Genomic DNA, 57,671 nt, shown 5'->3' on the forward strand with positions numbered 1-57,671 from the left:
GCATCATTTTCCAGTTTATCGTCTTTGTTAATATCAAAAATTGAATCAACAGCAGGGTCGTTTGAATTCCTCAATATCGTGTTTGGACTTTTTACATTTCTAGAGTCGTCCTCGATTATGACACCAAGATATGTTTTAAAATAATTGAATTTACGCAGTTTCTTTATTTGAGAAAATCCTTTTTTTCGAGTTGTGACAAGTTTATTAGTTTTTACTGAATTGTCTTGAAGTGTGCTAACTTTAATTCTTTTAAACTCTATTATAACAGTTTGCTCAATATTGTTTTTTGGAATTAAAACAGCATCTATATCTCCAATTATTTTTTGTTCTTGTTTGTTTAATAGAGGTTCTTTAACCTCTAATTTATAATCAATATCTTGAAAATTTAAATCACAGATTTGTTCCGTTATAACATATCGGAGTTCATTTTGGGCAAAAATCCATTTGACTATTTCTTGCTCTGTTAAGTCGGTTACACTTGATTCATTCTTATTAGACTCATTAAAAAGTTTTACTTCATTTCCAGTAATTGGAACGGTATGTGAAACAACAGTTCTAAAAACTCTTAAATCTTCGTTCATTGTCTTCTTATTAAATTACAGGCAAAGTATTATATACAACCAAATATAACCCTTCCCACTAATAAACCCTAAAAACCAAATAACATATCAATAATAGTTATCTCTCCAAAAAATAATCCTACTTCTTTTCTTTCTCCATCACGCTTAAGGCTAACCTAATTTTAAAATAGGGGAGTTGTTCTTGAAAATGTTCAAAATAAGGTTTTAAGCCTTCGGGGTGTTGCAGTTCTTGTTGGGCTTGTTGTACTTGTTCAATTTCTTGTTGACTTACAAAATCGTGGATGTTGATGTCCTTTCCATCCATATACAGCTTAGCGATATGCGAATAAATCGTGGTGACGGCCAATTCCCGTTTTTTCGAAATTTCTTCTACGCTTAAGCCTTGTTGGTATAATTCATAGGTCGTTAAATGCGTATTCGCTTTTTTGCGTTTCTTTTTATGGAACTTTCTAATTTCGTTCATAAACACATCGCCATAGACTTCCAGTTTACGTTCACCCACCCCGCTAATCCTTTTAAATTCTTCATCGGTTTGGGGGCGTTCGCGTTCAATTTCTTTTAGCGTAGCATCGTTAAACACCAAATAAGCGGGGATATCTTCTTCTTGGGCAATTTCGTACCGTAGCTTTCGTAAACGTTCAAATAGACTGTTGCCGGAAGCTTTTTTGGGAGTAGTTTTTCGGGCGGTTTCTTTTTTCTCCTGTACACTTTGGGGTCGGGTAAGCCAGACTTGTTGCTTTTCAAACAACACCTTCTTGGCCAATTGGGTTAAGTGTAGCGCATTTTGTTGATGAAAAGCAATTTCACAATAGCCTTGATTAATCAGTTGGGTTAAGTAATGCTGCCAGTCGCGCCAAGCAATGTCACTGCCTATGCCGTAGGTTTTTAATTGCTGCAGGTTTTTCCCCAGGATGTTCTGGTTTTGCGCGCCCCGTAAGACATCGATTACCACCCCGGAAGGCTCGGTTCCTTTTAAACGGGCAATACAGGAAAGTAGTTTTTGGGCGATGACGGTTCCGTCAAAAAACTTAGGCGGATTTTCACAGACATCGCAATTTCCGCAGTTTTCTTCTAAGTATTCCCCAAAATAACTGAGTAAAATTTTTCTTCGGCAATCGGTGGCTTCGGCAAATTCTTTCATGCGTTCCAACTTCGCATTTTGCAAGTCTTCATTACTCGCTCCTTCGGTAAATCGACGTAGTTGGATCACATCAGCATAGGTATGAAACAAAAGCGCGAAGGAGGGAAGTCCGTCCCTTCCCGCACGGCCAATTTCCTGATAGTAGCCTTCAATGTTTTTGGGCATGTTGTAATGAATCACAAAACGTACATTCGATTTATCGATGCCCATCCCAAAGGCTACCGTTGCGCAGACAATTTTCTTTTTATCAAAAATAAAATCTTCTTGTACTTGGCTTCGGTCTTCGTGGCTTAATCCCGCATGATAGGCGGAAGCTTCAATTCCTTTCTGTTGAAGTTTTTCGGCTAGATTTTCGGTTCCTTTTCGGCTTAAACAATAAATAATTCCGGACTCATCGGGTCTTTTTTCAATAAACCGAATGATTTGTGCCACCCGATTTTCAGCCGGACGAACTTCTAATTTAATGTTTGCCCGATCAAAGGAACTAATAAATTGTTGCGCATGGGGAATGTTTAATTGCTCGACAATGTCTTGTCGGGTCGCTTTATCTGCCGTGGCGGTTAACGCAATAATCGGCGTGTTGGGGAGCGAACGTTTTAAAAAACCCAATTGCTGGTAACTGGGCCTAAAATCGTGTCCCCAAGAAGAAATACAATGCGCTTCATCGATGGCAATACAGCTAATGTAGGTTTCTTTTAAAATATCGTTGAGTGCCGATAGGCTTTCCGGAGCTACGTATAAAAGTTTTAAGGTACCTTGTGCGACCTTTTCAAAAATTTCCTGTTGCTCTTCCGGCTCTTGACTGCTATTAAAAAAATCGGCTTCCACGCCATTGGCTTTTAATCCGTCCACTTGGTCTTTCATTAAGGCGATTAACGGCGAAATCACCAAGGTAACTCCCTCCAGTAGTAAAGCCGGTAATTGGTAACAAATCGATTTTCCGCCACCCGTAGGCATAATCACCAAGGTATCTTTTTTTGCTAACACATTCGAAATAATGGCTTCTTGTTTCGGCCGGAATTCATCGTAACCAAAGTATTTTTTAAGCGTAGGATAGAGGTGTTCTTTTAAAATTGCTTCAGCCATAGTCAAGAAAATTACGAATTACAAAAGTAGATAAAACCAAAGGAGCACGAAAACTTAATCGTAATTTAGGTAATATTTTAAACCGAGCTGAAAACTGTTTGAATAAAAATTTTCAAGGGTAAAAAATTCTGCATTAGCATTCACAAATAGGGAATCAAAAACAGGCATGCTCAACGTAGCTCGATATCGTTGAAAACTACCTGAAAACGTATCTAAAAACATCGCTGCGCCAATACCAACATCAATTTGTTGAGCATCGTTTTTAATATTATAAGAAACCCCTAAACCGCCATATAATCGCTCTTTTGCTGACCAATACGGGTAACCTTGCTCTAAATTTGTATTCCCCAATAATCCTGAACCTTCTAGGTAAGGGTTAAAACTACTCGTTTTTGTAAGTGTAAGGTTATAGGAAAGCTTAGTTAAAATCATCGCATCGATTACATTTTTATCGTCATAATGATTGGCTTCGAGACTACCAATAGCATTCCAATTAGAATTAATTTTCCATTCTTCATACACGTTAACTTGCGTTTGGTAGATACCTAAACTATATGCCGGCCCGGTAATCGCAGGACGATAAAATAGCTGTAAAGAACTAAAAAAACTGTCTTTAGAGATAGAAGCTCCTACTCTTAAATGATAAAATACACGTTGATCTCGATCAAATTCGACCCTAGCCTTAGCGACGTAATTAATTTTCTCTTGTCGTTCTTTAGTTTTAAAACCATAGCGAATTCCGTACAGATAATGATTTCTGTTGACGGAAGAAGTATCGATATTTAGTGCATAAGCATTGTATTTCGTAAGACCAAACGTATGTGTATGAAGTTTTTTGTCTCGAACACCATAAGCTAATATATTGGTAAAAGAAGTAGGCTTAAGCAAATCACTAATTAATTCTGAGTTGGTTTCTATAAAATCGTTTTGCTGAATTCGTCTTTTCTTTTCAATCTTTTTTCGAACTTCCGGTAAAAAGAAATCAGGTTCAACTTCGAGTAATGCAAACTGGTTTTTTTCAGGAATAGTAAGCACTTCTTTATTTAACTCAACTTGTAATTGTGTTTTTTCAGGTGAATCTTTTAAGATGGAAGCTAACTTCCAAGATTTATCAAATTGGTTGGCATACAAGTATAATTGTGCCATCGTTGCTTTTACTTCGCTATCTTCCGGATTTTTTTCGATATAACTAAGATATTCGGAGGCTAACTTTTCTAGATCTCCCAATTCATAAAGCCACTGTAAGCGATCTTTTTCAGGGAAATTTTGTACACATTCAGACCATTGTAAGGCTTTTCTAAAACTACCTTGATCAGCAAAAGCATAAGCTAAATCTGTGGCTTGGCTTTGTAATTTTTTATTTTCGCAAGGGGTTAAATTAATGACTTCTTTTAAAGCATAGGGCGCATTTTTTTGCAATAAATACGCAATATAACGCGGGAAGTTTTGCTGTTTTAAAAACATAAACTCTCCATTTTCTAAACGCCACTCAGTTACTTCTTCTTGATTAATAGTTGGTGTACAATGGCTCCAAGCAATCGCTTTTTCTAAATCGTTCTTTTCTTTGTAAAACCAAGCTATCGACTCACTTAAACGATTATTTAAGTTCCCACAAGCTTCTATATTATTGAAAACTTTTAATGCCAATGCAGGATGCTTATCTATTAAACCGTATAGGTATTCTTCCTGAGTTTGTTCGTCGGTAGTAGCTTCAATAATATCGACAATTTCTTCTGCGCTAATTGTGATTTCGTCAAGATTTGTTTCTTCGTTAAACTCAATTAAATACTTCAGCTTTAATTCGACTTGCTCATCAATAAATTCAGCTTGTCGCAACATCCAACGTTGACGAGTGTCTGCATCGGAATAATCACTGTTTTTAGTAAACAGAAGTGATAAATTCACCAAATTTCGAGAAGGATTCTCCTGAAATGAATGCTCTAGTAATGGCCAAATTTCAAATTCTCGATTTTCCCAACCTAAATATTGATAAAGAGCTAACCAATCTTTTTGACTTAAGCCTGATTTTTTTTGCTGAAGAAGTAATGTTTCAATTCTTGCCTCTACCGGAAGATCTGGGGACTCATCAATAAACTCTTCGTGATTATCGAGGTAATTTTCGTAAGAGGCTAAGATTTGTTGAAAATCTATTGGCGTTGATTTTTTTTGATAATTTGGTAATGTTAATTGATCTGATTTTGTTTTAATATTGAATAAACTCCCTAGTAAAAAATCTCTTTTAGAATAGGGAATATTTTTATGGGTTAGATAGGCTTCAATTTTAGTAGTTTCTGCCTCCGGGAAATAAATAAACCAATAATTTTCAGTTAGCTGAAGGCTCGTTTTTAATTGAATACTGTCTGGTGTAAAGTTATAACTCACCTTGCTTTTTCTCCAGTTCTCGGTATGTTTAGCGGCATCGACTACTTTTTGATAACGAATAAAAGGATAGATTTTTCTAGTTTTTTCAAGGTAATTTTTAAACAACGGAAGAAAGCCTAATTCTCCATTTTTAGAAGTTCGCCAACCTAGACGTTTAGTGTTTCGATAGGCATAACTTCCGTGGCTGGTATTTTTATCGCTTGGTACTTGATATACATCGTCGGGATGAATAAAATGAGACCAAATACCGGTGTATAAGTAAAGAGAATGTTGATTAAATTCTTCTTCAGCATTTATATCATAACCAGAACTTATTCGGGGGAAATTAAAGAAATGATGGTTATAAGGTTCCGGGTCAAACTCTCGACCACCACCATCTTCAAATTCACCAATATATAAGCTACAATTATAACGAATACTGGGGATGGCTTTCTCTAAAGCAGAAAAACCAATACTATCAATGTCATTTGAAGGGGGGACATAAGTTCTTGGTAATTTTCCGTAGTTGGAATAGATCCATTTTTTTTCTACAGATTCTAGGGAAAGAATCATAAAATCTTCGTTAGGCCAATCGCTTGCTATCAAAGAAACATGGTTGTAACCGTGCAAACCAATTTCTTGATGTTCTTTTAAAGCCAAGCTCATTAAATAAGCGGGCACATCATTGGTATGTTCTTTTAAGGTAGAAGAATGATGATCCCATTCTTTAAACAAAAATGGTGGCTGGGTAATATTTCTATAATCAAAACAAGGATAGGTAGAGTAGACAATATTTTCATCCCGCGCAAGCTTAATCATATCTGGCCACCATACATTGGTATAGAATTGCGCTTGCGATAAATTCATTTCTGTTTGTATGGTTTCGGCATAAACATCGTAAAGTGGCGCAGGAAAATCGTCTAAAAAAATACTAGAAACATTAGCAATAGAATAAGGAATATGAGGTAAACCTTGTAAGATCGAAGCAAAAAATAAACCGCGATCTTGCTTTTCTGCATATTGTGAAGAATTGAAAGCTATTATTTGGCCCTTTCCTAATTGATTGCGGATAATCGTAGGATATTCTGGATTATTATAAGCACTTGCCCAAATCTCAATTTCATCTTTAAAATTTTCTTGCTTGAGTCCAAAATGCCGAATTTTATTCTGAAACCTAGTATTTTTTAATCCTGGCAACATATTAAGATGAAAACGATAACCAGTGGCAGTTTGATTAATACTGTAGTTAGCATCTGATTTTACCCCAGCAAGAAAACCAAATTTTTCATCGCTAGAAAAACTGGGAAGAAAAAGCGTACCGCCTTGTGCGATAAACTTTAAAACTTGTTGATAAGATTGGTTGGTAAGTAAGCCAACGTCATAAATCGCTAGTACTTTAGTGGTAGAATCGATTTTAAAGTTTTGGTTAAATTTTTTTAGTGGTATTACCGAAAACGGAATTTTAGCATAATCTAAAGCTTTACGAATATGTAGGTTACAGTTTTTACTTTCTTCATTATCCGCATTTAAAATATATTGAACTAGGGGTTCTTGACTTTGTTCATCGAAACGCACACGTTGGGTGTTTTTTTGAAAACTACTTATATTTTCGGACTCGTCTTCACGACACGAGAACACGATCATCATGCAGAGCATAAAACTTACATATACGAATATTTTGCAGTAGGCTTGCTTCATCTAAAATAAAAGTTCGTTTATTTTGCTGGCATGAGGTTCATTTTCAATCTCATAAACTTTTACAAATTCACCATCAAAAAAGAGCGAAATTTTTCTTCCCCGTTGTTGTAGAAGTTCAATAGTTTTTAAAGTTTTATCTTTTGTTTGAGTATCATTAAAATATTTTGCATTCAAGTTATCTTCATACATAAAAACAAAGGTGCTTTTGGGTAATATAAGCTCTGGATGAGCTTGTAAATAATGCGTTTTAGAACGATGAGAATGGTATAAAGAATCTTGTACTAAATAATCGTTATTAAAATAGCTGTAATCTATAAAATAATGACTTTTTCTACTAAGGGCTACATTTTGATAAGTATTGGTCACCGCATAAGAAAAGGGGAGAAGGTTTTTATCTAATTTATCGTAGGCCTGTATAATTTGCTCTTTAATTTTATCTTGATGAAAAGGAACTTTTGAGAGCGGGTTTTGACTTAAAAATAAAATAATGACTCCAAGGGTACTTACCGTAATCACAATTCTGTAGGGTAATCCAATTTTAAATTTTGGAGCCAAAAAAGCAATAAACCTTAATAAAACAAAAAAACTTATTCCCAATAGAATAGGAATAAAGACGCTATACAATTGATTTAATAAATCGACATCTATAAACGAATCTCCAAAACTATTTAGCACCAAGAGGACATTGATGTAAATAAGAAAAACCATAATCTGTAACCATTTTTTTCGATCTTTGATAAATAAGATCAAGGCAAAAAGCAAAGTAACTCCCCCTAAGATTTGATAATAGAATATTAATTGATTAATTGAAGTGATCAATTGCGGTGTATACGAATATATATTGAGCGAAAATAAATTAGAGGTATAAAAATCAAATAAACTTACATCTTTCACCACACTTGCTAGGTAATGGGTGATGAAAATAAAGAGCAAAGAGAGGTCGAAGGCAGCAAAGGATCTTAACAAATAAGGCTTATTATATTTAAAGGAAAATAATAACGACAGAAAGAGTAAGGGGAATAAAACAATGAAGGTCACAAATAAGTCCATAAAAAAGCAAGCCGTAAAAATAATCGTGATCCAAATAAAATAGCTGCTTTTTTTCTTTCGTAAATACGTAGGGTTTAAAATAAAAATTACCGTAGGTAATGCTATAGTTAAGGCTAAAAAGCTAGGTTTATGTTGTACTAATAAATTTAAATTAATGGGTAAAAAAGCATATAAAAATAAAAATGATAAGGCTGCAATTAAGCCCGGTATAAACTTGGTATGCGTAATTTTATAAATAACCCAAAATATAATTACCGTTAAAAGAGAACTTTCTAACAAGCCAAAGGATTCGATGATAATAAGATCACTAATATCGGTTAAAGCACCATAAAAGTTCATAATAGCATAATCGCCCATCATCGTCCCTTGATGAAAAAACCAATTTTGACTGCTTATATCTTTAATATTCTCTAAGCTATTGTACCAAGGTTCAGAAAGTGAAAAAGTATCGTATTCAAAAAAGAAATAACGAGATGAAAAAGCGACAATTGCCAAACCACAACCAATACCAATTTGCCAAAGCCGTTGTTTTTCCGAGATAAATTCTTGATCGGTCTTTTTGCGATCTTCAATTTTTTTGAAATTTTCTTCACTGATGATCTTCTTGCGGTTCTCAAAACTTCTAATCGTATAAATAATAAGTCGACTTCTAATTTTTTTAAACTGAAATTGAAACGATTTACCTCGCTTTAAGTTGATAAACGAGAGTACGATAAAAAATACTAATAAGACCAAAATGGTCATTAAATCGTAAGCATTGATTTGCGTAAGAAAAAAGCTGACAATTACCAATACGCTGATAAGTATTACATACCTGGGAATAAAATAATCTAAACCAACTTGATTGGAAAGCTTTAAAGTAACCAATCTATTTAATAGGTAAACAAACCCCAAAAAGACGACAAAACGTAAAGGTCCTAAAAATAGATCTAGATTTACAAACATCAATGGGGGGATAAGTTCTAATTAAATACCGGAATTTTTTGTAGTTTTATTTGTCCTATAAAATAAGACCAACCACTTGGTTTTATACGATCTAAAACTTTATCTCGAAGACGATGTGTATCTGCATATTCGATTAAAATAATAGGTACATCATATTCTTCTTCAATAGCTTTTAAATGCTGTACTTGCTCTTCAAATTCTTTTTTATTTCGAAGTCTGTAGTTATGGGTGGTAAAGTTATAATTAGTGGCTACAGATTCTATGGCAATCCCATCAATATAACGATGAGTGTCTTCAATAATAAACACTCCGGCGTTCTGTAATAAGTACATTTCGGGATAGCGTTCTTTCACTTTTGATAAGAAATTAACGAGTGCCGGTTTTTTTTCTGGAGTGGGACCATAAGGTCCGTAATTATCTACGTTATCTAAAAATAAACCATCTAAACCTTTGGTGATCATGGCTTCTTCAAATAAATCAAGAAGTTTATTAAAGGTTTGTTTATTTTCTAAATCGAGAATATAACTATCCCAGATTTCATTTTTGCCCAACGTAAATTCTTTTAAGCTATCGTAATAGGCGGCATCTTTATTTACTTCACCTAAACTAATGTAACCTAAAACAGTTTCATTATTTTCTTTTAAAATTTGAATATCCTTCTTGGAGAAATGGAGGCCTTCTAAAACAACAACAGAGTAGTTTTTAATTTGTTCAGGATAAAAATCTCCATAGCAAAAAAGCACATCATTTTTTTGATCCTGAGCTTTAATCCCTGAACCCAACAGAAAACTAAACACCATCATCATAAGGTTAATACGCTGCATAAAAATAATAATCTAAGTTTTTAAAAAAATTCAAAGTGGCTACCGTAGTATACCCCATAAAAAATATAGAACCAATTAGCATACCAATTACGCTATCTTCATAAGCTACTATTCTGCTTAAACTAATACCAAATACTAAATTTAATAAGAAGGCTATAAAAATACCTTTTAATGGTTTTTGATGTTGATTTAAGGTATATAAATAAAGTACGTTTAACATTCCTAAGGTAAAAAATAAATATCCAAAACTACCTATTAAACAAACTTTAATACTTAAGGCAGATAAACTCTCATCAAAACCTGCTTCGTACCCCCAAGGTTTAGTGATCACTCCATACAGAAAAATAGCTATAATCCCGGCGCTGATGGCAAATATACGTAAGTGCTTAAAATATAGTTTTTTCATATTAGCATTGAAAACTTCAATTTTATTATACTTTAATTTTCGCTGCCAATAATCCATTTTTCTACTAAAGGAAGTAATACTATATTCTAAGATGCCGGCAAGTAAGAAAAATACCAAAATGGCCAAATCCATCCCAATTTCATAGTCTTTTTCATAATATATGATATACGGAAGATCCCGATTTAGGGTAGAAGACCAAGCCAGAATTCTATCGGTAAAAATAAAGGTGTAAATTAAAATTCCGTAGAAAAAGTAATTAAAATTTCGATACACAGAAAGCATCATCTTTGGTGTGGCGTGGTAAAGTCCTTTTTTATCTTTTACGGTTCTTTTAAAAAAATAATCCAAATAAAATATAGCGATTCCAATGGCAACCAAAATCCCAATCCAATGCACAAAATAGATAAAAATACTACTCCAAAAATATAAAGCTAAGGTGGTACTTGTTCCGGCTGCAATTGCAACCGAAATTACCCAACGTTGTTTTACCGTATAAAGCGGAGATAATACTAATAACAAAACCCCAATAAGAAACGAATAAATAAAAACAATGAGCACAAATTCAAAGGGATAAAGGTGTATAAAAAGGTTGAGCCCCGAAATGATAATAAAAGTGATAATTAAACTTTTAATGCCCGTCCACAGTATTTTTTGGGTGGTTCTTCTCGTCATTAAATAATCTTCGTTGTACCAATAAAAAGAAACCTGTTTCCCAATAACTTGAACAAAGCCACCGGTGGTCACTAACCCAATAATGACCCCTAAAACCACTGCGGTAGACTGCAAGTTGTTAAAACCAACATACGTCCAAAGCGAGATCCCAAAAATGATGATCGAAATTATTTGTAAAAAAACCGGAAATAAATGAAAAATACCGGTACTATACTCCTTAATCATCATTTTACGACGAACCGAAGTATAAGCATTCAGTGATATCTCTTTTAAATTTTTAGCTTCAGCAGCCTTTTGAAATTTATTTTTAAGTTCCGATTCTTGGGTAAGTTGTTTAAAAATGTACACCGCTAAATGCGGGATCGATTCAAAACCGTAATCTTCTACCACATCAATATCTCGAATCCCTAAAGATTCTATGGTCGCAAAAACCACCCGCGGATTCACCGGTTTACCGTTTCGTTCTTTAATCGATGTTATTAATTGCTGTAGTAAATCTTCTTTAGAGTTCATCGATTACCTATCGCTAGTGTTGGTTTGGTTAACTTGATGGTATACTTCCTCGTATTGTTCTATAAAATTTTTAAGGGTAAAATTTTCAACTACTCGTTTTCTTGCATGTGCTCCCATTTTAAAGCGTAATTCTTCATTTTGTAAAAGTTCTATCACACGTTTGCCAATTTCTTCATAGTCTTTAGGTTTACATACAAAACCAGAGTTTTCATCTAAAGCTTCGTTAACGCCACCCACATCGGTAGCGACTACAGGAACCCCACAACTCATCGATTCTATAACCGTATACGGAAAACCTTCAGATATGGATGTTAAAATAGAAAGATCTCCTTCTGGAAAAATAAGATGAGAATCACTTCTTGTTCCCATTAATTTGAAATTTTCCTTTAATTTTAATTCTTCAATTAAATCTAAGCATTCTTTCGTATACTCGGGAACTGCTTGATCATCACCATAAATAAGAAACTTTACCTCTGGTATTTTTTTAACGGTTACGGCACAAGCTTTAATCATCGTTAAAATATCTTTTAACTCAAATATTCTGGCTGCTGCTACGACGGTAGGCACGTGATTTAAAGCTGAAGGTTTTTCTCTTGGTATAAATAACGTATGGTCAATTCCGTTATAAATTACTTTAATCTTATTGGGATTGGCACCATATAAAACTTCCCATTTTTTATTAAAAATGTTTACAGAGATAATCGCTTCAGATTTATAATAAACCAAGCTTGCGATAGTTTCTGAAAACTTGATGAGCATATTCTTTAAAAAGAAAGGGTATTCAGAATTATTAATAGCCAATAAACGCTCCCTAATAAAGACCCCATGTTCAGTAAGCATAATGGGCGTACCGTACTTATAATTTGCGATGAGCGCCGGAATTAATGGAAAACCACTTAGGGTTAAATGAGAGATATCGACTTTTGGCAAATCAACAATCGCTAGCGGAATTAAAAACCTATAAATCCAACGCATACCTACCGTTATATCCATCAAGGCTGCAGAAGGATTGTTCTTTTTTACTATATGGCTAGAAACAATTTTTACATACGCATTCCAAACGTGAGCGCTACGCATGGTTTCTTTATAATCATAATCTTCAAAGTAGAGCCAAAGCTCTCGAAAGAGAAGATCTAACAATCTCATGTCTTGATCTTCATTGTATACGAAAGTGAGTAATCGCTCAAAGAGGGGCAAAAACTTTTCTTCCACACATTGATCGGTAGTCCATTCTTTTTTACCAACAGTCTTGTAGTATTCTTCTCCATAACTTACGTAATCGTAAGGTTCATCGGGCGTCCAAAGTGGTACTTGTATAACCTTTTCTACATTATTGCTAAGTTCATACTTAGGTTTTTCTTCAAAAAAAGCATTGATCGCATAAAGTGTAAAATCGACATTGTTTACACGATTGCATAAAGTATGTGCCCATGTTGAAACCCCACCGCCATTAAACGGATAAGTACCTTCAGTAATGAGCATCACTTTAATTTTAGACATAGTGGCAAACTAAAAAAAATTCCGAAAATACAAAATAGAATATAATTTTTTAGGAGCTAATTTTATTTAAATAAAAAGTGCAGCCGGAGCAACACTTTTTAAATATACACAATTCAAAAAATCTTATTTTTCACTATGATCTTCTTCTAGATGATTATTATTTCCTCCTTGACTGTACAGGTGATTTTCCTCATCTGGTATTTTTTTGTTCTGTCGGTGAGGTACGTCGGTCGGTTCAGGAATGTCTAAATCATTTCCACTAAAATCAGGTTTTCTTTCCCGATTAATTAAGTTTTGGTCATCATCGCCATCCTTATGAATATTTTCCTGATTCAACATCTCTTTTTCTTGATCAGAGATTTCAGAATTATACTTTTCTTCTTTATTGCTTTCTTTTTTCATAGCGTTTTTATTTTCAAGTTAAGGAAATAAGAGTTCAGCCACAGAGGATTTAACGGCGTTTAACATCATTTTTTCAGGATTTTAATAAAAGGGAGGTTACTGAGAAGTTGAAGTCGAAGTTGAAGCCGAAATTGAAGTTGAAGTTGAAGTTGAAATTGAAATCGAAATTGAAGGCTGAGTTCTAGCATCTAATTTCCTGCTTCCCCACCTACTTTTTGATACAGTTTTATCTTTTTTATCGCTCTACCAAAATGAATTGAAGTGATAGATAAAATTAAATCAAATTTTTCCTGTTTCATATCATGTAAAAAACCGGTAAGTTTGTAGAACAACTATCGCTTATTATGAAAAATGTACTCTTTTTATTCCTTGTTATTTTTTCTTCCATATGCTATGCTCAGCAGCAAACCATTGAAATTTGGAACGGAAATGCGCCGGGAGCTATAGCAACGGAAGGCTATGCGGAACAACCCAAGTTGAAAAATGGAAGGTTAAACAGTACAAGTAAGGTGACTCATCCCACTTTAGAAGTTTTTTTAGCAAAAGAAAATCCCACACAAACTGGAGTGATCATTTTACCGGGAGGTGGCTATACGCATTTAGCGATGGAAAAAGAAGGTTATCAAATAGCGGAATGGTTCAATCAACAGGGAATTCATGCTTTTGTTTTAAAATACAGAATGCCTTCCGATAAAAGTATGACGAATAAGACGGTTGGTCCGTTACAAGATGCCCAACGAGCTATGCGCTTGGTAAGAAGAAATACTGAAAAATATAACCTGAATCCAGAAAAAATAGGCGTGATCGGTTTTTCTGCCGGCGGACATTTAGCTTCGACTTTATCTACGCATGATGCCCAAAGAACTTATCCCGTAGCTGATGATACTTCGGCTAGGCCCAATTTTTCTATCTTAATTTATCCGGTGATTTCTATGGAAGACGGGATAACGCATCAAGGTTCTAAAATTAGTTTATTGGGCGAAAATGCTGCTGCAGAATTGGTAGAAAATTATTCTAATGAAACCCAAGTCACGGAAGAAACCCCGATTACATTTTTGGTACATGCGACCAATGATACGGCGGTGCCGGTAGAAAATAGTATAAACTATTACTTAGCATTAAAAGACCACGGTGTAAGTACTGAAATGCATGTGTACCAAGACGGCGGACACGGTTTTGGATTGGGTAGGGAAGGAACGCACACGCAATGGCCCGAAGCTTTAAAAAACTGGTTAATGGTTCACCAATACCTTCAGCTTAATTAATTCCCTTGGCAAAAAAAGATCCTTACGCAGCGCTTCGCTATCGGGAATTCAATATATTCCTTTTGCTTCGTTTTGCCATGGTATTTGCTTGGTCCATGCAATTTGTGGTCATCGAGTGGGAGGTGTACAGTTTGACTAAAGATCCGCTATCCTTAGGATTAATTGGCTTAATGGAAGTAATTCCTGCGGTTTCCCTAGCCTTATTTGCCGGGCACGTGGTAGATCAAAAAGAAAAACGTAACTTATTGTTTCAATGCCTTTTTGGGTTTTCAGTAATTAGTATTGGCTTATTTTTATTGACTTGGCCTGTTTTTACTGATAGTCTCGCTACGCATACCATTTTATATAGTATTTATTTTTTCGTTTTCTTGGGAGGGATTGTCAGGGCTTTTATGGGACCTACCATTTTTTCACTCTTTGCCCTAATTGTTCCTAAAAAAGTGTATCCCAATGCGGCGACGTGGAGCAGTTCGGTATGGCAAATGGGGGCGGTATTGGGACCGGCATTAGCAGGATTTTCGATTAAATGGATAGGAGTTCATTGGTCGATGTGTTTAATTTTTGGCTTTTCGCTCGTGGCGCTCATCAGTTTATCCCAAATTGCCACCAAACCTATTTTAAATCCTAAATTAGGTGAAAATGTATTTAAAAGTTTACGGGAAGGGGTAAAGTTTGTTTTTCAAACCAAAGTCATTTTAGGGGCGCTTACCTTAGATATGATTGCCGTACTTTTTGGAGGTGCCGTAGCGCTTTTACCGGTTTTTGCGCAAGATATTTTAAACGTAGGGGCAGAAGGTTTTGGCATTTTAAGAGCTGCTCCGGCCGTGGGCGCATTATTGATGATGTTTACTTCAGCCTATTTTCCGCTGCATAAAAAAGCAGGACTAAAATTGTTGGCTGCCGTATTTGGTTTTGGGGTTTGTATGATAGTGTTTGGACTTTCCACTATCTTTTGGTTATCGGTATTGGCCTTGTTTGCTAGTGGGATAACCGATGGGATTTCCATGATTATTAGGCAAACCATTTTACAGCTAAAAACGCCGGACCATATGCGGGGTAGGGTAGCTTCGGTAAATTCGATGTTTGTAGGTTCTTCTAATGAGCTGGGCGCTTTTGAAAGCGGAATTACCGCCAAATTAATGGGAACCGCCGCGGCTGTCGTTTTTGGTGGCAGTATGACCTTAATTACCGTGCTTACCACCGGTGCTTTGTTGCCGAAATTAAGAAAACTGAATATAGAAGAAGATTTAGAGGAAAACACTTAACAGAAAAAACTTTGTGATGTCTATTGAAATTATTCAACATATACGTAAGGTTATTGATTTATCTGACCAAGAAGCAGAAGAATTTAAGAGCATACTTTCAGAAAAAAAGCTGAAAGCAAAATCCTATTTAATTGAACCCGGTGATCAAGTCACGGAAGAATTTTATGTAGTGAAAGGATGCTTAATCGCTTATTTTTTGGATGATGATGGAAATAAACACACCTTACAGTTTGCCGTTGAAGATTGGTGGATCAGTGATTTTGAAGCTTTTTTTAATGCTGTTCCCGCTAAACTTTATATTGAAGCTGTAGAAGATTGTGAGCTGTTAGGGATCAATAAAAATTTATTAAATACGTTGTACGAACGCATTCCTAAATTTGAACGCTTTTTTAGGATCAAAACTACCAATGCTTTTGTATCGTTAAGGACACGTATTCTTTCTTCCCTTCAAAAAAATGCTAAAGAGCGTTATTTAGAGTTTTGTGAACTCTATCCTGCAGTAGAAAAAAGATTGCCTAATTATCATATTGCAAATTACTTGGGATTACAACCGGAAAGCTTAAGTAGAATTAGGAAAGATTTGATGTAGCTTAACATTTTTTAACGCACTTAGCTAACGTAAATCATTCTTCAATAAAAATCTAGTGGTTAATTTTGAATAAAAATTAAATAACTAGAATTATGAGTAAAGATCAAGCTTTATTAAAATCATATAATTTAAACGGATTAGAACTTCCCAACCGTGTAGTGATGGCACCGATGACACGTAGTAGGGCAGATAATGAAGGAAACGTGCCTACAGTAGATTTACAAGGTGAGTATTATAAACAAAGAGCTTCTGCAGGATTAATTATTTCTGAAGGTTCTCAAGTTTCTGAAGAAGCCGTAGGTTATATTCATACCCCTGGGTTCCATACGGAAGCACAAGTAGAAGGCTGGAAAAAAGTGACTGACATCGTGCATCAAGAAGGTGGCAGAATTTTTATTCAGCTTTGGCACGTAGGAAGAATGTCGCATCCCGATTTCCATAATGGTAAAAAACCCTTAGCTCCTTCAGCGATTAATCCAAATTCTAAATCATTTACTCCGGAAGGTTTTAAAGATACCGTCACTCCACAGGAAATGAGTTTGGAAGATATCAAAAGAACCATTCAGGATTTTAAAAAGGCAGCTGAAAATGCGGTAAAAGCCGGATTTGATGGAGTTGAAATCCATTCTTCCAATGGGTATTTATTTCATCAGTTTTTTAATGCTACTTCTAATAAACGCGAAGATGAATATGGAGGAAGTATCGAGAAACGTGCCCGTTTTCTTTTTGATGTGTTGGAAGAAGTAAAACAAGTGATTCCTGAAAACAAAATAGGTCTTCGTTTAAACCCATCTTTAAATGGGGTTTTCGGAATGACGATGGACGAAGAAACCATTCCTACTTTTGATTATATCGTTAGTAAATTGAATGATTACGATTTGGCCTACGTTCACTTGTCTGAACCGTTTAATGACGTCTCTGATATTCCTTATGCAGTAGAAAACATAGCGGAACATTACCGACCTATTTACAAAGGAACCTTAATGATTAACGCCGGTTTCGATCAAGAAAAAGGGAACAAAGTAATTGAAGAAGGAAATGCAGATTTGGTGGCCTATGGAAAACTATATATTTCCAATCCTGATTTAGTAGAGCGTTTTGCGCAAGGGGTAGAACTCAGTGATTGGGATGAAGACACTTTTTATGTACCGGGTAAAAAAGGTTATACAGATTATCCTAAAAAAACAAAATAATCTAAAAAAAGCGAGCCGAAAAGCTCGCTTTTTTTCTTTGTGATTATCTTATTCCATAATTATTTTATTTTCTGCTTTCTTTCTTTTTTATTGTTTGTTTATAGATATTGAAATGATAATAATTTTTTGTTTTATTTATCTATTTAATTAATTTTTACGCTAAATATAGCTAAATCGTTAAAAATAAAGCTAATTGTTGTGTTTTTGTATAGGTGTTTGTGAGGTTTTGTTGTGGTAGGAATCGTTAATATTAGGTTTCTTTTATTGAAATTTACTTAAAATTTTATGCTAAAAATTGAGAATTTGATTTTTAGTGGTTTTTTAATTTTAATATATATTCAATAAACTATAAACTAAATTTTATGCGAAAAACATTTACTCTTATTTTTAGTGTATTTATAGCGACAATGCTAAATGCACAAGTAAACCCGATAGATTTTGAAGATGCAGGACACGGAGCCGATTGGACTTGGACGGTTTTTGAAAATGATACCAATCCTGCCGTTGAAATTATAGATAATCCAGATCCTTCTGGAATAAATACTTCTTCAAAGGTGATGAAGTTTACAGCTCTTCAAGCGGGTCAGCCCTGGGCCGGAACAGAATCTATGCACGGGGAAGACATAGGTACCTTTACTATTGATGAGACCAATAGCACTATTACTTTAATGGTTTGGAAATCAGTTATTAGTGATGTAGGAATCAAATTCGTAAAACCTAATGGAGATGCTGATGTAGAAATTAAAGTACCCAATACCGTAACTAATCAATGGGAAGAAATTACGATAGATTATTCTTCTAGAATAGGATCGCCTAATGCTACGGGAGTAGATCAAATTGTGATATTTCCAGATTTTAATTTAGATGGGAGAACGCAAGATAACATAGTTTATGTGGATAACATTAGCTTTTCTGCTGGGCAATCCCAAAATGAAGCGGCGCCTATGGTAGCTGCTCCAACTCCCACGGAGAGTGAAGAAAATGTTATTTCTTTATTTAGCGATGCTTATACCGATGTAAATGTTGATACTTGGAATACTACTTGGAGTGTGGCTAATTATGAAGAAATAATGATCGACAATAATCCCACTAAAAAATATACGCTATTAAGTTTTAATGGAACAGAGATGACGAGTCCTTCTGTTGATGCAGCAACTTCTGAAATGATTTATTTTCATTTAGATGTTTGGTCTCCAAATAGTACTGCATTTAGAGTAAAACTGGTAGATTTTAAAGGAGATGGCTACGAAGGAGGGAATGGTGATACGGAAGCAGAACTCAGTTTTACATTAAACCTTAATGAATGGAACAGTTTAACTATTCCCTTACAAGATTTTATGGATGCCGGGATGACCGATTTTAGTGATATTAATCAATTTATCTTTTCGAGTGACCCATCTGGGGAATCAACTATTTATATAGACAATGTTTACTTTGGAAAAGAGGAAATAATAGAGGAAGAAGAGGAACCCATGCTTGCTGCTCCCACACCAACTTTAGATGCTGCAGATGTCATTTCTTTGTTTAGTGATGCTTATACCAATGTAAATGTTGATACTTGGAATACTACTTGGAGTGCTGCCACTTATGAAGAAATAATGATCGAAAACAACCCTACAAAGAAATACGCTAACCTAGATTTTAATGGGATAGAAACAACCAGTCCATCGGTAGATGCAAGTTCTACAGGAATGATGTATTTTCATTTAGATGTTTGGTCACCCAATAGTACTGATTTCAGGATAAAATTAGTAGATTTTAAAGGAGATGGTTATGAAGGAGGGAATGGTGATACGGAAGCAGAACTCAGTTTTACGTTAAACCTTAATGAATGGAACAGTTTAGATATTCCTTTACAAGATTTTATGGATGCCGGAATGACTGATATGAGCGATATTAATCAAATTATATTTTCCAGTGATCCTACAGGCCAATCTACTATTTATTTGGATAATGTATATTTTGCTAAAGTCTCTTCACTTGAAACAAACACTTACCAAAACTTAAGGTTAACAACTTATCCAAATCCATCAAACGCATTATGGAATATTACTGCTGAAAGCTTCATAACAAAAGCAGAATTATATGATGTAAATGGTAGAAAGATATTCACGAAAAGTTATCATAACACCAATTCTATCCAATTGAATGGTGATCAACTTTCAAGAGGAATTTATTTTGCAACTATTATCAGTTCTCATGGTTCTAAAACCATAAAATTGATAAAGAAATAGAAAGGTAATTTATTTGTTTTTGCACGAAGCGTTTTAGTTGTCATATCTCGTGATAACTAAAGCGCTTTTTTATTTTCTTCTTCTTAAGTTACCACCTGAATTCGAAATAAAGTTTCCCTAAGCATTTTGGGGTATTGAGTGAATTTTCATGGAAAATTAGTATCAAAATCTTACCAAAATAAAAACTTCGATACAAAGTGTTTTACATGGCTTTTACGAGCTCTCCGATGGTATGAAATAATATAAAAATTACTTACCGATTTGCTTGCCATTCTTTTTTTAATAAAGCATAACAAGCAGAATCTTCATACTTGCCACGATACCAATAATCTTCTTTACATAAGCCTTCCTGGCGGAAGTTATATTTTTCTAAAAGTTTAATAGAGGCTTTATTCCAAGGGGCAACCATCGCACTAATACGATGAAGCTTCATCTTAGAAAAGCCAAAGGCTAATACTTCTTTTAAAGCCTCTGTCATCAAACCTTTTCGTTTAAATTTTTCTTCTTTCAATTTATAGAATAATTCAGCTCTATGATGGGTTGTATTCCATGTATGGTAACCACATTCACCGATAGGTTTTTGAGTTTCCTTATCAAGTAGTAGAAAGAAATAAAGACTCTGATTATAGGTCTCCATCCCGTTGATATGCATGAATTCAAAACGTTTATATTCTTCTTCATCACATCCTAAAACTGAAACTATTTTTTGTTTATCATTATTTTCAAATAATTGATGAAGGCTAGAAGGGACGAGTGGTTTTAAAATAAGGTTTTGTGTTTCAATAATGGACTTCATTTATAGTATTTATTTTTTCTGAATATAGGTATGAATAGAGGACTTTTGCTTGCTTATTTCAATTGCTTCTTATTTTTTCATTTTCGCAATGACATTATATACCTTTAAGTATCGCTTCTTAAAACAAGATACTTAAAATATTCAACTCTTAATTTCTCAATAATAAGTCAAGCTATTATAGTTACAGGTACTTCTACGTGTTTTTAAAATATAGGTATTTCTACGCTAATTGAATTTAAGGTATTATCTGATATTAGTTGATAATAAATATTTGATCAAGTAGCTACAATCAATGTTTTATTTATAGGCGGTATCTGAAAAGCCTTAAAAGAGTAAGAAAAACTTAAACAATTTATGATGAAAAAATTATTTATAAAATGGGGAGTACTTCTATTCTTGTCTCTATGTGTTATTTCTTGTGACAAAGATGAAATCACAGAAGATAGTCAACAAAGCAATGATTTAACGTCTCAAAACTTCTCTCAAGATGATGAAGGTCTGGTATATTCAGCCTTAGGATCAGAATTTTCTAAAACGCAAGCACGAACTATTTTTGCCAAAACTTTGGCGGTCACCATTGGACATAATCCGGAGCTTAAACACTTCATTTATGAAAAGGCTCATGAAATGTTTAATGGAGATTATGAAGTACTGTATTTAATGATTAAAGATGAGCAAGTGAATGGGCAACCTATTCATGAAATGCTTAAGGAATCTTCTCAGGAAATTGAATATGAAATGAACCTTCCCGAAAATTTCTTTAAAGAAGAAGTTTTAAAAGCAGATCCTTATATTACGGTTTATGTAGATGAAATTTACTTTGAAGAACCACAGTTATATGAAGCTCCTATTAGTGTAGGAATATTACCGGCAGAAGGTGATGATACTCAAATAGAAGCTTATATGGCTTTTACTATGGAAGGAGAAATGCAGTATGTTTCAGAATATACTGAAGATACTGCACTAATCGGGATAAAAGAAAATGAACGAGTAGTACTTATTAATACAGAAACACTCGACACTATAAATCAAACTAGTTTACAAAATATTTTATTTGGCGATCCTTGCGATAGTTTATATGAAGCGATCTTAGGATTTTTTCAGCAATATTTAATAAATGGAAATCCATATCTTCTTGTTCAAGTAGAGCAACTTACGGAACTATATAGATGCATGTGCCAAAATGATTGTGATCCAGATAGTGATGGTGATGGTGTTCCTGATAGTCAGGACGATTGCCCAGATGAAGCTGGTAGTCCAGATAATAATGGTTGTCCAGAAGACCCAGATTGTAATGTGCCTAATTGCGACAGAACTTCTATAGATAAAAAAGATGAAATTTATAGATTTAAATTTTCAGGCTGTTCAGCATTTAAGAAAACAGGAGAGTTATTTGAAGGGAAAAGAGAAATGCGGGCAGTAATTACTTATGGTTACCTAGACCCATTAACCAATACTGTAGTAACTTCTAAAATAAAAAAATCAGGTACTTTTAGTAAGAGTAGTTTAAGAAGTGCTAATTGGTTAGGTAAATGTAAAGGTACTAAATGGGTAACTGCCCACTGGGAGAGTTTTAACTGGGATTATTGTACTCATGGAGAACAAATAAAAGTATTCTGGTATGAAGAAGATCCAGGGCAATGGGGAACTTTCAATCTAAATTTTACATTTAAAAAAGGTCCCATTAATCTAAGTGCCAATGTAGGTATTCCACTTACAAATAAAGATGATAAATTAGGGGAATCGGTTATTCAATACTGTGATGGTGCCACAGGAAGTGGAAGTTTATACAATACAGGAGATATTCAGTTTTATTATAAACTTCAATAGTTTTATATAGAAAATCAAGAAGATAACAAACGGGGCTGTTTTATTAAACAAGCCCTGTTTGTATATATAATTAAATCCTGAGTATAAAAAAAGCCACTGAATATTATTTCAGTGGCTTTTTGGTTTAAAGAAAACTAAAAAAGTTAATCATTTTTATATTCAACTTTTTTCTTTTCGATATTTCCGTTTTCGTCTTTTTTGATTTTTACTTCTTTCTCGCTGTCTTCAATTTCTATTTTTTCACCGTCGTCGCTAACGTCTACGTTTGCATCTTCTTCGACTTCAACACCTTCGACTTCCATTGTTCCCTTTTTTTCTTCTTCTCTACAAGAGATAATGGTAAAACTAAGCGCAAAAGCGAGCATTAAAAACTTAACTACTTTCATTGTAAATTACTTTTTGGTTTGATCAATAAAAGTAATCATTTAATTCTTAAAGATTTGCTAATCTTTTTTATAATCGATGCTTCCGCCGGAAATACTTTTTTTTGTAGAAACTTTTTCGGGTTTGCCATAGTAATCTATATTTCCGCCAGAAGAAACATCTGCTTTAATTGAGCCTTCGTTATAAATATCAATATTTCCGCCAGAACTGGCGTCAACCAGACATTCTTTGGTCTTTAATTCTTTCGCATTTATGCTAGAACCGCTGCTTGATTCTCCATCAAAATAAATTGATGTTCCTTCTAATTCAACTTTGGCACCACTTGAGGCATCAACCGTAGTTTTTCTCACTTTCAGTTTAAGTTCAATAGAAGAACCACTGCTGGCATCTACCGTGATTTCTTTTTGCTCAAAAATATCTTCAGATTTTATGCGGGAACCACTACTGGACTTTACCAAGACTAAACTTTCTGTATGGTAAAGTGTAATTTCCCGGGTACCTGAGCTAATATTATTTTTGCTTCCTAAGGTAAGTCTGTTATTATTGATACGATAATCTAATTGTTCTACTAAGTTTTCATTGGTGTTTAAGATTATTTTATTTTCTGAAGACTTTACAAGTTGAATATTCCATCCACTTTCTCCTTTAATTTCTGTAAAATTATCGTTTAAAGGAATTTCTTTTGTGATCACTTCTCCTTTTCCTCTAATTCCAGAGATATCGAAATTGCAGGCAACTACTAGTGATGAGAGCATCACAAGTAGTACAATTTTAGTTAGTTTAAATTTCATGAGTTTATTTTTTTAGTTAGTTGAAGTTATTTAACGAGAGTTGAATCTTGTTCAGTTTTAAGTTCAATAGTTTCTTTTTCCTGTTCTTGATACCATTCATCATCGGTTTCATAGGTTGTATTTTCATCTTGTGAAAAAGAATCATTCTCTTCGTAGTCATCATTAAAATCTGCATCAAAGTCATCGTCGTCTATCGGACAAGTTTTACAGATAGTTTCTTTATATCCAATACTTAGGAAATGTCCTTCTTGTCCATCGAGTAAAATATCTCCGTAATAACTGTTATTGTAATGATAGGAAGATATATTTTCTTCTGCCAACAAGGTAGTTCCTTGTGGTAAATAAACAGTAACTACCACTTTTTGATCACTAAACATATTTGTTGTAGGAGTAATAAAATAGCCATCTAAGCTTAATGTATGATTGCTAAAATGGGTAGAATAATCAATAGCAGAAGCTCTTTCTTTGGCTGCTTGATAACTCTTTCCTTCCGCTTGTTTGGTGATTTCAATTTTCCCAATAGAATCACGGGAAGATTTTACCACTATACGCACATCTCTTGAATAAAGGATTTTTTCTCCGTTTCTATTTAATTTAATTTTCATACCACCATCTCTATTTAAATCATTTCCATAGAAATTATCACCTCTCATTGCTAAAAATAGCGTATCGGTAGAAGCGATGGGGATTGTTTTTGTTTCAATCACTTCTCCTTCAAAAGCGCGTTCTGTGGCTTGTCTAATTCCGAGGAAAGAGATCACAAAAATGGAGATAAGCCAAAGTCCTAATAATCCCAGTTTTACCGGCATCCCGATAGATTTTAGATTATCTACTAAGATTTTTAATCCTAAAATGAATAAGAAAAAGAAAGGGATTCCGGCCACAAAGAATATAAGCAAGCTTCCTAGCCATAACGGGATTCCGATATTGGCCAATTCTACATAATCCATCCAAGGCGCATCAAAAATTCCGAAGGTGCCAAAGCTAAGCAAACTAAATAGCAAGGCAATTAAACTTATCCCTGATAAAAGGATAATAAGGATGCCTATAAATTTTATAAATACTCTTAGAATGGCTACAAGAATATTCCCGATACTCTTAAAGAAGTTAGTGGCACTGCTATTGACCTGTTTTCCATATTTTTCATAGTCTACGTCTTTTACTTTACTGGCAACATTGTCAAAACCTTCCCTTACTTTCTTTTCTATGTTACTAATGTTAATGGGTTCGCCACGCATTTCCAATTTTTCTGCAGTGGTTTTAGCTTCTGGCATCACAATCCAAAAGATGAGATAAACCAATAAGAAAGTTCCGCTAGTAATAATAGTGGTGATAATGAAGAGAATTCTCACCCAAACTGGATCTATACTAAAATAATGTCCTAACCCGGCACTAACTCCGGCGATATAGGAATTATCAGGATCGCGGTAAAGCTTCTTGCTTCTTTTTTCGCTTTTTTGGGAAGCTTGAGAAGAATGTGCATAGGATTTAGGTTCTTCATCTTCAAAAATATCGTCATCTACCTTGTAATCTTCAGGTTGCCCCATGATTTCGATCACTTCTTCTACTTGGCGTAAGCTGATTACTTGACGATCTATTTTCATTTTTTCTGAAAACAATTCAGCAATTCTGGCTTCAATATCGTGAACGATTTCATCCCTTCCCTGAGCGTCGGTAAAAGAATTTTTTATGGCATCTAGATAGCTTTTTAATTTAAAGAAAGCATCTTCATCTATATGAAAAAATATGCCTGCTAGATTTATATTAACTGTCTTGTTCATTTGATTGATTTTTAGTCTTTGTTACAATAGATACTGCATTTTGTAAATTATTCCAAGTACCGGTTAATTCAGTTAAAAAATGTTTACCGGTATCGGTAAGGCCGTAGTATTTTCTTGGAGGTCCGCTGGTAGATTCTTCCCAGCGATAAGTCAATAATCCAGCGTTCTTAAGTCGGGTAAGTAGTGGGTAAATGGTACCTTCTACCACCAGTAATTTTGCGTCTTTTAGTGTATCTAAGATCTCTGCCACATAAGCATCTTTCTCTTCTAAGATCGAAAGGATACAGTACTCTAAAACGCCTTTACGCATTTGCGCTTTGGTGTTTTCAATCTTCATAAGGCATTTGTTTTATATGCGTTAAACTGTTCATTTTTTGATGGATGATTTTGATTGAATGATGATGATGAATGATGTATTATTAGTTATAAATAGTCTACAACAGAAGTGATTTTATAAGTTGGGTTTTCTTCTACTAAATCCTGTAAAACGCCCACATGCGCTTGACCAATAATCACTAATAATTTTTTATTTCCGGTTTCCAATTGTTTGTTTAAAATATTGGAGTAAATTTTTAAATTTCGATTGTAAAATAGGCTAATATATTCAGCTCCAATATATTCATTGTTAATAGGGATTTCTTTATTGTAATTTCCTTTTTCTGAAAATTTTCCTTGTTGAATATAAGCCGGAAGGTTAAAAATAAGGTGATGAGTTAAATCTATAAATTCCGGTTGGTTCATGGTTTTTATATAATCGTAAATAGAAAGTTCATTTGTTTGAACTTTTTGTTTTAATGGACGAGCGGTTTGCTGAAGTTTTTTTAATGCTTCTTGAAAAATCTCGATGTTTTTTCCCTCTTTTAATAAAGACTGTGAGGTAGAATCATAATAATTCACACCAACGACTCCCGGCAATTGTAAATCTTTTGCCATTCTAAAACCTATTTGCATGGTTTCTCCAGCTCCGTTTTCAAAATCCTGAAGCGATTGTTGACCTGTTTTGTATAGATTAAAAAGACTATCGATTGATTTTTGTTCTTGTGGTTCTAATTCAACCATAAGCATGTCTGGTTGAAATGCTTCTAGCTTCTTTGTCAGTTGTTGAATCTCTTTTTGTTTTTTCTTACTAAAAATATTGGAACTTTCCGCTCCGTTGTCCATTTGGCTAAGATGATCAAACCCGACAAACATAATTTCCACCTGTTCTTCTTGTACTTGCTTGTTTGAAAAAGAGGTGAGGCTAATAATTAAAAAGGCTAATAAAAAATTCATAGTTAAATAGTTTGGTTGTTAATATTGGTTTCTGGTAAATCTTCTTTTTCTGCTTCTTCTAATTTTAAAAACGGAATAGTTAGCGGGTATTGATAAGTTTTCCCTTCACCGGCCTTCATTGCTGCATTGATGACGCATAAAACTTCTAAGGCAAAAATGCCTATAGCAAGAATTAAAACGATTCCTAAAAACACAATAAACGGCATCGCAAATAGGGGAGATTGATTGCTAATCACAAAGTCATTACCGGTAGAAAAATAAAACTCATCCAACGTTCCAAAATTAATTCCCAATACCACTAATCCCATTATTGCGATAGTGGCAAGAATGGAAGTGTATAAGAATAAGCTAATTTGAAAGTTTAATGATTGTTTGGCGTGTGCACTCACAAACGGATATTTTTTATGAAGTACCCAAATAAAGATAGGTACTAAAAAATTTCCGAATGGAAAAAAATACTTACTAAAAGCTCCTAAATGAGCAATTGAACTGATTGTTTTTTGATTGATAGATTGCATAGTACAATAATTTCTTATGCAAATATATATCTAAAAAAAGGTATTATGCAATACAAAGTACTAAAATTAACATTTAGTAAGTTCTGTTTTTCTTAAAATTGAAGTTAAAAAATGCTTGAAAGTCTTATTTAATAAAGGTTTTCTGTTTATATGAAAAATATTTTCTATTTTAATTAAAATTTTAAATGTTAACGAAAAATGAAACTTACTCCTAAAAAAATAAATCTCTTTACGATGATGAAACTTCCGGCTGCTTGGTTTTGTGGAGTAAGGTTGAAAGAAATTTCGGAACAAGCAGCTAAGGTTACCGTAAGGCATCGATGGATTAATCAAAATCCTTTTAATTCGATGTATTTTGCGGTACAAGCGATGGCTGCCGAATTAAGTACCGGGGCTTTAGTGATGCAGGCTATTCAAAATTCTAATGCTAACATCTCTATGTTGGTGGCAGAAAATAATGCCGAGTTTTTTAAAAAGGCGACCGGGAAAATTACTTTTAGATGTGAAGATGGAAAGCTTATTCAGAAAAAAATAACTGAGGCTATTCAAACAGGAGAAGGACAAACTTGTTGGATGAAGTCTGTTGGACATAATGGGGAAGGAGTGAAGGTTGCTGAATTTAATTTTAAATGGACCGTAAAAAAGAAAGGGTGATTTTATAGATATGATAAATTATTGTTCAAATTGACTTTATAAATTATCAATTTATAAAATAAAGGCTTTGGTATTGTATGATATTTATTTTTTATGTAAATTAGAACGAATTTTAAAATTAGTGCTTATAGCCAACTTTACTTAATTAACTTTAAACTATTCAAATTTATGGCAAGAGCGATGTTTGAATACACTAAGGAAATCTTAACTAAAGTAAGTTTCGATGCGGCATTATTTTGTAAAGAAGTAAAAAAAGCAATTGATCGTTTACTTCCTTACGAATTAGAAGAGTTAAGAAATTTTATTGTATTCCTTTCTAAACAAAACCCTCATTTAATTTCAAGTCTAACTTATTTAAAATAACCCAAATAAAAAGCTGCTCAAATTTTGAGCAGCTTTTTTATTTTCAAGATGGTTAAGTATAGACTTTATTTTTTTTGCAACGGACTTATAATCTTAATATTCTGAAAAGTCACCGCTCCTCTTACTACCCCTGAAATGATCTCTTGTAAAGCTTCTATAATTTGCATTTTAAGTTCACTTTTATGATAGATAAGGCTTACTTCCCGAGCAGGAGAAGGTTCTTCGAACATTCTTAAGTTTTTATTTTCTTTTTCAGATAAGTCCAAGGTATGTAAATAGGGAAGAAGCGTCATCCCTAAACCTTCGTTAGAAAGTTTTATTAAGGTTTCAAAACTTCCACTTTCTAGATGAAAACTGCTTTTTTCGGTATTTTGATGGGATTTACAAATATTTAAAATGCCTTCCTTAAAACAATGACCGTCTTCTAATAATAAGATATCATCTACTTCTAACTCTTCCGGCTTAATCTTATCTTTTTTAGAAAGTCTATGTCCCGGTGGCGTATAGGCCACAAAAGGTTCATAATATAAAGGCTTTTCTTTAATGTTTTCTTGTTCTAAAGGAGTAGCAGCGATAGCTGCATCTAGATGACCGTCTTGTAAGCGTTCAATAATTGCTTCGGTATTTAACTCTTCAATTTTAAGTTTTACTTTGGGATATTTTTTAATGAAATTGGTTAAAAACATCGGTAATAGAGTAGGCATAATGGTAGGGATAATCCCTAATTTAAATTCCCCTCCAATAAAGCCTTTTTGTTGATGTACAATATCCTGAATACGATCACTTTCGTTTACGATATTTCGAGCTTGGGTCACTATTTTTTTACCTACTTCAGTTAACTCAATTGGTTTTTTGGTTCTGTCAAAAATCTGAACTTCAAGTTCTTCTTCAAGTTTTTGTATTTGCATACTTAGCGTAGGTTGGGTTACAAAAACTTTTTGTGCTGCTTTCGTGAAGTTTTGGTATTCAGCAACTGCTAACACATAATGCAATTGAGTAATGGTCATACTATTAGATTTTATGATGCAAATATACCACTACTATCAGATATATCTATTAAAATTTTCTAAAAATAAAAAAGTCAAGCAATGGCCTGACTTCTCTTTTTTGATTTAATGAATTTTATTAAAGCCGAATACTTATTTTTTGTTCACCTTCTTCTAATTTAAATTTTGCATCTTCCCAAGTTGGCGGTCCGTAAAGCATAGGATTGTTAGAAAGTCCATAATCTTCCTTCGGCATTCCGTTAGGTTGAAAATCCATTTGCTGATTGTCATTAGCATCGTGGAAACAAGAAATTCCATAGATTCCTGTTGGGACATCATTAAAAACCAAGGTGGCTTTTCCATCTTTAATTTTTACTTGTTGCGAATATTCTGGTTTGGTTTTTAGGAAATTGTCTTTGGTGTAAATTCCCAATATTAAATGTCCTTGATCGCTAGTGATATTTTCTACTTCAATAGTAATCGTAGAAGTTTCCGTTTCTTGTGCAACGATAATTTTTCCTAAAGCTAGCATTAAACAAATGAGTACAGTTTTCATGTGATTGAGTGTTTTTGTTAATTTTATAGTGTAAAGAAACGGGCTTTCTTCAGCATCTAATAAAATAAACTACTCAACTGTAGAATTTATCTTCTGAAATGTAACGAGCTCTATAAAAGTCCTTTAGATTTTACTTCTAAGTATTTGTTAATGGTATTTACCGTAAGGTTTTTAGGGGAAGTCAATACCGTTTGAATCCCATGGCGTTGCAGTTCGTTAACCATTAAATCTTTATCATCTTTAAATTGTGTGGCAACGGTTTGCTCGGCAATTTCGTGAATGTTGCTAGCCGGTTTGCTAATCACTTCTTCCAGTTCTGTATTTTTAAAGAAAATAACCACCAACAAATGTTTTCTGTTTAAAGCTTTTAAAAAAGGAAGTTGTCTTTTGAGTGCTGAAATATGCTCAAAATTGGTATAGAGCATCAACATACTCCGGTGGGTGATTTTTCGTTTGGCATAAGCGTATAACAATCCAAAATCACTATCCAGAAACTGGGTATCGATGCTGTAAAGTGTTTCTAAAATAGTTTGGAGATGTGTCTTTTTTCCATTAGGGGGAAGAAATTGTTGGATTTTATTAGCGAAAGTTAATAAACCAACTTTATCGTTTTTCTTTAAAGCAATGTTAGAAAAAGCCAAACTACTATTGATGGCATAATCTAAAAGTTTTAATCCTTCAAATGGCATTTTCATCACACGGCTCGTATCGATAATCGAGTAGATGGGTTGCGATCTTTCATCCTGATATTGATTGACCATCAAGTCCCCGTGTTTGGCAGTGGCTTTCCAATTAATAGTTCTTATATCATCGCCGTTTACATATTCTTTAATTTGCTCAAATTCCATCGTATGGCCAATTTTTCTGATTTTTTTAAGGCCTTGCATGGTAATACGGTTATCGAGTGCAAGAAAATCGTATTTCTTCATCTGAATAAATGAAGGATAAACTTTTACCTGTTGATCTTTATTGAATTTATACCGACGTTTAATTAATTTTAATCCAAAAAGGGCATAACAATTTAAACTTCCAAAGGTGTAAACTCCCCGTTCTACCGGTTTTAGTAAATAGGTAGTTTTAGATTTCTCATTTGCTGCAAGAGTAATTCTTTTTAAGAAATCCCTTTTTTGAAACTGAATGGGAATTTCATCAATCACTTCTAATTCAACATTAAAGTTATAGTGATTTTCTAAGATGAGAAAGACTTCATTTTCATCACTATTTGAAAATTTTTCAGGTAAAATTCTATCTGCTTGTAATCCTGAATTTTTATAAAGCGCAATCATTTCAACTAAAACCCATACCAAAAAACTCAATACAATTAACCATATAAATGGGTAAATGGAGTTTGCCCAATAGGAAACCAGGAATAGGAAAGAAATCCCGAAAAGGGCATAAAAAAAGCGTTGGCTTAGGTATAAAGATTTAATGAATTTAAGCAAAGTTATCTTGGGATTTCAATAGATTTTACGATCATTTCTACCACATCTTCGGTACGCATTCCTTCCATTTCTTTATCAGGAGATAAAATGATACGATGTCCCAATACCGGATTAAGCGATTTTTTTACATCTTCCGGAGTCACAAAATCCCTTCCGTTGATGGCCGCAAAAGCCTTGGAAGCATTCATGATGGAAATGGATGCCCTTGGGGAACCTCCCAAAAATAAGTGCGGATGGTTTCTGGTTTTGGTAACCATTTGTGCAATGTAATTCAGTATTTTTTCTTCAATGACAATTTCATGGAGTTGGGTACGGAATTTATTGAGTAGTTCTGGAGATAAAACCGGTTCAATTAAATCGGTAGGTTGCTGCTGTTTACGGGCATGATGCGATTGTAAAATCTGAATTTCTTCTTCTAGCGAAGGATAATCTACTTTTATTTTAAAAATAAATCGGTCTAATTGCGCTTCGGGTAGGGCATAGGTTCCTTCCTGTTCTACCGGGTTTTGGGTAGCCAATACCATAAACGGTGGTTGCATCGTGTGTTGTTTACCATCAATGGTAATTTGGCGTTCTTCCATAACTTCAAACAAAGCGGCTTGAGTTTTGGCCGGTGCACGGTTAATCTCATCAATTAAAACGATATTAGAGAAAATAGGGCCGGGTTTAAATTCAAATTCAGAAGATTTAGTATTTAAAATAGAAGTTCCCAATACATCACTGGGCATTAAATCTGGTGTAAACTGAATTCGGCTAAAATTGGTTTTTATAGATTTGGCAAAGAGTTTGGCAGTAATGGTTTTGGCAATCCCGGGAACGCCTTCTATGAGTACGTGGCCATCGGCCAATAAACCAACGATTAAAAGTTCTACAAAATCTTGTTGACCCACAATTACTTTGGCCATTTGTTCTTTTAGCTGGTTTACCGCATTTTTTAATTCTTCTAATGGGATGCGGTTGCTAAAATTTAAATCTTTATTTTCTTCTGAACTTACAGAGTTTTCTTGTGGAGCGTTTGTTTCTTGCTCGGGCTGAAGTTCGTTATGAGTTTCGTTTTCCATTAGATATTCTTTTTAAATTGAATAATTAAGCGATTTAGTTCTTCCACTTCTTTTTTGGAGATGGAATTTTTACGCTGTAGTTCTTGAATTTTTGAAAGTAATATTTTTATTTCTTCTGAAGTATTATCGGTTTGTATTTCTAATAATTCAGAATAGTTTTCTTGTTTTTGTACATCTACTTTCAACTCTTTCCGAAGGAAGTTTAAAAATTGATCTATTAATTTGTAGGCAATACTTTTATAATCTTTTCTATCTAAATACATTCCGGAAATTGTTCGGGTGTATTCGTAGGTTTGATTGCGTAAAGGCTCAATAACTTTGATACTTTTTTGCTTTCGTTTTCCTTCAAAAAAGACAAATAAAATCGCGGCAATCAGTACAAAATAATAGGCCCATTTTAAATAAGGATTTCCCAGTAAAATATAAAGGGGAGAAGTGTAAAAGGTTTTCCCGTTTTTATAGTGGTTGTCCCAATAAAGCGTTTGATCAGAATTTAAATAGGCGAGAAACTTTTCAGCATATTCAACATTATTTTCCCTTAGTAAAAAGAAGTTGCTAAAAGTTTCCGGAGAAGTTTGTAATAAAAATTTTCCTTTGCCAAACTTGTTTTCTACAAAATTAGGAAGGCTATCATAAGGCTCATCCTCTTGTAATTTTGCAAAGCCAAGGACTTTCTGTTTTTTTCCGTTTAAAGAATCAAAATAAAAGAGGGTTTTATCTCTGTTGAAACTATAATTTTTGTCTGCTTTTAGTTTTGGATTACTAAAATTGTATTCAGCAATATTGGTGAGCCCGTTTGTTCTAATTTTTTCAGTAAACGTAAGCTTCAAGGTATCTAATAACGGATAGCTGATATTGTTGGCAGAAATCACCGCGGTATTTCCTTTTTTTACCCAATTGAGCAAGCGTTCCATTTCTATTTCATCTAATCCTACTGATTGATTGAGGAAGAAATAAGTTCCGGTATGGGTCGAATCTGATAAAAATTCAAACGGAGGAACATTTACATCGTTCACCTGAAAATGCTCTTTTAAATTTTCATAGAAAACATAGGTTCCAAACGGAATTTTATCGGTTTTGGTATAGCTGGGAAACCAGTTAATGGGATCTCTTTGGTTAGCCTCTAAAAACACTAAAGCGGCCAACAAAACCAGTAAAATACCCAATATGATTTTATAACTTTTCCCCATTAATTCAATTGGTTTTGAAAGTTAGCAAATTCTTTTTCAGCCAATTTGTATTCATCGTACGTAATGGGGAAATCGCCATACCAAACAAAATCGTAAACTTTGGTAATCTTTTGAAAACTTTGGTTGAGTGGTTTAGATTCTATTTCAGTAAAATAATCGTGATTGGTTTTTTGAAATTGATAGTCTATAATTTTACGGTCTTTTAATTTCCGTAAAGTCAATAAATAAGAATACCTCACCGCCAATCTATATTGTTTATTTGCTAGAGCTTCCTGAATTAATTTGTCGATATCTTCCGAATAAATAATTTTTTCTTCCGCAGAAAGAAACACTTTAGGGGTATCTTTGCCCATCATTTTCTGTCCGGCAGGATTTATTTTTATAAAGAGATAGACGATAAAGCAAATTATTAAAAAGAGAATAACATATGGTAAATTCTTAATTAGAAAAGCCAAAAAGGAATTTGCTTCAAAGTCGCCCAGCAACCATCTCCAGAATTTATTCCAAAGATTACCCATCCAACGTTTAAATTTAACCCACCAACTGTCTTGCGCTTTTACATCGGAATAGTCAAAATCGCTATCGTTTTTATAGTCTTCAAATTGTTCTTGATTAAAAGAAACGGGTTGAAGGTTCTCGGTTCTATCATATTCAATTTTTGGTAATTGAATACTATCTCCTTGGGCTAAAACAAAAGAAGAAACGAGCAAAACCAAGCTATAAATAAAACAGCGAATTACTTGCATTTATTGATCTTTGCCTAAATTATCGATGGCTTCGTAAGCCCCGGTATGGTTTTTTTGTTCGTTAAGGCTGAAATAAATAAAAGCTACACTTATGGCTAGTATTCCAAAGATAATGCTTTGAGCAGCATTGGCTACTACGCTTAAAGCTAAATACACCCAATCGAACATAAATGATGGGTCGGAATAAGAACCTTCTTGTACAGCAGTGAAGGTTTTAGTCATGGTGTAAATAAGTGCAGGGATTTGAAAAATCATACTCATTAAGTAAACAATGATTCCCATTACCAATAACGTGAAAAATGTAATCCACCAATTATCTTTCACTAATCTAAAACAATGGGAAATGGTTTCTGAAAAACTTAACCTATCAAAAGTTTTAATGCTATAGGCCAAAGAAAGTGGAACCATTAAGTAGATTCCCGGTATGAAGCAAAACATGATTCCCGCAAATACCATAGCAAAAATAACAAAACCAAGTCCTAAGAAACTTCCCCAATCTTGGTTCATCCCATGCCCAACTTCATCTAGATTTATTTCGCCGTTATTTTTTACATAAGATTTAATGGAATGCTGAATGGTTCCATACATAAATGCTTGGTAAGCAATTGAAGTTATAAACATAAATAGCATTGCTAAAACCATATTAAAGCCAAAGCCAGAATTGATTTGACCTGCTCCTGAAAATATCTTTTCAAGATCTGAAGCGGTAAACGTGTAATAACCGGTAGCAAATAGTTGTATTAAAAATACCGGACCGGCAAATTTTACCAAAGCCTTAAACAGCAATTTATAATTTTCCCTAACAAATTTAAATGTGTCTCCAAGAACATCTCCTAGTTCCCGTTCTTTCTTAAACTGAATGATTTTCTGCATTTTTTCGAGCTAACTTATTTAGATAAATTGGGTAAAAAACGTAATAAAATAAAATGAATGCCAAAGATAAGCTTATAATTAGAATAGCTAACCAATCTGGCATTTCTGTATGTCGGGTCACAAAACCTTCTAAAAATCCTGCAATAATAAAAAATGGAATGGTACTTAAAATTACTTTCAGTCCGGCTTTTACACCATTTACAAACGAAGTGAGTCGGGTATACGTGCCGGGAAATAAAATACTTTTTCCCACTAAGAGTCCGGCCACACCGGCAATAATAATAACAGAAATTTCAATGGTACCGTGAATCCAGATAGTTCTTACCGATTCCCAAAGCAATCCCTTTTCGTAAAAGAAATATTGAAAACTTCCCAGCATTATTGCATTTTTCATAAGTAGGAAAAGTGTTCCTATACCAAAGAAAATCCCCATGACAAAAGCAAATAAAGCAACTCTAATATTATTAACGGTAATTCCTAAAAACATGTTCATTTCTTCCATTTCTTTATAAACCGCCATCGGATCGTTGTTTTCAATATTATCTAAAGTCATGTTTACATAAGCATCGCCCATAATAGCCCGAACAAAACTTTGGTCGGTTCCGGCAGAAAGCCAACCTACCGAAGCAAAAATGAAAAAACATATAAACGCAATAAGCAATTGCTTTTGATAATGGTAAAACTCTTTGGGGAATTCTTTTGTGAAAAAAGTAATTAATCGATTTCTGGATTCCCGTTTGCTCTTGTATATTTTTTGATGTGCTTTAGAAGCTAAACCATTAAGATATCTTAATGTATTGCTTTGTGGATAAAAAGTCTGCGCATAACTTAAATGATCAGTCACTTCTATATAAAGGGCAGATAATTCTTCTGGTGAAATTTGAATTTTATTCTGCAGAACGCTTTCAAATTTCTTCCATTTATCCTTATTTTGCTTAACAAATGCAGCTTCACGCATGATTTTCGAAGATTGTAGTTCAAAGAAACAGATTAAATGGATAATTTTCAAATAGAAACTGCCCAAAATGTCGCTATTGAGCAAAATATTGCCAACTTAGGGGATAGGGTATTGGCCTATATTGTTGATATTTTGGTAATTGCAACTTATGCCATCTTAGCCATATTTTTATTAGGTATGATATCACTAAGTTCCCGAGATACATGGGTGTTTATGCTTATTGTAGGCTTGCCGGTTTTTTTATATCCTTTATTGGCCGAAACTTTTTTTAATGGGCAAACTCTTGGTAAAGCGCTTTTGAGAACTCGAGTGGTAAAATTAGACGGTTCTAAAGCGGGGTTTTCCAATTTTGCCATTAGGTGGTTGTTAGGTCTTTTAGAGTTAGGAATGACTTCCGGTGCATTGGCACTAGTGGTTTATTTATTAAATGGACATGGGCAACGCTTAGGAGATATTGCTGCGAAAACAACGGTGATTTCAGAAAAACAACAAACATTCTTGCATCAAACCATAGGCATGGAAATACCGGAAGACTATCAACCGGAATATCCGCAAGTCACTGTCTTTTCTGATAACGAGATACAAACCATTAAAAACCTATATCAAAAAGCAAAGCGGGAATCTAATCATGCTATTATTGTCTCTTTATCCAACAAGGTAAGTTCTATGATGGAGGTGACGCCTAAGCAGCGACCTTTACAGTTTATAGATAGAATTATTGCAGATTATAATTATTATACCCAAAGGTAGATGGAATATTTAATGGTAATCGATATACTAGGAGTGATTTCCTTTGCTATTTCTGGAGTACTTTCTTCTATGAAAAAGAAAATGGATCCTTTTGGTATTTTCATTATCGCTTTTGTCGCCTCTGTAGGGGGAGGGACTTTACGGGATATTCTTATTGGTTTTCCTGTGGCTTGGATGCGTGATTTAACTTATATGTACGTAATTATGGGAACTTCTGTGTTTGCCATAATTTTCAGGAAAAAACTGGTCTACTTAAGAAAGTCACTTTTTTTGTTTGATACGGTGGGAATTGGCCTGTATACTGTTTTAGGAATAGAAAAAGGTTTATCGGCAGATTTCCCCCCAATTATTTGTATCGCTATTGGTACAATGACGGCTTGTTTTGGTGGGGTAATCAGAGATATTTTATGTAATGAAATTCCGCTTCTATTTAGAACGAAAGAAATTTATGCAACGGCTTGTATTTTAGGAGGAATTACTTACTTTTTATTAATGCAATTTCCTTTGAGCGACGGGGTGATTTTTACAATTTCCGGAGCGGTAGTAATTTTTACAAGATCTTTAGCTGTCTATTTTGATATTCGTTTGCCTTCGGTTTATTTTGATGTTGACAACTAATTTTAGTTTACAACAATACTATCAATCATAATATTTTTTTTGGGCCATTCACTTTGGTCGGTTTCTACTTTTGCCATTTCATTCACCACATCCATTCCTTGGGTAACTTTTCCAAAAACAGTATGTTTTTTATCTAAGTGATGAGCTCCATTTTTATCCTGAACAATAAAAAATTCAAATGGGGAAGAAGCTTTACTTATATTTTGTTCGCTGTATTTTGCTGCAGAAAAAGCTCCGTAATTGTGTAAATGTCCGGCATCGCTTTCACTCGGAATCAAATAATCACCCACTTTAGACCGTACCTTTTGGGTTGCAACGTTATCGCTATTACCGCCTTGGACTACAAAGTTTTCGGCTATACGGTGAAAAAAAGTAGTTTCGAAATAGCCCATTTTAGCTAACCTTATAAAATTGGCGCGGTGAAGTGGAGTATCGTTAAATAATTGTACGTGAATTGCTCCAAAACGTGTATAGATAATGGCTTTATCCTCAGGATTTTCTTTTCCGTATTTTTCAAGAAAAGCTTTTAAATCTTTTTGTTCAATAGTTTCAATAGAGCGAATATCGATATCCATTTCTTTACCCCCGCTAGGAATCTTTACTGAATTTAAAATACTATCGGTTCTTTGTTTTTCCCTTTTTTCTTGTAAATCTTTCTCGTTTACTTTCTTACTTTTATTGTTATCTTCACAACTTGTGAGGAAAACAAACCCACTAAGGGCTATTAGCAAAGAAATTTTTTGAATGTATGACATTTTCAGAATTTAAAAATTCGGTTTCAAAAATAGAAAAAATTCAACTGATAGGGGAGAAAGCCCATTTAGAAATGGCGCCTAATTTCAGAAAAAAAGAAATCGATCGTATAGATATAGCAAGTAAGAATCCTAAACGTGCCGGGGTGATGGCTTTATTTTATCCCAATGCAGCTGGGGAAACTTGCCTTACCTTAATCTTGAGAAAAACGTACAAAGGAGTACATTCAGCTCAAATTGGCTTTCCCGGAGGGAGGGAAGAAGAAGAAGATCGTGATTTAATGGAAACCGCATTACGGGAAACCCATGAAGAAGTAGGTGTTGCACCGGAAGAAATTAAGGTCTTAAAAAAACTGACTAAAATCTATATTCCACCTTCTAATTTTTGGGTACAGCCTTATTTGGGGATTGCTGAGCAAACACCGCAATTTATGAAGCAAGAAAGTGAAGTAGAAGAGATACTGGAAGTAAGCTTGAAAGATTTTCTTAATGATCGCAATTTAATTGAAAAAGAGCTCTCTACTTCTTACGCAAAAAATGTACTTGTTCCAGCTTTTTATTTAAACGAACAAATAGTTTGGGGAGCTACCGGTATGATGCTCAATGAGGTAAAGGGAATTTTGAAAGAAGTACTATAAGTTAGCTATTTTCGTATCTTTGAAGGTTCTAAACAAAGCAAAAATGGGGATATTCAAAAAAAATCCTTTTGGACATATATTATTCTTAAAAAAATGGCTCATTAGAATTATGGGAGCGATGACGCATCGTCGCTATCATGGTTTTAATAACCTTCACATAGAAGGGTCAGAAATTATAAAAGATTTGCCCGATACTAAGGTTTTATTCGTTTCTAATCATCAAACTTATTTTGCCGATGTGGTAGCGATGTTTCATGTGTTTAATGCGAGTTTAAGCGGCAGGGTAGATAATATTAGGAATATTGGATACTTGTGGAACCCAAAACTGAATATTTATTACATCGCCGCCAAAGAAACTATGAAAGCGGGGTTATTGGCACGTATTTTGGCTTATGCAGGTAGTATTTCTATTGAAAGAACTTGGCGCTCGAAAGGAAAAGAAGTGAACCGTCAGGTAAAAATGAGCGATATCACCAATATTAAGAAAGCTTTAGATGATGGTTGGGTAATTACCTTTCCGCAAGGAACCACACGACCTTGGAAACCTATTAGAAAAGGAACCGCTCATATTATTAAACAATATAAACCCGTTGTGGTCCCTATTGTAATTGATGGTTTTAGAAGATCTTTTGATAGAAAAGGGATTCGGATTAAAAAACGTGGAATTCTTCAATCGATGGTGATTAAAGAACCATTGGAGATAGACTACGAGAACGATTCTTATGATGATATTGTCTCTAAAATAGAGTATGCCATCGAGCAGCACCCTTCTTTCCTTAAAGTTATTCCTGAGAAAGAGCTGAAAATACAAGAAGAACTTAATGAAATGAGAAGATGGAGTTACAAAGAAGATCCATCTTCTGAGGCTTAAATGTTAAAATTAGTATATTTTAACAAAATAAAATTTAATTGGCACGTTAGTTGAACTATTATGTAGTGTATGTTAAAAACTGATTTTAAGTTGATTATGATTAGTTTTTGATTAAATTTGAATCAACACAACCTAATTAAAATTAAAATTTATTTATGTTAAAGCACATTTTCCTAAGTATTTTTTCAACCATCTTATTATTCACTTCTGTCAACGCACAACAGAGCTTACCTTTAAATGATTTTAATCAGATAGCTCCGCTTTCAGAAATTGAAAACGATCCACTTCAAGTGTTGTTAGAAGATGAGATTATGAAGAATCCTACCTGGAGACGTCTTATTAACAATAAAAAGATGTCTGTTGGAGTAGTCGATTTAAATAATATCAATAGTGTGCATTATGCAGGAATCAATAGTCAAGAAATGATGTATGCAGCTAGCTTACCAAAAATTGCTATTCTTTTAGCTTCTATGGATGCTATTGAAAAATGTGAGTTGGCAGAAACTCCTGAGGTAACAAGAGATCTTAATCTGATGATTAACCGATCAGATAATCACGCATCTACACGAATGATAGACCGTTTAGGTTACGATAAAATTGCTGCTGTGTTACAAAGTGATGAATATAAACTTTATGACAAAGTAAATGGCGGTGGTTTATGGGTAGGTAAGAGATATGCTGCCGGAGGACCAAGAAATCCAGATCCTATTAAAGGATTAAGCCATGCAGCCAGTGTACAACAAGTTTGTAGATTTTACTACAAAATGATTACCGGTAATTTGGTATCACCAGAAAAGTCTAAGAAAATGTTAGACATTATGGAAGATTCACATTTACATCATAAATTTGTAAATACACTAGATAGAATTGCACCAAACGCAAGAGTATTTAGAAAGTCTGGATCTTGGAGAAACTATCACGCAGATTCTGCCTTGGTATGGGGAAAAGATGGAAGAAAGTACATTTTAGTAGCCTTAGTAGAAGATCCAAACGGAGAACAAATTATAAGAGATTTAGTAGTTCCAGTTGAAAACATAATCAAAAAATCACGTTCTTTGGAAACTACTTAATAAAAAAGTAGTCAATCCAAAAAATGCTGAGAAAACTAGTACAGAGAACATTTGACATTAGAAGCGGAGAACTAGGCGTTTCGTTGTTAATGCAACTCTATATATTTTTAATCATCACAACGCTGTTAATAGTAAAACCTACTGTTAACGCGTTGTTTCTTTCTGAATTAACTTCCCAAAGTTTACCTTACGCTTTCTTATTAGTAGCCTTGGTAGCTATGGGAAGTTCTTATTTTTACAATAAGGCTTTAAAGCGTTTTTCCTTACTTAGGATTATCACCTTTACCTTAATCATTTCAGCTTTAGTATTTATCTCTTTAAAAGTACTTTTAAGCCTTCACTATTTTTCTACTTGGCTGCTTTATTTCTATTATGTTTGGGTAGCTATTTACGCAGTATTAGCCACTTCACAATTTTGGATTTTAGCCAATTTGGTGTACAACATCCGTGAAGCTAAACGCTTGTTTGGTTTTATTGGAGCAGGAGCCATTAGTGGGGGTATTTTAGGCGGTTACCTTACCAATTTACTAGCACCCATTATAGGGAATGACGATTTAATGATTATCGGTGCTATTTTAGTAATTGGTTGTATTCCTTTATTGCATATTATTTGGAGAAAACGCGTAAAAAGTTTAGGGGTTTTTAGACAACAGCAACGAACTTACGCTTCTAACGAATCGTCTTTTAAATTAATCTTAGAGTCTAAACACCTAACCTACATTGCGGGAATTATTGGAGTAGGGGTGTTGGTAGCCAAATTGGTGGACTACCAATATAGTGATATGGCTTCCAAAGCGATACCCGATTCAGATGAATTGGCTTCCTTTTTTGGGTTTTGGTTCTCTACTTTTAATGCAAGTTCCTTAGTCATTCAATTATTTTTAACACGAAAAATAGTTGGGGTTTGGGGAACAGCATCCACACTTCTTGTTTTACCTTTGGGTATTGGCCTTGCTGCTATTCTCTTTATTGTTTTTCCTGAACTTTGGGTAGTCGTACTTTTAAAAGCAGTAGATGGAAGTTTAAAGCAATCGATTAATAAAGCGGCGCAAGAACTTTTGGTTTTGCCCGTTCCTACCGAAATAAAAAATAAAACAAAATCTTTTATAGATGTTGTTGTAGATAGTGTTGCTACCGGAATTGCAGGCTGTCTATTGATTTTTGTTGTAAGGGGACTTGATTTTGAAGCTTACCAGGTTTCTATTTTAATCCTTGTATTTATTAGTATTTGGTTTTTCTTTATTTATAAAGTTAGAAAAACCTATTTTCATTCGTTTAGGGATAATTTAGTGAGTTTTAGAAATAAAAGTCAACTTGACAAGAAAAAGCAAAAATCAAAAAGTGTTTCTACAAAAGCTACTATTATAAAAGTTCTGGAAACCGGGGAGGATAGTGAAATATTATTTATGCTGAATAAGGTAAACGATGTTTCAGATAAAAGGTTACGGAGTTTAATTATTAAATTATTAGATCATCCCTCAAGCGAAATAAAAGCAGCTGCTATTTCCAATTTATATTTACTCGATAAAGGAACTGCTGCAGAAAAAGTAGAAAAACTTATTCATACCAAAGATGATGAAGTCGTATTAGCTGCTATGCGCTATTTACTCACCCATACCGATATTAACGATCTTCAGGTTTTTGATAGCTACCTTAATCACGAAAATCCTTATATTTCTTCAGCAGCGCTTTTATGTTTGGCCATTGAATCGCGGGACAATAAAAAACTTGCTTTGCGCTACAATTTAGAATTACGCCTAGAAAAGAAAATAGAAGACGTTAATTTACCTAGTGAAGATCATCGTATTGAAGAAACCATTGAATTGATTCAGGCAATTGGCTACGCAGAAAACCCTAAATTTTATTCCTTTATCACTGCGCATTTCAATAATAAAAACGAAGAAGTAATTTCTGCAGCTATTAAAGCGGCTGGAATAAGTTCTAGTGCTATATTTTTAAATGATTTGTTAGATTTTCTTCAGAAGAAAAATTTTAGGGAAGAAAGTATTAAGGCGCTAAAAAACTATGGTCATGCCATTATTAAAGAACTTATCTTTAAGTTGAATTTTGATCATATTTCATCCAATAGCAAACAATTTATCCCGGAAATTATAGGAGGTTTTGGAGGTCAGCAAGCCGTTGATGGGTTATTTAAATTATTACGAAATAAAGATTTAGTCGTAAGGTTGGAAGCGGCCAGGGTTTTAAATAAATTAAAGACCAGCAACACGACATTAAAATTCAGTAAAAAGAGCGTTGTACGTTTAATTCTTCAAGAATGTAAGCTTTACCACAAAACGTTGTCGGCAATGCAAATTCAGAAGCAAATTTTTATTCGCTATGAAGATACCTTGACTAACGATAAAGATTTAGAAGAATATTCTGCACGAAATAGTTTAATTGAAATTCTAGAAAAACGATTGGATCATGGATTGGAACAGATTTTCACGTTGTTAGGGCTTCGCTATCAACAAAAAGATATAGAAATTGCTTACCACGGAATATTAAGTGATAAGCAAGATATACGGGCAAATGCAATCGAGTTTTTAGACAATTTACTACATCCTAATTTGAAGGAAGCTTTATTACCATTGGTAGAAAACACGATGGTCATGTCTCACGAAACCGATCGTGATGATTTAGTGATTCCTACCGAAAAACATTGTTTTGAAATGTTATTGAAAGGAAAGGATTTAAAGATAAAATTAGCTGTTCTATACTTGATCGCCCAGTTAGAAGATAAATCTTATATCTCTCTAGTGAAACCCTTGATAATTCATCGAAATAAAAAAATAAGTACTTTTGCCCAAGATGCTTTAAATCAGTTGGAGAAAGTCTAGGATTTTTCGGTTTCTTCTGTTTTAGGGTTAATCACTTCATCTATTTTAGAAGCCAATACCATATGATCCCAAGCAGAATTTTTTCGAAGTACGTTCGTCATTAAACAAACCATATATTTTTTCCCGTTGGGGTGTTCAACAATAGCTACTGAATTCATATAATTATATACATTTCCAGCATATTCACCACAAGACTTTCCATTAGAACGATCACAAGAATATAAGGAGCCCGATTTAAAATACACCGCTGCATCTTTTAATTCTTGTGCATAAGCATACCTAATTCTACGATCGGTCATATACATTAATCGCTTAATTTCGAGGCTGGAAGGTTTATCTACTACTTTTCCTTGTTCCAGTTGTACTAAATACTTCATTAATCCTAAAGGAGTTCCTATACTTCCTCCAATATCGCCTACGTATTTATTGGCGCCAGAAGTAAAAAAGCTACCTAATCTCCATTCATCGTGAGTGATCCCTATTTTTCTTAAAGGTTCATTGACAATTTGGTTGGCTAAAAGTGTTAGTTCTTTTTTAGGGGTATTTTTAAAATATTCATCTACTTCTTCTTGTGTAAGGTATTCATATTTATCTTTAAAAGCCGCCATTAACAAAGCTTCTCGCCAAACTACACTTGCCGCGCCATTATTGCTTACACTCATCATATGGTCGGCCCATTCGTATAACGTAAAAACATCATTGGGACTTACCTTTCGCTTAACGAGTTTGTCATTTTCAATATCATAATCAGGAATGGTATGATGGTCATAAATAGCCCAATCGCCTGCTTTTACCCTTTTATTTTTTAAGATGGCTTTTCTAGCTTCCCAAGATTCCGGACAAATATTGTGAAGTTGGGTAAATAAAGCTGTAATGACGGTTAATTTTCCGACACTTCCCGGTTGATATCCCAAAGATTCTTTATGGCCCATATATTTGAGATGCTGCGGATCTGACATATCTAAAATGGTCAACGAATAATTTCCTGAGGGAATTACTTTTCTCAATTTTTCTGCAAAAGCTTCATCTTCCTGTAAAATTTCAGAAATGCTATCTTCTACTTGCGTAAGCTGAAGTTCAATACAGTTGAGCGGAAGTTGCGCTCCTATAGGTAAACTTAATTTTTGTGTAGAATCTTTTTTAATTCGTTCTAAACGTAAAAGCCTTGAAATTCCAGTAGATTCGTAGCCATCGATAGGGTAGAAGCTTAAGGTAATAAAGGAGATAAATCCTAAACCAAGGAAAGTGAGTAATAGTTTTTTATGAGACATATATTAAATTGAATTTTAAAGTTTTTAAGAGCAGATCTTATAGGTTTTAAAACCATAAGTCTATGCTCAATAAAATTTGATTAAACAATCACTTATTTTAAATCTGATGTTGTAAACTTATTTTTTGTTGGGTATCAATCTCAGGAGTAAGTGACTGCAAATATTTAGAGCTCTGAGCATTTTTATTTTCTACAAAGGGACGTATTTGAAACAGCCATAATTTATTGTCCTTAAAACCTAGCTCTACGTCGTAAGGACCTACATTCTCTTTACTGGTTTTCTCAGGCATGGTTTTTCTAATATTCTGAGCAAAATCTTCCAATTGCTTGATATTTGCTGAAGAAAGGATGGCGTGATTAAAACTAGTTGACTCTTTATCTAGCCCTCCATTTTGTGGTAAACGGTTATAAAAAGTTTCTCTAGCCGGAGAAAGTAAGCGGTCTTCGCCATTGAGATCGATTAACCAAGCTTCAGCAGATTGACCATCTACCGCACCACCGGCTCCTCGGCTAAATGCTACCGTTAAATCGTTGGGATTGTTATTGATAATTCCTTTGGTAATCATTACCCCAGAATAATCTACATCTACTGAAGGAATAATTAAAATTGAAGGAAAGACATTTTCAGGATTTTCTAAATATTGCTGTCTCCACTTAAAACTACGTTCGGTATATGGGGAAGCCCAAACATCTTTAATACCCTGAATAATTTTTTCACGATCCCGCACGTTGAAAACGGTAAGGTTAAGTCCGGCGCCGGTGAAATTTCCTAAATCTTCCATATTGGTGTCACTTCTTAAAAATACAGGAACTCCACCAATAGAGGTTCCAAAATTTGTTTGGAAACTACGTTCCAAATCATTCACAAAATTAGGAACCAAAGGCATTTTTTTTATTGCTTCCCGCAATAAGGCCAATCGGTCTAAGGTACAATGCTGTACTTCGGTTTCGGGAATATTGTTTTCCCGCATTTGTTGTGCTTGAGCAAAACTAGCCTTTAAATATTCCCAGTACGAAGCATCTTGTTGAGGCATAGGTAAATTCATATGTTCCCTAAAAATCCCAAAAGGAACGACAACACCATTCACCACATTATTTGGAAACATACTTTTTAGTTGACCTAAATTTGCAGCTTTGGGACCACAGATGATTCCTGAACTTTTTGCATCTACTTCTGTAAGATTTAGTGGAGAAGTTTGTTGAAGATTGATTCGTTCTATAGGAACACTTATTTTTTCTTGTTGGCGTTCACCTTCTTCTTTAAAAAGTGCTTTTTCTTCTGAAGACATCTCATCTTCAGCTTTCATTATAACCATTCCTTTTTCAGAAACTGCATAGAACACCATCTCTCCATCAAATTTTTTCAAGTCTTCCAAATTTTGATTGCTTAAAACCGAATTTGGAATCCCTAAATTTCTCGCTAATAATTGCACATGAGAAACCAAATTTCCTTCAGAAACGGTTGCAATTCCTGCCACCGGTTTTAAATCGGATGGTGGTTTTTGAAAAATGTAAATATTTTCAGGAGAGACTTCTACAGATTCCGGATTATCTTCCACTACAATTAATTTTCCTAAGGCATAGCCAGGATTTAATCCACGGAAAGAACTTTGATTATTCAATTTGAATACTTCATTGGAGAGCTTGGATTGTTCTCGTATAAAATTCCCCAGTTCACTTACAGTTTCTCCCAATCTAAGGGCTAAAGAAGAGCGTACCCGATCGTCTATAAAACCGGAAGCTTTCGGCTCAAAAGCATTGTATTTTTCAACAGCATCACCATAAATAGCTTTTACCATGGCAGCACTCCATTCTACTTGGCTTCGGGCTACCGCTAATATTTGATTGAGTTCTTCTAAGGTAATTTCGTTTAAATTGTCCAGTTGAAGTAAATGATCTACTTGGTTCCATTCCCACCATTCTACATTTCCCGCACTAGCCGAGGCTAAACTTAAGGCATAGATTTTATCTAATTGCTCTAATAGGGAAGAGGGCTTCCATTCAGGAGCGGTTTTAAAAATGATTTCTTCTAATTTAACTGAAAGATCTAAGGCGATTAATTGGTCGGATGTACTTTGAACTTGTGGTAATTCAGTTCTTATTTCGCACATTAAATTGGCAGCACTTTCAATTAAATGCTGATTGGAGATTGAGTCTTGTGATTGACTTCCAAAATTTTCTAATTGTGTTCTTAAAAATGTTCCTTTCGGAAAATTACTTGCTTCTTGTTTAAAGTAACTCAAATCAATGGGCGAGTAGAAATTTTCCATCGCACGGGTAAGAGAATCGATTTCTTTTTTCTGTTCAGCAGATAAATCTTTTTCATTTTCTTCCTTGAACTTTTTTACTAGCTGAATGTCTGTTTTATCAGGTTGGCCGTGGATTTTAGTCCGGGCATCCATAAATTTTGGATTATCCTCGGCAATGGTTTTTGATAAACTTCTAATGGTTTGCGATTCTTTGGTATCTTCATTATGGGGAATATCTTGAAGACTTTGACGAATGAGGTAGAAATTTTCTTCTATTCGATTGTTGCTCAGTAATAACCAGTTGTAAAAATCTTTTCCCCATTCTTGTTCATCTTCCGACTGTACGGAACCACGATAATATTGGGCTTTTTCCATAATCCAACCATTATCTACACTTTCAAGGTAATTATTGAGTTGGTATTGTTTTAAACGGGAATGTTGATGATTGGCATCCCAGAAAGCGCCTTTATCGGTGTATGCTAAAATATCGGCAAAGAAAATATGGTTTTTTTCTTGCAGCTGAATGGTAATAGGTTTGTAACTCGCATGCTGAATTCCACCAATTTTATCAGGACAAGGATCTTTAGAGTCCCGCTGCGTTCCATCATCACAAAACCATTCAATTTTTAAGTAAGGTCCGCGGTGAAGGTTTCGGTATTCTTCAATAATTTCTTTAATTCGCTCATTGGAGATTTCTTGTGCAGAAATGCTTCCGAAGAAAAAAATACTAAGTACAAGTAATATTCTAAATTTCATAGATTAGTTTTAGCCTAGAGTAATTTAAACCCTTTCTTGCAAAACTAACGAAGGTGATTGTTAAATCACTCTTAAATAAATGTTTGAGTACTTATAAAATTTAGAGTTCTAAACGTTTAAGTTCTTTGTAGTTCCTATACAGTTTTTTCAATAGAATCCCATAAACAAGGGAATAGATTAACCATAATATTACTATAAAAACAATAATTAATAATAGTCCAAAGCCGATGGCTTTTGGCCAATTAATTTCATCACGAACATTTTCAAAATCGCTACTGTATAACAAGGTGAAAATAAAGGTCACAAAGGCTACTATCCCTGAAGAGGCCAAGACATAGAAAATATAATATTTTACAATTTTTCTAGTTTTGAGAATATTCTTCATTAACTGATAGGCACTATCTGTAGTAGAAATTGCTTTGTATCTTTTATAAAAAAGCAGAACAAATAAAATGGTTATGGCGTAACCAAAAATATACATCACAATGACGGTATTTTTAAGATGAATGTTTTCTACCTGTTTCCAGAATTCATGATCGGCTAAAAACACATTCAGGAAAGCACCTAATGCTAATTCACCAAGGCTTATAAAAAATATCCATTTTACGATAGAGGAAGATTTCTTCAATAAAATGGGGTAAATTTCATTGGCTTCTATATGCGGAAGATTCTTTTCTTGCTTCTTCCAGTCTTTCTTTAATAATTCTAATTCATCCATGGGCTTACGGATTTAGTATGCTTCTCAGCTTCTTTTTAATTCGGTTCATCTTCACTCTTGCATTCACTTCAGAGATTCCCAAAGTATCGGATATCTCACTGTAATTCTTGTCTTCTAAATAAAGAAATACCAAGGCTTTATCAATATCGTTTAATTCTTTAATGGCAGCGTACATGACAGAAAGCTGCTTTTCGGTGGTATCATCATATTCTTCAGCTTTAATTTTAAAAGCTACATTTTCAAATTCTTGGGTTTTAATTTTACGTTTAGATTTTCGGTAAAGGGTGATGGCGGTATTTAAAGCTACCCGGTACATCCAAGTACTAAATTTGGCATCTCCCCTAAACTTGGGATAAGCTTTCCATAACTGAATGGTTATTTCTTGAAATAAATCGTTATGTGCCGCTTGATCGTTGGTATATAGCCTACAAATCTTATGAACGATGTTTTGATGCTTCTCTAAAAGCGCTACAAAAGTATGTTCCGTTTTTTGGCTCAATTTTAAATAAGTTTCTTCATTAGTAGTTAGGTTTACTAATTTGTTACAATTTTTTCAGAAATTATAACTATGCTAACATAATAATTGGCTTAGGGGTTATAATTTTGCACAAACTCAATTTCATTTTATGAATATTCCAGCTTCTAACTTACCTACTGTCGCAATTGTTGGTGGAGGTTTTGCCGGCATGAATGTTGCCAAAAAATTAATCAAGCTTCAAGCATTTCAAGTAGTCTTAATCGATAAGCGTAATTACCATACATTTCAGCCTTTATTATATCAGGTTTCTACTTCTAGTTTAGAGCCAGATTCTATTGCGTATCCACTTAGAAAATTAATTACTGAAAAGAAAAATGCCTTTTTTAGATTGGCAGAGGTTACTTCTATTGATACAGAACATACCAAGATTTTTTCAGATATAGGTGAGTTGGCCTATGATTATTTGATTCTTGCAACGGGTTCTAAAACTAATTTCTTCGGAAATGAAGCGGTAGAAAATAATGCAATGTGTATGAAAACCATTCCACATGCATTAAATATTAGAAGCTTAATTCTAGAAAATTTAGAACAGGCTACGATTACCAAAGATAAAAAAACGCGTGAGCGGCTACTTAATTTTGTGATTGCCGGAGCAGGACCTACGGGAGTGGAATTGAGTGGAGCTATTGCTGAAGTAAGGAATAATATTATTCCTAAAGACTATCCCGATATTGATATTTCTGAAATGAAAATTCACCTCTTAGAAGGTTTAGACCGGGTATTGCCTCCGATGTCTGAGAAATCGTCTGCAAAAGCAGAACGGTTTTTGAAGGATTTAGGGGTACAAATTCACTTAAATACCATGGTGCAGGACTATGATGGGAAGTTGGTGAAAACGAACACCGATGAAAGTTTTGAAACGGAAACCTTTATTTGGAGTGCAGGAGTTACTGGAGCACCGGTACAAGGCTTAAAAGCTGAAGCTTTGGTAGAAAGAGCTAATCGTTATAAGGTGAATGTTTTTAATCAGATAGAAGGTTATGAAAATGTGTTTGCAATAGGGGATATTGCTTTAATGCAAAGTGAAAAATACCCAAAAGGACATCCTATGGTGGCACAACCCGCTATCCAACAAGGAAAGCATTTAGCTAAAAACCTAGAGCGAATACTTAAAAACGAAAAATTAGAACCTTTTGATTATTTTGACAAAGGAACTATGGCCACTATCGGAAGAAATAAGGCCGTGGTAGACCTAAAGAAATCTACTTTTGGTGGTTTCTTTGCTTGGTTTATTTGGATGTTTGTTCACCTATGGTTTTTGGTTGGTTTTAGAAACCGAATAGTGACCTTTTTCAATTGGACATACAGTTATATCAATTTTGATAGGGCAGCTAGGTTAATTGTTAGGCCTTTTAAACTACATAAAGAAAAAATGGAAGATCTAGAATAGAATAATTCTTTCTTCCCAATTATTTTTCATCTAGATTTAAATGTACGGGTTTTAGAAAAGAAAACCCCAAGGTGCATATTCCTAAAACAATAAGAATATAAGCCTTATAGTTTTTTAAAAAACTTAGGTTATCAAAATCTAGGTAAGTAATACCTATAGCCAAGAAGATCAAAGAAATAACGGAAAATGTGATTCGGAATTTTTTCATGGCGGTAGGGTTTAAGGTTAGTAAATCCAAATGAAATTAAATTTACTAAAAAATTATTAATCAATAAATTAAAATATTCAATTAATTACATTAAAATTAATTTGGACTAATTTTTTAAATTGAATTGATATAAAACAGAAGAATTCGGTTAATAAAATTTGATGGTTAGCTCCATCATCATCGTCACCGCTAATAAAACCTTCAGGTTTAATATTGTTGGGATTGTTCAAAAGCTATTATTATTGGAGCTAATCTTAAAATCTTTTAAGGCTTAAGAAATAAGAATAAGCCAGAATAGCTAAGTTTATAAGGAATAATGATTTCTTAGGCTAAGCTATCGAAAAACTCCATCAATTTATCGTCCTGATCCAGATTAAGCTTTTTTCTTAACCTATATCTTGCCGTTTCAACACCACGGGTAGAAATATTAAGTAATGGAGCGATTTCTTTATTGGTCAAGCCCATTTTGATAAAAGCAGATAAACGTATTTCTTTTTTTGATAGGGTGGGAGCATTTTCTTTTAAGTTGTTAAAGAAGTTTTGATGAACCTTCTCAAAGTTTTCATCAAAGACCTTAAAGTATTCTTCGTCTATTTTATTTTGATGTAGTTTTTGAAAGATTTCAAGAATTTTTTGTTTGGAGTTTCTGTTCTTTACAATGTTTTTTAATTCTTTTAAATCGTCTTGTAAGGCATTGAAAAAATTCTTTTTATTAACCAAAAGCATCGTATAATTGGCTAGCTCTTTACTTTTTTGGATAATATCTTTTTCTAAATGTTCTTTGTCTTTTTCTACCTTCTCCTTATCCTTTTGGAGTTTTAGTTGTTCTATTTCCAATTGAAGAAGCTGATTGGTGCGTTGTTCCCGTAAAATGGTTTTTTCATTTTCTTTATGAATCTTATTTCTTACCAGTTTTTGGGTAATAAACACAAGGATGAAAAATATAATAGCGTATGAAAAATAGGCTAAATTAGTTTGGTACCACTTAGGTTGAATGTAAAAATCGTAGCGGGCCACTTCTGCTTCAATTCCTAGGACGTTTTTGCTTTTAACTTTAAAAGTATAGCTGCCCGGACGTAATAAATTAAATTCTTTGAATGGTAAACTTTGCCACGGAGACCAATTTTTATCAGCATTTTCAAGTTTATAACTAAAACCATTACTTAGGTTATTGGGCATTTTTGGAGCTGCAAAAGAAAATTTAATAGAAGTTAAATTATTGGGCAGCTCTAGTGTGGAATCGTTTTGTATGGGTAGGTTTCTTCTTTCATCATCAATGGTATAGGAAATAGCGGTAAATTGTGTCTGTATTTTTTCTTTTGAATTTTGTTGATTGAGGTTGTATAAATACAGTCCGGTATGAGTACCAATAAGTACTTTTTCCTTATTGACGGGAACAATGGTTTCCATCCCACGGTTGAAAGTTCCTTTCGTTTGTAAAAAAATATCTTTTACAATTTTGGGGTTGTTGCTTTTAGTTTCAAAATATCCCGCTTCATCATCTTGAATCACCCAAGTTCTATCACTATCCTGTACTATTTTTCGGGTATTTTTAGAGGTATCTACAATTTTATTAAGAGGTTCAAAAGGAGAAAATTGCTTAGAAATTTCGTTAAATTCATACACCCCATTATTAGTAGTAAACACTGTATGATTATTCCACTTAAACACATTCACGTTAAAAGGAGAGGGGAGTCCGTTTTTATCGGTATAATGATCAATAGCAATCGTTCTTTTTAAATCTCTGCTAATTGTTATCTTATACACTCCTTTATAACCGTGACAAACCCAGAATGAGTTTTCTTGGTTAGCTTTTAAAATGTCCCTGGCAGATTCATCAAAGCCTTCTACTTTGTTTTGTATGTTCCAAGAGCCATTTTCATTTTTTAAAATATAGATCCCATTATAAGTACAAACCAAAAATGTATGGAGATGATTAGGAAAAGGGATAACTTTCCACACCCCATTTGTATTTCCTATTCTTGTACTTGTAAAATCTTCATTTATTTTAAAAAGTCCTTTATCGTGACTCACCAATAAGGTGTTGTTAAAGTGAGCAATACTCCAAGCTTGGCCTTGCAAACTTTCAATCTTATTAAAGTGGTTGGGCGTACTCGCATTTTCTGAAAAATATACGCCTTGATTAGTGGCAATATATAAATTAGAATCACCAATAAAAGTATCATATACAGAAGCCCGACTAAAAATGGTTGTACGCGGACTACTATAATTAATCTTGTCTAAACCATTGTCGAGTAAGACCCAAATATTATTTTTACGGGTATTGTATAAATTTAGAACTGTACTACCTTGTAAGTTGTTAATGGGATGAACCGTATAATGATCCTTATTTTTTTTAAGTACTACAACCCCGCTGCTTAGCGTACCTAAATAAATAATTTCATTACTTTCAATAGAAGAAATAACTTGATCGTTATTTTTCATAAAAAGTTGTTGTGCTATTTTATACGAAGAATCTTGCAAACTATAAATAGTGCCAGAACCAGAAATCAAATCGAAATGATCAGTAATATGTACAATCTTTTCGTTGTCATAACTTTTCTTGTCTATTAACTTCTGTATTTGATTGGTTTGAAGATCGACTTCAAAAATTCCTTCATCAGCGTCCTGAACGAAAAACCTATTATTGACTACAAATGATTCAATAAAAGTGTTTTTGGAAGGGATTTGCGTAACGCTATTATTTTCAACAATAAAAAGCTTTTTAAAACTTCTGAAAATTACTTTGTTCTGAATCACATTGATTTGCCAGATGTTTTCAAAGTCTACATTTTCGAGCTGTAGTTTTTCTTTTAACGACTTAAATTTAAAATTTCCAAACTTATCTTTTCTAACAATACCTAATTCGTGATAACCGCCGGCATAAATTATTCCGGAAGAATCTTTTGCCAAACTCCTTACCGAAGAAGAATTTGGAAGGGAGGTGTGCTTCCAATGGCTGCCATCGTAAATTAGAACTCCATCATTGTTGCCAAAATACATAAGTCCATCATTATCTTCAACAACACTCCAAAATTGAGAATCAGCATTAAAATCTGTTCTCGTAAAATGATTGATACTTGGGTTTTGCGATTGATTAAAATAGTCTTGAGAAGAATTTGAATTTTGAGACCAACCCCAACAGAAGAGTAAATTGAAAATTAGAATAAGTAAAAAATCCTGTCTAAACAAAGTGATATTCTTATTTTTTAGCATTCTTGTTGTTGAAATATCAGTTTTTAATGTATAAAAACTAATAATTACTAATCTTAATTGGTTGTTAAAGACTGAAATTGATCGTAAATATACTATTTTTTTAAAAATATAAAATTCTGTTAGATAGAATTTTACCATAATTGAAGTAGTCTTGATGTAGTGTTAAATTAATGTGAAGTAATTAAAGTGTAGGCTGAAATTAAGTAACAAATCAAGCTTTATCTAATTTCACTAAAAATTTTTTAACACAAACCGAAATCGTTTTCGAGTTAATTAAAAAACAAAGCTTTGTATTTAATTTCTAGAAATAATTGCTCGATGAAGATAGGTGATTTTAAACTTTAATATATGGGAATAAAGAATTATTTAGTTTGTTGTTTTTCCTTATTTGGTTGTATGGTATTTGCCCAACAGGAGCGAAGCGGTCAAGTTACAGCAGAGGAAACCAATATGCCTATTCCAGGGGCTAATGTGGTCATTAAAGGAACAAATAAAGGGGTAGTAACCGATTTTGATGGAAATTACTCTATTGAAGCGGAATCTCAAGACACCTTAGTGTTTTCTTACGTAGGTTTTCTCACGCAAGAAATTCTTGCAGGTAATAGAAATACTATAAATGTAAATTTGGTAGAGAGCGCTGAAGCTTTATCTGAAGTAGTCGTAGTAGGGTACGGTTCTCAAAAAAGGGAAGATATTACGGGTGCAGTTGGGGTAATTAATGCTGCAGAGACCTTTGAAGAGCGACCCAATAATGATTTAGGTTCTTTAATACAAGGACAAGCCGCCGGAGTTCAAGTGCTTAAAAGTTCAGGAAAACCTTCCGCCGGATTTAATATTCGGGTTCGAGGTACAAGTTCTATAACTGCGGGAAGTGATCCTCTCTATGTGATTGATGGCGTTCCTACTACCGATACAAGATCATTAAATCCTTCAGATATAGAAAGTATTTCTATTTTAAAAGATGCTTCTTCTGCTGCTATTTATGGAGCACAAGGGGCCAATGGTGTAGTGTTGATTACTACCAAACAAGGTAAATCTGAAAAAGCCAAATTTCAATTTGATTCTTATGTAGGAGTTGCTCAAGTGTGGAAAACCCTAGAAGTATTAAACGCAGAGCAATACCGTGATTTAATGACGGAGCTTGGATACAATACACAATGGGATCAGTATCAAGAAAATACAGATTGGCAAGATAAAGTGTTTAGAGATGCTTTGTCACATAATTACCAACTTTCAGTTTCAGGAAAAAATAATGGAACACAGTATTATATTTCTGGAGGGTATTTAAGTCAAGAAGGAGCGGTAAGAAGTGCAGAAATGGAACGTTTTAGTTTTAAAACAAACTTATCGAAAGAAGTAAACGATTGGTTGAAAATTGGAACTAACATCAATTACACTCATTATTCTGATGTAGATGTGACCGATAATGCTGCGGTTAATCAAGGTGGGGTTTTATTAGGAGTATTGGCTACTCCTCCCAATATTGGTGTGTATAACGAAGATGGTACATTTACAAGTAACCCGTTTCAAGATTGGGAAAACCCAATTTCAAGTACCGACGGTGCAGAAAGAGGTTATAAAAATCAACGTTTATTAGGGAATATTTATACGGAAGTAGATTTTCTTAAAAACTTTACGTTCAAAACCAACTTCGGAATAGATTATAATGCAGATCGCTATGATTATTTTTTAGATCCCTTTAGAACCAGTTATGGTAGAGCTTTAAATGGTTCTAGTCAATACAACACCAATATTAATAACTATTTTATCTGGGATAATACACTAACGTACAAAAACACTTTCGGAGATCATAAAATTGAAGGATTAGTAGGTAGCGTATTTCAAAAGAACAGATGGGAATATAGCAATATTGAAAGAAGAAATTTTGCAAGTGCAGAAATTACAACTCCTGGTGCAGGTTCAGAAATTGTTGGAGCTAGTGCTGGAAAGAGTGAGAAAACAAATGCATCTTTTATTTCTAGAGTTAACTATGATTATAAAAATCGTTATTTGTTAACGGCTAACTTTAGAGCAGATGGGTCTAGTAACTTTGGGCCTAACAATAAATGGGGATATTTCCCTTCTTTTTCAGCAGGATGGAGAATTTCTAGCGAAAGCTTTTTAGAAAATGCAGATGCCATTTCAGAATTAAAATTAAGAGCGGGATGGGGTATTGTAGGTAATGATAATGTAGGTTCTTATGCTTATTTAGCGCGTGTAGGAAGTGGAGGTAATTACCCCATTGGAGGCCAGACCATGCCTGGTACTTACCCTGCCACAATTGCTAATAACGATTTAAAATGGGAAGAGTCAGAACAAACCAATATAGGTATTGATTTAGGTTTATATGATGGGAAAATAAAATTTTCTGTAGATGCATATAAAAAGAGAAACTACGATCTTTTATTTAGTGTACCTATACCAACTGGTACAGGATTCGGTGATGCTATTCAAAATGTTGGAGAAGTAGAAAATAAGGGGTTAGAGTTTCAGCTAAATACTGTTAATTATACCACAGAAGATTTTAGTTGGTCTACTTCTGCAAATTTATCTTTTAACAGAAATAAAGCTATAAATCTTGTAGGAAAAACCATAGCTACTGGTTCTGTAGCAAGTAGGGGTAATATTAGTTTAGTAAAAGAAGGAGAACCTCTTGGTAAATTTTACGGTTATGTTTGGGGTGGCGTAGACCCACAAACCGGTAATGTATATTACATTGACCAAGACGGGGAGAGTACCTTTGAACCTACCGCAGACGATAGAAGATATATTGGAGATCCTAATCCCGATTTTATTTATAGTCTAGGTAATAATTTTACATATAAAGAATTTGGTTTAGATATATTTTTACAAGGTTCGCAAGGAAATGACATTTTTAATGCTAGCCGATTGCAAATGGAATCGATGATAGATTCTAAAAATCAATTAGCTTCTGTGTTAAATAGATGGAGACAGCCTGGCGATATAACAGATATTCCACGGGTAAATACAGAGTCAAGTACCAATAATTCTAGACTATCTAATCGATATGTAGAAGATGGTTCTTACTTAAGATTTAAAGCCATTACGTTTAGTTATAGCTTTAAAGAAAACACCTTAGATAAACTTCACTTAGAAGCATTGAAATTTTACTTAACCGGAGAAAATTTAATCACCATTACAGATTATTCTGGCTTCGACCCCCAAGTAAATGCTTTTGGTGCTGATAATCTTGTACAGGGGGTAGATTTTGGAACCTACCCGCAAACTAGAAATGTGATTTTTGGAATGAATGTAAGATTTTAAAAAAGAATAATGAATATGAAAAATTTAAGAAAATATATAATTTATTCAGTGCTAATTGGTTCGCTAGCTTCTTGTAACGATGAATTAGATTTAAAACCGATTTCTGAAGAGACAGCAGCTTCGGCCTACGCAACAGGCCCACAAATACAAGCAGCATTAACTGGAGTTTACGAATCTTTTCAATCTTCAGATTATTACATATGGGATCGAGTAATCTATCAAGATGTTCGTTCAGACAACTATTATGCAGGAGGTGATAATCCTGAAATTTTTGAGTTTGATCGTGTAGAAGTTTCACCTACCAATGCGAGAGTAAATGGAATGTGGAGTAGTGTTTATAATGCCATTTCTAAAGCGAATGTGGTATTAGAAAATGCACCATTAGTGGAAGAAAGAATTACAGAAGAAGAACGTGAACAAATCATAGGGCAAGCTTATTTTTTAAGAGCATTCAATTACTTCCATTTGGTCAAAACATTTGGAGGAGTGCCTCTATATTTAGAATTTATAAATAGTCCCGATCCAAGTGTAATAAGAAAGCCAAGAGCAACCGAAGAAGAAGTTTATGCTCAAATT

At 33.9% G+C, this 57,671-nt stretch carries 46 protein-coding genes (2 of these 46 cut by a window edge); 17 read left to right on the top strand and 29 right to left on the bottom strand.

The genetic code is table 11. The features are described 5' to 3' along the window. The 8 genes from FVB9532_RS02455 to FVB9532_RS02490 all read right to left on the bottom strand — a co-directional run. Positions 1-581, bottom strand: partial view of a hypothetical protein gene (locus FVB9532_RS02455; protein WP_150543632.1) — the 5' portion only. The gene continues 148 nt to the left of window position 1, outside the view; only the first 581 of its 729 coding nucleotides appear in the window; it begins with the start codon at positions 579-581; its stop codon lies beyond the left edge, outside the window. Positions 582-699: 118 nt separating this feature from the next. After that, entirely contained in the window at positions 700-2,808 is a 2,109-nt protein-coding gene (gene recQ / locus FVB9532_RS02460; RefSeq protein ID WP_150543633.1) for a DNA helicase RecQ, read from the bottom strand. Positions 2,809-2,862: 54 nt separating this feature from the next. Next, complete coding sequence (locus FVB9532_RS02465; RefSeq protein WP_150543634.1) at positions 2,863-6,867, bottom strand: DUF2194 domain-containing protein; 4,005 nt, start codon at positions 6,865-6,867, stop codon at positions 2,863-2,865. Continuing rightward, complete coding sequence (locus FVB9532_RS02470) at positions 6,868-8,862, bottom strand: hypothetical protein (protein ID WP_150543635.1); 1,995 nt, start codon at positions 8,860-8,862, stop codon at positions 6,868-6,870. It lies immediately after the preceding gene. 17 nt (positions 8,863-8,879) lie between these two features. Continuing rightward, positions 8,880-9,686 (bottom strand): endo alpha-1,4 polygalactosaminidase, encoded by an 807-nt coding sequence (locus tag FVB9532_RS02475; protein ID WP_150543636.1) that lies wholly within the window; start codon positions 9,684-9,686, stop codon positions 8,880-8,882. Further along, the gene (locus tag FVB9532_RS02480; protein ID WP_150543637.1) at positions 9,673-11,277 is read right to left on the bottom strand and encodes a hypothetical protein; all 1,605 of its coding nucleotides are present in this window, start codon (positions 11,275-11,277) and stop codon (positions 9,673-9,675) included. The genes FVB9532_RS02475 and FVB9532_RS02480 overlap by 14 nt, the downstream gene beginning before the upstream one ends. Positions 11,278-11,280: 3 nt before the next feature. Next, a complete protein-coding gene (gene pelF, locus FVB9532_RS02485) occupies positions 11,281-12,777 on the bottom strand; it encodes a GT4 family glycosyltransferase PelF (RefSeq protein WP_150543638.1) in 1,497 nt (498 codons plus the stop codon). A 123-nt stretch (positions 12,778-12,900) separates the two neighbouring features. Then, entirely contained in the window at positions 12,901-13,179 is a 279-nt protein-coding gene (locus tag FVB9532_RS02490; RefSeq protein WP_150543639.1) for a hypothetical protein, read from the bottom strand. A 344-nt stretch (positions 13,180-13,523) separates the two neighbouring features. On the opposite strand from FVB9532_RS02490, the gene FVB9532_RS02495 reads away from it, so the two are divergent. The 5 genes from FVB9532_RS02495 to FVB9532_RS02515 all read left to right on the top strand — a co-directional run bounded on the left by FVB9532_RS02495 (position 13,524) and on the right by FVB9532_RS02515 (position 19,725). Then, the gene (locus FVB9532_RS02495) at positions 13,524-14,444 is read left to right on the top strand and encodes an alpha/beta hydrolase (RefSeq protein ID WP_150543640.1); all 921 of its coding nucleotides are present in this window, start codon (positions 13,524-13,526) and stop codon (positions 14,442-14,444) included. Between the two features lie 5 nt (positions 14,445-14,449). Then, entirely contained in the window at positions 14,450-15,709 is a 1,260-nt protein-coding gene (locus FVB9532_RS02500; RefSeq protein WP_150543641.1) for an MFS transporter, read from the top strand. Between the two features lie 16 nt (positions 15,710-15,725). Next, positions 15,726-16,298: a Crp/Fnr family transcriptional regulator gene (locus FVB9532_RS02505; protein ID WP_150543642.1), complete on the top strand. Its 573-nt coding sequence runs from the start codon at positions 15,726-15,728 to the stop codon at positions 16,296-16,298. A gap of 92 nt (positions 16,299-16,390) precedes the next feature. After that, positions 16,391-17,491 carry an alkene reductase gene (locus FVB9532_RS02510; RefSeq protein WP_150543643.1) on the top strand — a complete coding sequence of 367 codons (1,101 nt, stop codon included), beginning with the start codon at positions 16,391-16,393 and terminating at the stop codon, positions 17,489-17,491. A gap of 362 nt (positions 17,492-17,853) precedes the next feature. Further along, positions 17,854-19,725: a T9SS type A sorting domain-containing protein gene (locus FVB9532_RS02515; protein WP_150543644.1), complete on the top strand. Its 1,872-nt coding sequence runs from the start codon at positions 17,854-17,856 to the stop codon at positions 19,723-19,725. 253 nt (positions 19,726-19,978) lie between these two features. Here the strand turns inward: FVB9532_RS02515 and FVB9532_RS02520 are convergent, their stop codons facing one another. Beyond that, a complete protein-coding gene (locus FVB9532_RS02520; protein WP_150543645.1) occupies positions 19,979-20,521 on the bottom strand; it encodes a GNAT family N-acetyltransferase in 543 nt (180 codons plus the stop codon). 357 nt (positions 20,522-20,878) lie between these two features. Here FVB9532_RS02520 and FVB9532_RS02525 point away from each other — a divergent pair, with 357 nt between their 5' ends. Further along, on the top strand, positions 20,879-22,351 hold the full coding sequence (locus FVB9532_RS02525) for a thrombospondin type 3 repeat-containing protein (RefSeq protein ID WP_150543646.1): 1,473 nt from the start codon (positions 20,879-20,881) through the stop codon (positions 22,349-22,351). A gap of 143 nt (positions 22,352-22,494) precedes the next feature. Here FVB9532_RS02525 and FVB9532_RS02530 read toward each other — a convergent pair whose 3' ends face one another. The 6 genes from FVB9532_RS02530 to FVB9532_RS02555 all read right to left on the bottom strand — a co-directional run bounded on the left by FVB9532_RS02530 (position 22,495) and on the right by FVB9532_RS02555 (position 27,097). Next, a complete protein-coding gene (locus FVB9532_RS02530; RefSeq protein ID WP_150543647.1) occupies positions 22,495-22,737 on the bottom strand; it encodes a hypothetical protein in 243 nt (80 codons plus the stop codon). Positions 22,738-22,794: 57 nt separating this feature from the next. Next, positions 22,795-23,526: a head GIN domain-containing protein gene (locus FVB9532_RS02535; protein ID WP_150543648.1), complete on the bottom strand. Its 732-nt coding sequence runs from the start codon at positions 23,524-23,526 to the stop codon at positions 22,795-22,797. 26 nt (positions 23,527-23,552) lie between these two features. Beyond that, on the bottom strand, positions 23,553-25,307 hold the full coding sequence (locus FVB9532_RS02540) for a PspC domain-containing protein (protein WP_150543649.1): 1,755 nt from the start codon (positions 25,305-25,307) through the stop codon (positions 23,553-23,555). Further along, the gene (locus FVB9532_RS02545) at positions 25,291-25,644 is read right to left on the bottom strand and encodes a PadR family transcriptional regulator (RefSeq protein ID WP_150543650.1); all 354 of its coding nucleotides are present in this window, start codon (positions 25,642-25,644) and stop codon (positions 25,291-25,293) included. The genes FVB9532_RS02540 and FVB9532_RS02545 overlap by 17 nt, the downstream gene beginning before the upstream one ends. An 86-nt stretch (positions 25,645-25,730) precedes the next feature. Continuing rightward, positions 25,731-26,579 carry a DUF5694 domain-containing protein gene (locus FVB9532_RS02550; protein ID WP_150543651.1) on the bottom strand — a complete coding sequence of 283 codons (849 nt, stop codon included), beginning with the start codon at positions 26,577-26,579 and terminating at the stop codon, positions 25,731-25,733. A gap of 2 nt (positions 26,580-26,581) precedes the next feature. After that, entirely contained in the window at positions 26,582-27,097 is a 516-nt protein-coding gene (locus FVB9532_RS02555) for a DUF4870 domain-containing protein (RefSeq protein WP_150543652.1), read from the bottom strand. Positions 27,098-27,295: 198 nt separating this feature from the next. Between FVB9532_RS02555 and FVB9532_RS02560 the strand changes: the two genes are divergently transcribed. Then, positions 27,296-27,751 (top strand): DUF4442 domain-containing protein, encoded by a 456-nt coding sequence (locus FVB9532_RS02560; protein ID WP_150543653.1) that lies wholly within the window; start codon positions 27,296-27,298, stop codon positions 27,749-27,751. Positions 27,752-27,919: 168 nt separating this feature from the next. Continuing rightward, on the top strand, positions 27,920-28,114 hold the full coding sequence (locus tag FVB9532_RS02565; protein ID WP_150543654.1) for a hypothetical protein: 195 nt from the start codon (positions 27,920-27,922) through the stop codon (positions 28,112-28,114). Positions 28,115-28,179: 65 nt separating this feature from the next. Here the strand turns inward: FVB9532_RS02565 and FVB9532_RS02570 are convergent, their stop codons facing one another. The 8 genes from FVB9532_RS02570 to FVB9532_RS02605 form a co-directional block, all read right to left on the bottom strand. After that, positions 28,180-29,121 carry a hydrogen peroxide-inducible genes activator gene (locus FVB9532_RS02570; RefSeq protein WP_150543655.1) on the bottom strand — a complete coding sequence of 314 codons (942 nt, stop codon included), beginning with the start codon at positions 29,119-29,121 and terminating at the stop codon, positions 28,180-28,182. A gap of 118 nt (positions 29,122-29,239) precedes the next feature. After that, positions 29,240-29,656 (bottom strand): DUF2141 domain-containing protein, encoded by a 417-nt coding sequence (locus FVB9532_RS02575; protein WP_150543656.1) that lies wholly within the window; start codon positions 29,654-29,656, stop codon positions 29,240-29,242. Positions 29,657-29,766: 110 nt separating this feature from the next. Continuing rightward, positions 29,767-31,098 carry a DUF58 domain-containing protein gene (locus FVB9532_RS02580; protein WP_150543657.1) on the bottom strand — a complete coding sequence of 444 codons (1,332 nt, stop codon included), beginning with the start codon at positions 31,096-31,098 and terminating at the stop codon, positions 29,767-29,769. 2 nt (positions 31,099-31,100) lie between these two features. Beyond that, complete coding sequence (locus FVB9532_RS02585) at positions 31,101-32,159, bottom strand: AAA family ATPase (RefSeq protein ID WP_150543658.1); 1,059 nt, start codon at positions 32,157-32,159, stop codon at positions 31,101-31,103. Continuing rightward, positions 32,159-33,349, bottom strand: coding sequence for a DUF4350 domain-containing protein (locus FVB9532_RS02590; RefSeq protein ID WP_150543659.1), 1,191 nt, complete (start codon positions 33,347-33,349; stop codon positions 32,159-32,161). Before FVB9532_RS02590 ends, FVB9532_RS02585 begins: the two co-directional genes overlap by 1 nt. Continuing rightward, positions 33,349-34,095 carry a DUF4129 domain-containing protein gene (locus tag FVB9532_RS02595; RefSeq protein ID WP_150543660.1) on the bottom strand — a complete coding sequence of 249 codons (747 nt, stop codon included), beginning with the start codon at positions 34,093-34,095 and terminating at the stop codon, positions 33,349-33,351. The genes FVB9532_RS02590 and FVB9532_RS02595 overlap by 1 nt, the downstream gene beginning before the upstream one ends. Next, a complete protein-coding gene (locus FVB9532_RS02600) occupies positions 34,096-34,968 on the bottom strand; it encodes a hypothetical protein (RefSeq protein ID WP_150543661.1) in 873 nt (290 codons plus the stop codon). It abuts the gene before it with no gap. Further along, complete coding sequence (locus tag FVB9532_RS02605) at positions 34,946-35,926, bottom strand: stage II sporulation protein M (protein ID WP_150543662.1); 981 nt, start codon at positions 35,924-35,926, stop codon at positions 34,946-34,948. Before FVB9532_RS02605 ends, FVB9532_RS02600 begins: the two co-directional genes overlap by 23 nt. 36 nt (positions 35,927-35,962) lie before the next feature. Between FVB9532_RS02605 and FVB9532_RS02610 the strand changes: the two genes are divergently transcribed. Both FVB9532_RS02610 and FVB9532_RS02615 read left to right on the top strand, forming a co-directional pair. Next, on the top strand, positions 35,963-36,676 hold the full coding sequence (locus FVB9532_RS02610; protein ID WP_150543663.1) for an RDD family protein: 714 nt from the start codon (positions 35,963-35,965) through the stop codon (positions 36,674-36,676). Next, on the top strand, positions 36,677-37,294 hold the full coding sequence (locus FVB9532_RS02615; RefSeq protein WP_150543664.1) for a trimeric intracellular cation channel family protein: 618 nt from the start codon (positions 36,677-36,679) through the stop codon (positions 37,292-37,294). Positions 37,295-37,296: 2 nt separating this feature from the next. On the opposite strand, the gene FVB9532_RS02620 is transcribed toward FVB9532_RS02615, so the two are convergent. Continuing rightward, positions 37,297-38,049: a peptidylprolyl isomerase gene (locus tag FVB9532_RS02620; protein ID WP_150543665.1), complete on the bottom strand. Its 753-nt coding sequence runs from the start codon at positions 38,047-38,049 to the stop codon at positions 37,297-37,299. Between FVB9532_RS02620 and FVB9532_RS02625 the strand changes: the two genes are divergently transcribed. From FVB9532_RS02625 to FVB9532_RS02640, 4 genes are all read left to right on the top strand, one after another. Beyond that, on the top strand, positions 38,043-38,684 hold the full coding sequence (locus FVB9532_RS02625; RefSeq protein WP_150543666.1) for an NUDIX hydrolase: 642 nt from the start codon (positions 38,043-38,045) through the stop codon (positions 38,682-38,684). The genes FVB9532_RS02620 and FVB9532_RS02625 overlap by 7 nt on opposite strands. 43 nt (positions 38,685-38,727) lie before the next feature. Next, positions 38,728-39,555, top strand: a complete 828-nt coding sequence (locus FVB9532_RS02630) for a lysophospholipid acyltransferase family protein (protein WP_150543667.1) — start codon at positions 38,728-38,730, stop codon at positions 39,553-39,555. A gap of 155 nt (positions 39,556-39,710) precedes the next feature. Then, the gene (locus FVB9532_RS02635; protein ID WP_150543668.1) at positions 39,711-40,625 is read left to right on the top strand and encodes a serine hydrolase; all 915 of its coding nucleotides are present in this window, start codon (positions 39,711-39,713) and stop codon (positions 40,623-40,625) included. 23 nt (positions 40,626-40,648) lie between these two features. Beyond that, positions 40,649-43,465 carry an Npt1/Npt2 family nucleotide transporter gene (locus FVB9532_RS02640; RefSeq protein ID WP_150543669.1) on the top strand — a complete coding sequence of 939 codons (2,817 nt, stop codon included), beginning with the start codon at positions 40,649-40,651 and terminating at the stop codon, positions 43,463-43,465. Here FVB9532_RS02640 and FVB9532_RS02645 read toward each other — a convergent pair. From FVB9532_RS02645 to FVB9532_RS02660, 4 genes are all read right to left on the bottom strand, one after another. After that, positions 43,462-44,736: a serine hydrolase gene (locus FVB9532_RS02645; RefSeq protein WP_150543670.1), complete on the bottom strand. Its 1,275-nt coding sequence runs from the start codon at positions 44,734-44,736 to the stop codon at positions 43,462-43,464. The two genes, FVB9532_RS02640 and FVB9532_RS02645, sit on opposite strands and share 4 nt — an antisense overlap. A 97-nt stretch (positions 44,737-44,833) precedes the next feature. Continuing rightward, positions 44,834-47,740, bottom strand: a complete 2,907-nt coding sequence (locus tag FVB9532_RS02650; RefSeq protein ID WP_150543671.1) for a PEP/pyruvate-binding domain-containing protein — start codon at positions 47,738-47,740, stop codon at positions 44,834-44,836. A gap of 100 nt (positions 47,741-47,840) precedes the next feature. Then, on the bottom strand, positions 47,841-48,458 hold the full coding sequence (locus tag FVB9532_RS02655; protein WP_150543672.1) for a DUF8845 family protein: 618 nt from the start codon (positions 48,456-48,458) through the stop codon (positions 47,841-47,843). A 4-nt stretch (positions 48,459-48,462) separates the two neighbouring features. Continuing rightward, positions 48,463-48,957 carry an RNA polymerase sigma factor gene (locus FVB9532_RS02660; RefSeq protein ID WP_150313250.1) on the bottom strand — a complete coding sequence of 165 codons (495 nt, stop codon included), beginning with the start codon at positions 48,955-48,957 and terminating at the stop codon, positions 48,463-48,465. Positions 48,958-49,084: 127 nt separating this feature from the next. Here FVB9532_RS02660 and FVB9532_RS02665 point away from each other — a divergent pair, with 127 nt between their 5' ends. Continuing rightward, positions 49,085-50,386 (top strand): NAD(P)/FAD-dependent oxidoreductase, encoded by a 1,302-nt coding sequence (locus tag FVB9532_RS02665; protein ID WP_150543673.1) that lies wholly within the window; start codon positions 49,085-49,087, stop codon positions 50,384-50,386. 532 nt (positions 50,387-50,918) lie between these two features. On the opposite strand, the gene FVB9532_RS02670 is transcribed toward FVB9532_RS02665, so the two are convergent. Next, positions 50,919-53,810, bottom strand: coding sequence for a triple tyrosine motif-containing protein (locus FVB9532_RS02670; protein ID WP_194716467.1), 2,892 nt, complete (start codon positions 53,808-53,810; stop codon positions 50,919-50,921). 348 nt (positions 53,811-54,158) lie between these two features. Between FVB9532_RS02670 and FVB9532_RS02675 the strand changes: the two genes are divergently transcribed. Together FVB9532_RS02675 and FVB9532_RS02680 are read left to right on the top strand one after the other, a co-directional pair. Continuing rightward, the gene (locus FVB9532_RS02675) at positions 54,159-57,095 is read left to right on the top strand and encodes a SusC/RagA family TonB-linked outer membrane protein (RefSeq protein ID WP_150543675.1); all 2,937 of its coding nucleotides are present in this window, start codon (positions 54,159-54,161) and stop codon (positions 57,093-57,095) included. Positions 57,096-57,110: 15 nt separating this feature from the next. Beyond that, a protein-coding gene (locus tag FVB9532_RS02680) for a RagB/SusD family nutrient uptake outer membrane protein (protein ID WP_228482238.1) crosses the window boundary here: on the top strand, positions 57,111-57,671 show its 5' end (the start). The gene runs 921 nt beyond the window's last position; 561 of the gene's 1,482 nt are visible here — the first part of the coding sequence; it begins with the start codon at positions 57,111-57,113; its stop codon lies beyond the right edge, outside the window.

Origin of the sequence: Mesonia oceanica (genome assembly GCF_902499555.1) — a bacterium.
GTDB classification, from domain to species: Bacteria; Bacteroidota; Bacteroidia; order Flavobacteriales; family Flavobacteriaceae; genus Mesonia; species Mesonia oceanica.

Excerpts from the sequence above, each read along its gene's own strand:
- FVB9532_RS02655 (WP_150543672.1), bottom strand. The coding sequence starts at position 48,458 with ATGGATGAATTAGAATTATTAAAGAAAGACTGGAAGAAGCAAGAAAAG.
- FVB9532_RS02620 (WP_150543665.1), bottom strand. The coding sequence starts at position 38,049 with ATGTCATACATTCAAAAAATTTCTTTGCTAATAGCCCTTAGTGGGTTT.
- FVB9532_RS02545 (WP_150543650.1), bottom strand. The coding sequence starts at position 25,644 with ATGAAGATTGAAAACACCAAAGCGCAAATGCGTAAAGGCGTTTTAGAG.
- FVB9532_RS02555 (WP_150543652.1), bottom strand. The coding sequence starts at position 27,097 with ATGCAATCTATCAATCAAAAAACAATCAGTTCAATTGCTCATTTAGGA.
- FVB9532_RS02550 (WP_150543651.1), bottom strand. The coding sequence starts at position 26,579 with ATGAATTTTTTATTAGCCTTTTTAATTATTAGCCTCACCTCTTTTTCA.
- FVB9532_RS02585 (WP_150543658.1), bottom strand. The coding sequence starts at position 32,159 with ATGGAAAACGAAACTCATAACGAACTTCAGCCCGAGCAAGAAACAAAC.
- FVB9532_RS02510 (WP_150543643.1), top strand. The coding sequence starts at position 16,391 with ATGAGTAAAGATCAAGCTTTATTAAAATCATATAATTTAAACGGATTA.
- FVB9532_RS02505 (WP_150543642.1), top strand. The coding sequence starts at position 15,726 with ATGTCTATTGAAATTATTCAACATATACGTAAGGTTATTGATTTATCT.
- FVB9532_RS02525 (WP_150543646.1), top strand. The coding sequence starts at position 20,879 with ATGAAAAAATTATTTATAAAATGGGGAGTACTTCTATTCTTGTCTCTA.
- FVB9532_RS02475 (WP_150543636.1), bottom strand. The coding sequence starts at position 9,686 with ATGCAGCGTATTAACCTTATGATGATGGTGTTTAGTTTTCTGTTGGGT.
- FVB9532_RS02595 (WP_150543660.1), bottom strand. The coding sequence starts at position 34,095 with ATGCAAGTAATTCGCTGTTTTATTTATAGCTTGGTTTTGCTCGTTTCT.
- recQ (WP_150543633.1), bottom strand. The coding sequence starts at position 2,808 with ATGGCTGAAGCAATTTTAAAAGAACACCTCTATCCTACGCTTAAAAAA.
- FVB9532_RS02675 (WP_150543675.1), top strand. The coding sequence starts at position 54,159 with ATGGGAATAAAGAATTATTTAGTTTGTTGTTTTTCCTTATTTGGTTGT.
- FVB9532_RS02480 (WP_150543637.1), bottom strand. The coding sequence starts at position 11,277 with ATGAACTCTAAAGAAGATTTACTACAGCAATTAATAACATCGATTAAA.
- FVB9532_RS02645 (WP_150543670.1), bottom strand. The coding sequence starts at position 44,736 with ATGTCTCATAAAAAACTATTACTCACTTTCCTTGGTTTAGGATTTATC.
- pelF (WP_150543638.1), bottom strand. The coding sequence starts at position 12,777 with ATGTCTAAAATTAAAGTGATGCTCATTACTGAAGGTACTTATCCGTTT.
- FVB9532_RS02640 (WP_150543669.1), top strand. The coding sequence starts at position 40,649 with ATGCTGAGAAAACTAGTACAGAGAACATTTGACATTAGAAGCGGAGAA.
- FVB9532_RS02540 (WP_150543649.1), bottom strand. The coding sequence starts at position 25,307 with ATGAACAAGACAGTTAATATAAATCTAGCAGGCATATTTTTTCATATA.
- FVB9532_RS02515 (WP_150543644.1), top strand. The coding sequence starts at position 17,854 with ATGCGAAAAACATTTACTCTTATTTTTAGTGTATTTATAGCGACAATG.
- FVB9532_RS02610 (WP_150543663.1), top strand. The coding sequence starts at position 35,963 with ATGGATAATTTTCAAATAGAAACTGCCCAAAATGTCGCTATTGAGCAA.
- FVB9532_RS02590 (WP_150543659.1), bottom strand. The coding sequence starts at position 33,349 with ATGGGGAAAAGTTATAAAATCATATTGGGTATTTTACTGGTTTTGTTG.
- FVB9532_RS02520 (WP_150543645.1), bottom strand. The coding sequence starts at position 20,521 with ATGAAGTCCATTATTGAAACACAAAACCTTATTTTAAAACCACTCGTC.
- FVB9532_RS02630 (WP_150543667.1), top strand. The coding sequence starts at position 38,728 with ATGGGGATATTCAAAAAAAATCCTTTTGGACATATATTATTCTTAAAA.
- FVB9532_RS02615 (WP_150543664.1), top strand. The coding sequence starts at position 36,677 with ATGGAATATTTAATGGTAATCGATATACTAGGAGTGATTTCCTTTGCT.
- FVB9532_RS02560 (WP_150543653.1), top strand. The coding sequence starts at position 27,296 with ATGAAACTTACTCCTAAAAAAATAAATCTCTTTACGATGATGAAACTT.
- FVB9532_RS02670 (WP_194716467.1), bottom strand. The coding sequence starts at position 53,810 with ATGCTAAAAAATAAGAATATCACTTTGTTTAGACAGGATTTTTTACTT.
- FVB9532_RS02600 (WP_150543661.1), bottom strand. The coding sequence starts at position 34,968 with ATGCAGAAAATCATTCAGTTTAAGAAAGAACGGGAACTAGGAGATGTT.
- FVB9532_RS02495 (WP_150543640.1), top strand. The coding sequence starts at position 13,524 with ATGAAAAATGTACTCTTTTTATTCCTTGTTATTTTTTCTTCCATATGC.
- FVB9532_RS02665 (WP_150543673.1), top strand. The coding sequence starts at position 49,085 with ATGAATATTCCAGCTTCTAACTTACCTACTGTCGCAATTGTTGGTGGA.
- FVB9532_RS02535 (WP_150543648.1), bottom strand. The coding sequence starts at position 23,526 with ATGAAATTTAAACTAACTAAAATTGTACTACTTGTGATGCTCTCATCA.
- FVB9532_RS02625 (WP_150543666.1), top strand. The coding sequence starts at position 38,043 with ATGACATTTTCAGAATTTAAAAATTCGGTTTCAAAAATAGAAAAAATT.
- FVB9532_RS02470 (WP_150543635.1), bottom strand. The coding sequence starts at position 8,862 with ATGTTTGTAAATCTAGATCTATTTTTAGGACCTTTACGTTTTGTCGTC.
- FVB9532_RS02605 (WP_150543662.1), bottom strand. The coding sequence starts at position 35,926 with ATGCGTGAAGCTGCATTTGTTAAGCAAAATAAGGATAAATGGAAGAAA.
- FVB9532_RS02465 (WP_150543634.1), bottom strand. The coding sequence starts at position 6,867 with ATGAAGCAAGCCTACTGCAAAATATTCGTATATGTAAGTTTTATGCTC.
- FVB9532_RS02650 (WP_150543671.1), bottom strand. The coding sequence starts at position 47,740 with ATGAAATTTAGAATATTACTTGTACTTAGTATTTTTTTCTTCGGAAGC.
- FVB9532_RS02565 (WP_150543654.1), top strand. The coding sequence starts at position 27,920 with ATGGCAAGAGCGATGTTTGAATACACTAAGGAAATCTTAACTAAAGTA.
- FVB9532_RS02635 (WP_150543668.1), top strand. The coding sequence starts at position 39,711 with ATGTTAAAGCACATTTTCCTAAGTATTTTTTCAACCATCTTATTATTC.
- FVB9532_RS02490 (WP_150543639.1), bottom strand. The coding sequence starts at position 13,179 with ATGAAAAAAGAAAGCAATAAAGAAGAAAAGTATAATTCTGAAATCTCT.
- FVB9532_RS02530 (WP_150543647.1), bottom strand. The coding sequence starts at position 22,737 with ATGAAAGTAGTTAAGTTTTTAATGCTCGCTTTTGCGCTTAGTTTTACC.
- FVB9532_RS02570 (WP_150543655.1), bottom strand. The coding sequence starts at position 29,121 with ATGACCATTACTCAATTGCATTATGTGTTAGCAGTTGCTGAATACCAA.
- FVB9532_RS02575 (WP_150543656.1), bottom strand. The coding sequence starts at position 29,656 with ATGAAAACTGTACTCATTTGTTTAATGCTAGCTTTAGGAAAAATTATC.